The sequence below is a fragment of the Baia soyae genome (assembly GCF_004341445.1).
In the GTDB taxonomy this organism is placed as follows: domain Bacteria; phylum Bacillota; class Bacilli; order Thermoactinomycetales; family Thermoactinomycetaceae; genus Baia; species Baia soyae.
Genome location: NZ_SLXV01000012.1, coordinates 1 through 57,671, shown reverse-complemented (window position 1 = coordinate 57,671; position 57,671 = coordinate 1). Strand labels below are relative to the sequence as shown.

Annotated in this window: 50 protein-coding genes, 2 rRNA genes, 1 riboswitch and 1 other annotated feature (1 of these 54 running past the window's edge); of the genes, 8 read left to right on the top strand and 44 right to left on the bottom strand. The window is 43.3% G+C overall.

What is annotated here, in order from left to right:
* From EDD57_RS05690 to EDD57_RS05665, 6 genes are all read right to left on the bottom strand, one after another.
* Positions 1-349: the beginning of an ABC transporter permease gene (locus EDD57_RS05690; protein WP_131848510.1), read on the bottom strand. Its footprint begins 437 nt before the window's first position; only the first 349 of its 786 coding nucleotides appear in the window; its start codon is at positions 347-349; its stop codon lies off the left edge, out of view.
* Positions 350-351: 2 nt separating this feature from the next.
* Positions 352-1,146, bottom strand: coding sequence for an ABC transporter permease (locus EDD57_RS05685; protein ID WP_279388941.1), 795 nt, complete (start codon positions 1,144-1,146; stop codon positions 352-354).
* A complete protein-coding gene (locus tag EDD57_RS05680; RefSeq protein WP_131848509.1) occupies positions 1,139-2,149 on the bottom strand; it encodes an ABC transporter ATP-binding protein in 1,011 nt (336 codons plus the stop codon). The genes EDD57_RS05685 and EDD57_RS05680 overlap by 8 nt, the downstream gene beginning before the upstream one ends.
* 216 nt (positions 2,150-2,365) lie before the next feature.
* A complete protein-coding gene (gene comJ, locus EDD57_RS05675) occupies positions 2,366-2,848 on the bottom strand; it encodes a competence protein ComJ (RefSeq protein WP_131848508.1) in 483 nt (160 codons plus the stop codon).
* Between the two features lie 57 nt (positions 2,849-2,905).
* The gene (locus tag EDD57_RS05670) at positions 2,906-3,394 is read right to left on the bottom strand and encodes a hypothetical protein (protein ID WP_131848507.1); all 489 of its coding nucleotides are present in this window, start codon (positions 3,392-3,394) and stop codon (positions 2,906-2,908) included.
* Positions 3,395-3,438: 44 nt separating this feature from the next.
* Entirely contained in the window at positions 3,439-4,206 is a 768-nt protein-coding gene (locus EDD57_RS05665) for a hypothetical protein (RefSeq protein WP_131848506.1), read from the bottom strand.
* Positions 4,207-4,445: 239 nt separating this feature from the next.
* Here EDD57_RS05665 and EDD57_RS15120 point away from each other — a divergent pair, with 239 nt between their 5' ends.
* Positions 4,446-4,574: an excalibur calcium-binding domain-containing protein gene (locus EDD57_RS15120; protein WP_131848505.1), complete on the top strand. Its 129-nt coding sequence runs from the start codon at positions 4,446-4,448 to the stop codon at positions 4,572-4,574.
* Between the two features lie 302 nt (positions 4,575-4,876).
* Here EDD57_RS15120 and EDD57_RS05655 read toward each other — a convergent pair whose 3' ends face one another.
* Both EDD57_RS05655 and EDD57_RS14615 read right to left on the bottom strand, forming a co-directional pair.
* Positions 4,877-5,239: a transposase gene (locus EDD57_RS05655; protein WP_131848504.1), complete on the bottom strand. Its 363-nt coding sequence runs from the start codon at positions 5,237-5,239 to the stop codon at positions 4,877-4,879.
* 146 nt (positions 5,240-5,385) lie between these two features.
* On the bottom strand, positions 5,386-12,249 hold the full coding sequence (locus EDD57_RS14615) for a DNRLRE domain-containing protein (RefSeq protein WP_131848503.1): 6,864 nt from the start codon (positions 12,247-12,249) through the stop codon (positions 5,386-5,388).
* A gap of 176 nt (positions 12,250-12,425) precedes the next feature.
* Between EDD57_RS14615 and EDD57_RS05645 the strand changes: the two genes are divergently transcribed.
* A complete protein-coding gene (locus EDD57_RS05645) occupies positions 12,426-14,207 on the top strand; it encodes a cell wall-binding repeat-containing protein (RefSeq protein ID WP_131848502.1) in 1,782 nt (593 codons plus the stop codon).
* 189 nt (positions 14,208-14,396) lie between these two features.
* Here the strand turns inward: EDD57_RS05645 and EDD57_RS05640 are convergent, their stop codons facing one another.
* Together EDD57_RS05640 and EDD57_RS05635 are read right to left on the bottom strand one after the other, a co-directional pair.
* Entirely contained in the window at positions 14,397-15,152 is a 756-nt protein-coding gene (locus EDD57_RS05640) for a sporulation protein (protein WP_131848501.1), read from the bottom strand.
* A 5-nt stretch (positions 15,153-15,157) separates the two neighbouring features.
* Entirely contained in the window at positions 15,158-15,907 is a 750-nt protein-coding gene (locus EDD57_RS05635; protein ID WP_131848500.1) for a sporulation protein, read from the bottom strand.
* Positions 15,908-16,032: 125 nt separating this feature from the next.
* Here EDD57_RS05635 and EDD57_RS05630 point away from each other — a divergent pair, with 125 nt between their 5' ends.
* Both EDD57_RS05630 and EDD57_RS05625 read left to right on the top strand, forming a co-directional pair.
* Positions 16,033-17,334: a glutamate-1-semialdehyde 2,1-aminomutase gene (locus tag EDD57_RS05630; protein ID WP_131848499.1), complete on the top strand. Its 1,302-nt coding sequence runs from the start codon at positions 16,033-16,035 to the stop codon at positions 17,332-17,334.
* On the top strand, positions 17,331-17,720 hold the full coding sequence (locus tag EDD57_RS05625; RefSeq protein ID WP_131848498.1) for a globin domain-containing protein: 390 nt from the start codon (positions 17,331-17,333) through the stop codon (positions 17,718-17,720). The genes EDD57_RS05630 and EDD57_RS05625 overlap by 4 nt, the downstream gene beginning before the upstream one ends.
* A gap of 379 nt (positions 17,721-18,099) precedes the next feature.
* Here the strand turns inward: EDD57_RS05625 and EDD57_RS05620 are convergent, their stop codons facing one another.
* From EDD57_RS05620 to EDD57_RS05550, 15 genes are all read right to left on the bottom strand, one after another.
* On the bottom strand, positions 18,100-18,408 hold the full coding sequence (locus EDD57_RS05620) for a cytochrome C oxidase subunit IV family protein (protein ID WP_165873682.1): 309 nt from the start codon (positions 18,406-18,408) through the stop codon (positions 18,100-18,102).
* A 2-nt stretch (positions 18,409-18,410) separates the two neighbouring features.
* On the bottom strand, positions 18,411-19,025 hold the full coding sequence (locus tag EDD57_RS05615) for a cytochrome (ubi)quinol oxidase subunit III (RefSeq protein ID WP_131848496.1): 615 nt from the start codon (positions 19,023-19,025) through the stop codon (positions 18,411-18,413).
* The gene (gene ctaD / locus EDD57_RS05610; RefSeq protein ID WP_131848524.1) at positions 19,025-20,917 is read right to left on the bottom strand and encodes a cytochrome c oxidase subunit I; all 1,893 of its coding nucleotides are present in this window, start codon (positions 20,915-20,917) and stop codon (positions 19,025-19,027) included. The genes EDD57_RS05615 and ctaD overlap by 1 nt, the downstream gene beginning before the upstream one ends.
* A gap of 55 nt (positions 20,918-20,972) precedes the next feature.
* Entirely contained in the window at positions 20,973-21,992 is a 1,020-nt protein-coding gene (coxB, locus tag EDD57_RS05605) for a cytochrome c oxidase subunit II (protein WP_243649452.1), read from the bottom strand.
* A 114-nt stretch (positions 21,993-22,106) separates the two neighbouring features.
* Entirely contained in the window at positions 22,107-23,036 is a 930-nt protein-coding gene (gene cyoE, locus EDD57_RS05600) for a heme o synthase (RefSeq protein ID WP_243649451.1), read from the bottom strand.
* A gap of 302 nt (positions 23,037-23,338) precedes the next feature.
* Positions 23,339-25,108, bottom strand: coding sequence for an ABC transporter ATP-binding protein (locus tag EDD57_RS05595; RefSeq protein ID WP_131848495.1), 1,770 nt, complete (start codon positions 25,106-25,108; stop codon positions 23,339-23,341).
* A gap of 120 nt (positions 25,109-25,228) precedes the next feature.
* Positions 25,229-26,008 carry a GTP-sensing pleiotropic transcriptional regulator CodY gene (gene codY, locus EDD57_RS05590; protein WP_072335743.1) on the bottom strand — a complete coding sequence of 260 codons (780 nt, stop codon included), beginning with the start codon at positions 26,006-26,008 and terminating at the stop codon, positions 25,229-25,231.
* A gap of 218 nt (positions 26,009-26,226) precedes the next feature.
* Positions 26,227-26,763: a signal peptidase I gene (gene lepB / locus EDD57_RS05585; RefSeq protein WP_131848494.1), complete on the bottom strand. Its 537-nt coding sequence runs from the start codon at positions 26,761-26,763 to the stop codon at positions 26,227-26,229.
* Positions 26,764-26,767: 4 nt separating this feature from the next.
* Positions 26,768-27,322 (bottom strand): DUF402 domain-containing protein, encoded by a 555-nt coding sequence (locus EDD57_RS05580; RefSeq protein ID WP_131848493.1) that lies wholly within the window; start codon positions 27,320-27,322, stop codon positions 26,768-26,770.
* Positions 27,323-27,537: 215 nt separating this feature from the next.
* On the bottom strand, positions 27,538-28,392 hold the full coding sequence (proC, locus tag EDD57_RS05575; RefSeq protein WP_243649450.1) for a pyrroline-5-carboxylate reductase: 855 nt from the start codon (positions 28,390-28,392) through the stop codon (positions 27,538-27,540).
* 82 nt (positions 28,393-28,474) lie between these two features.
* Positions 28,475-28,767, bottom strand: a binding site (T-box leader).
* 55 nt (positions 28,768-28,822) lie between these two features.
* Positions 28,823-30,091 carry a S8 family peptidase gene (locus tag EDD57_RS05570; RefSeq protein WP_131848492.1) on the bottom strand — a complete coding sequence of 423 codons (1,269 nt, stop codon included), beginning with the start codon at positions 30,089-30,091 and terminating at the stop codon, positions 28,823-28,825.
* A 78-nt stretch (positions 30,092-30,169) separates the two neighbouring features.
* Entirely contained in the window at positions 30,170-30,823 is a 654-nt protein-coding gene (locus EDD57_RS05565) for a hypothetical protein (protein WP_131848491.1), read from the bottom strand.
* 148 nt (positions 30,824-30,971) lie between these two features.
* Complete coding sequence (locus tag EDD57_RS14770) at positions 30,972-32,468, bottom strand: VanW family protein (protein WP_243649449.1); 1,497 nt, start codon at positions 32,466-32,468, stop codon at positions 30,972-30,974.
* Positions 32,469-32,559: 91 nt separating this feature from the next.
* Complete coding sequence (mutY, locus tag EDD57_RS05555; RefSeq protein WP_131848490.1) at positions 32,560-33,645, bottom strand: A/G-specific adenine glycosylase; 1,086 nt, start codon at positions 33,643-33,645, stop codon at positions 32,560-32,562.
* A gap of 81 nt (positions 33,646-33,726) precedes the next feature.
* Positions 33,727-34,044, bottom strand: coding sequence for a hypothetical protein (locus EDD57_RS05550; protein WP_131848489.1), 318 nt, complete (start codon positions 34,042-34,044; stop codon positions 33,727-33,729).
* A gap of 52 nt (positions 34,045-34,096) precedes the next feature.
* On the opposite strand from EDD57_RS05550, the gene EDD57_RS05545 reads away from it, so the two are divergent.
* Positions 34,097-35,086 carry a metal-dependent hydrolase gene (locus EDD57_RS05545; protein WP_131848488.1) on the top strand — a complete coding sequence of 330 codons (990 nt, stop codon included), beginning with the start codon at positions 34,097-34,099 and terminating at the stop codon, positions 35,084-35,086.
* 22 nt (positions 35,087-35,108) lie between these two features.
* Entirely contained in the window at positions 35,109-36,026 is a 918-nt protein-coding gene (locus EDD57_RS05540) for a mechanosensitive ion channel family protein (protein WP_131848487.1), read from the top strand.
* A 70-nt stretch (positions 36,027-36,096) separates the two neighbouring features.
* Here the strand turns inward: EDD57_RS05540 and EDD57_RS14335 are convergent, their stop codons facing one another.
* The 4 genes from EDD57_RS14335 to EDD57_RS05525 all read right to left on the bottom strand — a co-directional run bounded on the left by EDD57_RS14335 (position 36,097) and on the right by EDD57_RS05525 (position 39,385).
* Complete coding sequence (locus EDD57_RS14335) at positions 36,097-36,246, bottom strand: hypothetical protein (RefSeq protein WP_165873681.1); 150 nt, start codon at positions 36,244-36,246, stop codon at positions 36,097-36,099.
* 16 nt (positions 36,247-36,262) lie between these two features.
* Entirely contained in the window at positions 36,263-37,192 is a 930-nt protein-coding gene (locus EDD57_RS05535; RefSeq protein ID WP_131848486.1) for a DNA-3-methyladenine glycosylase family protein, read from the bottom strand.
* A gap of 87 nt (positions 37,193-37,279) precedes the next feature.
* The gene (locus EDD57_RS05530) at positions 37,280-37,924 is read right to left on the bottom strand and encodes a LysM peptidoglycan-binding domain-containing protein (RefSeq protein WP_131848485.1); all 645 of its coding nucleotides are present in this window, start codon (positions 37,922-37,924) and stop codon (positions 37,280-37,282) included.
* Between the two features lie 126 nt (positions 37,925-38,050).
* Positions 38,051-39,385, bottom strand: coding sequence for an O-antigen ligase family protein (locus EDD57_RS05525; protein ID WP_243649455.1), 1,335 nt, complete (start codon positions 39,383-39,385; stop codon positions 38,051-38,053).
* A gap of 363 nt (positions 39,386-39,748) precedes the next feature.
* Here EDD57_RS05525 and EDD57_RS05520 point away from each other — a divergent pair, with 363 nt between their 5' ends.
* Both EDD57_RS05520 and EDD57_RS05515 read left to right on the top strand, forming a co-directional pair.
* Entirely contained in the window at positions 39,749-40,006 is a 258-nt protein-coding gene (locus tag EDD57_RS05520; RefSeq protein WP_131848483.1) for a YgaP family membrane protein, read from the top strand.
* Between the two features lie 665 nt (positions 40,007-40,671).
* Entirely contained in the window at positions 40,672-40,884 is a 213-nt protein-coding gene (locus EDD57_RS05515) for a hypothetical protein (RefSeq protein WP_072335702.1), read from the top strand.
* Positions 40,885-40,999: 115 nt separating this feature from the next.
* Here EDD57_RS05515 and purD read toward each other — a convergent pair whose 3' ends face one another.
* The 15 genes from purD to EDD57_RS05440 form a co-directional block, all read right to left on the bottom strand.
* On the bottom strand, positions 41,000-42,286 hold the full coding sequence (gene purD, locus EDD57_RS05510) for a phosphoribosylamine--glycine ligase (protein WP_131848482.1): 1,287 nt from the start codon (positions 42,284-42,286) through the stop codon (positions 41,000-41,002).
* Positions 42,287-42,348: 62 nt separating this feature from the next.
* Complete coding sequence (locus EDD57_RS05505; RefSeq protein ID WP_131848481.1) at positions 42,349-42,627, bottom strand: hypothetical protein; 279 nt, start codon at positions 42,625-42,627, stop codon at positions 42,349-42,351.
* Positions 42,628-42,724: 97 nt separating this feature from the next.
* Positions 42,725-44,263 carry a bifunctional phosphoribosylaminoimidazolecarboxamide formyltransferase/IMP cyclohydrolase gene (gene purH, locus EDD57_RS05500; RefSeq protein ID WP_131848480.1) on the bottom strand — a complete coding sequence of 513 codons (1,539 nt, stop codon included), beginning with the start codon at positions 44,261-44,263 and terminating at the stop codon, positions 42,725-42,727.
* Between the two features lie 199 nt (positions 44,264-44,462).
* Positions 44,463-45,065 carry a phosphoribosylglycinamide formyltransferase gene (gene purN, locus EDD57_RS05495; protein WP_131848479.1) on the bottom strand — a complete coding sequence of 201 codons (603 nt, stop codon included), beginning with the start codon at positions 45,063-45,065 and terminating at the stop codon, positions 44,463-44,465.
* Complete coding sequence (gene purM / locus EDD57_RS05490) at positions 45,062-46,099, bottom strand: phosphoribosylformylglycinamidine cyclo-ligase (RefSeq protein ID WP_131848478.1); 1,038 nt, start codon at positions 46,097-46,099, stop codon at positions 45,062-45,064. Before purM ends, purN begins: the two co-directional genes overlap by 4 nt.
* A complete protein-coding gene (gene purF / locus EDD57_RS05485) occupies positions 46,096-47,511 on the bottom strand; it encodes an amidophosphoribosyltransferase (RefSeq protein WP_131848477.1) in 1,416 nt (471 codons plus the stop codon). Before purF ends, purM begins: the two co-directional genes overlap by 4 nt.
* The gene (gene purL, locus EDD57_RS05480) at positions 47,481-49,769 is read right to left on the bottom strand and encodes a phosphoribosylformylglycinamidine synthase subunit PurL (RefSeq protein ID WP_424205448.1); all 2,289 of its coding nucleotides are present in this window, start codon (positions 49,767-49,769) and stop codon (positions 47,481-47,483) included. The genes purF and purL overlap by 31 nt, the downstream gene beginning before the upstream one ends.
* Positions 49,762-50,445, bottom strand: a complete 684-nt coding sequence (purQ, locus tag EDD57_RS05475) for a phosphoribosylformylglycinamidine synthase subunit PurQ (RefSeq protein ID WP_131848475.1) — start codon at positions 50,443-50,445, stop codon at positions 49,762-49,764. The genes purL and purQ overlap by 8 nt, the downstream gene beginning before the upstream one ends.
* Positions 50,411-50,698 carry a phosphoribosylformylglycinamidine synthase subunit PurS gene (gene purS, locus EDD57_RS05470; protein ID WP_131848474.1) on the bottom strand — a complete coding sequence of 96 codons (288 nt, stop codon included), beginning with the start codon at positions 50,696-50,698 and terminating at the stop codon, positions 50,411-50,413. Before purS ends, purQ begins: the two co-directional genes overlap by 35 nt.
* Positions 50,691-51,410, bottom strand: coding sequence for a phosphoribosylaminoimidazolesuccinocarboxamide synthase (gene purC, locus EDD57_RS05465; protein WP_131848473.1), 720 nt, complete (start codon positions 51,408-51,410; stop codon positions 50,691-50,693). Before purC ends, purS begins: the two co-directional genes overlap by 8 nt.
* A 122-nt stretch (positions 51,411-51,532) precedes the next feature.
* A complete protein-coding gene (gene purB, locus EDD57_RS05460) occupies positions 51,533-52,831 on the bottom strand; it encodes an adenylosuccinate lyase (RefSeq protein ID WP_131848472.1) in 1,299 nt (432 codons plus the stop codon).
* Entirely contained in the window at positions 52,824-54,110 is a 1,287-nt protein-coding gene (gene purK / locus EDD57_RS05455; RefSeq protein ID WP_243649448.1) for a 5-(carboxyamino)imidazole ribonucleotide synthase, read from the bottom strand. Before purK ends, purB begins: the two co-directional genes overlap by 8 nt.
* Complete coding sequence (gene purE, locus EDD57_RS05450) at positions 54,107-54,595, bottom strand: 5-(carboxyamino)imidazole ribonucleotide mutase (protein ID WP_131848471.1); 489 nt, start codon at positions 54,593-54,595, stop codon at positions 54,107-54,109. Before purE ends, purK begins: the two co-directional genes overlap by 4 nt.
* A gap of 90 nt (positions 54,596-54,685) precedes the next feature.
* Positions 54,686-54,786: riboswitch (purine riboswitch) on the bottom strand.
* Between the two features lie 425 nt (positions 54,787-55,211).
* Positions 55,212-55,328, bottom strand: a 5S ribosomal RNA gene (gene rrf / locus EDD57_RS05445).
* An 84-nt stretch (positions 55,329-55,412) separates the two neighbouring features.
* Positions 55,413-57,671, bottom strand: a 23S ribosomal RNA gene (locus EDD57_RS05440); the annotation flags it as partial.

Here is a 57,671-nt window from a genome sequence, read left to right as displayed (position 1 = left end):
ATTCAGGTGCCATAGACTCCATGATGACTTGGACCAAACTATGGACAGGTCTGGTCAAAACTCGGTCTAGCTCTCCACGGATGATGTATTTATCATTAAATCCCCATAAGTTAAAGAACGAGGTAAAGACCGCCCACGGGATTAGGAAATATCCATAGATAAAAATAACCTCGTAACGGCTCCAGCCGCCCAAGTGTTGCGTATGTCCAAATACAACTAATATAAAGACGAGGTTAATCGCTTGAGACATCAAATCCGTGAAAAATTGGGATATGAAGTCCCAACGATATTCTAATCTTGCTTTCATATATTGCTTAAAATACTCCCATAAAAGCTGAAATTGAACCATAATCAACCACCCTGTACAACGAGAGTATGTCTCGCTTTGTTCCAAATCATCTGAATCGGAATTAATAAGAGCACGCACCACATAGCTTGAATGCCCACCGCTCCCCAAAATGCGGATCCACTCAAGTCTTTCACGATCACCACGCTCGGAAGGTAACTAATCGCTTGAAACGGCAATGCTTTTAGAACCCACTGCGCCCAGATTGGGAAGAAGGCAATCGGAATCGTAAGACCAGAAAGCAAATCAACAATCATCCGCTTCGCCCATAGCATTCCTTGATTATTTAATACAAAGAAGGCAAGAATTCCTACCAAGATGTTAATTTGTATATTGATCACAAAGCCCAAGAATAAGCTAAGCGCAAACTTTAACCAAATCCAGCCGAAGCCTGGTAGCTGGATAGGGAAGATAAGCGATACTAAAAACATCCCTGGAACACTAAATAAAACCAGACGGAAGATACCCTCACCAAACGATTGGAACACCTTTACCATCAAATAGTTATACGGCCTGATAAATTGAATCGCTACCGTACCATCCCGAATCTCGGTCGCAATTTCACGGTCGACGTTATTAAAATAAAACGCACGCGACATCCACGAAATCGCGATATAGGTAGCCATTTGTAGAGCTGTGAAACCATTTATACTCCCTTGCCCACCATAAATAGCCGTCCACAAAAAATAATAGGCTCCAATGTTTAAGCTATAAATTAAAATACCGCTGTAATAGTTCACACGGTACGCTAACATCATCAGAAATCGGATTCGGATGATCTCTGCATACATCCTAATCAATCGTCATCCCCTCCTGATAAATCTTACGCACGATCTCCTCCGCAGTCGCTTCCTCCAGCTGCATCTCTTGGATCGCAATGCCGCGCTCGATGACTCTGCCAAGGACTTCAGGCACTTGCACTTGATCGCCAGGAACCCTTATCTCATATGTATGGCTCGCTTTCTTCTCCCACTCCACAGGAAGGCCTTCTGTCGTCGCCAGTAATTCCGACAACTCATACTCCCTCTCCGTTTCCAATACAATCCGTTTCCCATCTCCCCATTCACGTTTTAATCGATTCATGTCTCCGTCATAGATGATATTTCCTTTATCCAGCATCACCACTCTTGAGCAGAGTGCTTCAATATCTCCTAAGTCATGAGTCGTAAGCAGAACCGTTGTGTTTAATTCTTGGTTAATGTCTCTTAGGAACTGACGAATGTCTTCTTTTACAAGTACATCGAGTCCAATCGTAGGCTCATCTAAGAATAAGAGCGAAGGTTGATGGATTAAAGAAGTTGCTAATTCACATCTCATTCGTTGGCCTAGACTTAACTTCCGGACAGGCTGATCCAGCAACTCTTGGATGTTTAACACATCAATCATCCGCTTTAGATGCGGCTCATACTTCTCATGAGGGATACGATATACCTTTTGGAGTAATTGAAACGATTCTTGTACAGCTAGGTCCCACCACAACTGGCTTCGTTGACCAAACACAACCCCGATCGTACGAACAAACTTTTCCCGTTCGCGGTGGGGGTCGTAACCGTTTACCTTTAACATGCCTGAGGTTGGTTGCAGGATTCCCGTCAGCATCTTAATCGTGGTTGATTTACCGGCTCCGTTTTCTCCTATGTATCCAACCATCTCCCCCGGCTTGATCGACAAATCAATCTCATTTACCGCCCGAATCGTACGATACTCCCGATTCAACAAATCACGAAACGCCCCAGATAAGCCTTTTCGGCTCTGGTAGACTTGGAATTCTTTTGTTAGCTTCTTAGCTTCAATCGCTAGCATCTATGACACCTCAATTGTAATCAACTATATAAAAATAAGTATATTATACATTTTGTTGTTAGGCTACCCTATTGGATGGAAAAGAAAGCATGGATAAAAAAGAACCCCTTCGGGGGGGAAGGGACTCACCCAGCAATGAGGGGCAAACGTATTAAAAATCGCCTCTAGACCGAAATCCAGAGACGATAAGATTCTTTCCATTTTCACTTGATTTAATTAGGCTGGTTCAGCCTCCATACAGAACTCTTGAGGTGGAGATAATTCATCATCATACTTTAAAATGCGGGGCTTTGGTGTGGCACATCTAACAAATGTTAACTCGTATCTTACCAGATACAAACCGTCCTCCTCGGATTCTAAAGGGATTGCATGAAATAGTAATTCATAACTTCCTTTTGGGATGTCAAAAATGTATTCTTCCGATAAAATACTTGCTAATGTTATGCCGTTATCCTCCACATAAAATGGCACAATGATAGATCGAATAGCATTCTCATTTTCATATATATCTTCTCCCAGTTTCACGCTAATCTCACATTCCCAGTCAGACAACGCACCGAATGATACACAGCCCTCTCTCCAAGAAAAACCTTGGTTCACATGTATATCTGTCCAATCATTAAACGGATCCTTTAAGTCCGTGTTAAAAACATTTATTTGAGAATGAGATATATCTAATGAAACATCTTCCCACTTCATATTAACATCCACCTTAAAATAGTTTCTAAGCAAAGCTTTATAGAAACAAGTGGAGAACTACTCCTCCAAAGCCTCTGTTTTGGGTTCAGGTTGATAAAAAGTAAGAACATAGTCTCCCGGATCAAGATCCTCGTATAAATCCACAACAAACTTTTTGTTTGGATATAATCTAGACAAAGAAAACTCGTAACACATTTTCAGTAGCTTCCCTAGCTCAAACCAATGTTCATCACCTGCATCTACAGCATCTTGAACGTAAGCTCCGTACATATGTGTATGATTTAATAAAGCTTCTATTTGCCAGTTTGGCAATCCATTTTCTCGCCAATGATCAATTTGTTCCCTTAATTCTATACGCTTTTCAAAAACCATGGTATCTACTTCTTCAAATTCAGGAAATAATATTCTACCTGCTAGTAACATTTGTTCGATATCTAGCTTGATTCCCGCTAGACTGTATAAGTCAAATGATTCACCATTTATTTTTTTGCATTCCTGAAATTCTGGAAATAAATCAGGATTAAGTTCATATAGAGTTTTTATCATTTTTTTGAACAGAAAATTTGTTTTTTTCTGTTCTTCCTCCTTTGTTAAGTATCATAAATAGATAAAGTACTATTTCCGACATCCGAACGATTACTACTTAGCGTTACTAATCGATTCTTACCATTATCAGTTATAAACCTTGCCCTAAGAAATGAAAAGAAAGGGTCCGGTTTAATCTCGGTCACACATCCGTCATTTTCCAAAAGAATCATACCTTCTTCTTGAACAAAAGCAAATATGCCATTACGATAGATGATTTCGTGTGCTTTATGATTAGGTGGTATTATGTAGCTCTCTTTATTTGTTTGATAATCTAGCACACCGATTCGTGGATGATCAGCCTTAAATAACATGCAATCTGCAGTGCCATTTTCATATAGACTTATAATCTTGTATTTAGATACTTTTGCCCAAAAACGATAGAACGATGTGTAACATGTCTTAATACTATTTAAATCTACTGTTCTGATTGCGCCACTTTCAATACATAATCTATAAAAATGCCCACGATAGTCTGTGAACATCACCTCTTCATTCTTCCAAAAATATATGGAAGAAAAGACCACTTCGGAAAATTGATTATCCAACTCTATTTTTCGAAAGTCCCCAGAGTCCAAATTGACATGAACCAAACATTCATTTTCTGGACAATACAAAATAATCTCTTTGTTAGAATGATGTTTGTATAGTGAGTAGATAGCAATATCATCGAAGAGCTCTATACATCTGACTAAATTCAAGCGACTATCCAAAATTTGAATACCGGTATAGTTATTATTTATGACAATGTTATTCGAAACAATATCCAACATGTATATATTATGCCAAACATAGTGCTAAATAATATATCATAGTGAAAGTAAGCTAATCCTAGTGCGAAATGTCAAACTCAATCTTTACCTAAGCTAACTCCAGTTACATCTATTTCACGGTAGTGCGTGGTCAAAATGTGGGCATGACATACTCTATCAACTCTTATACTGCGTTGGAAAAAATATAACAAGGGTGCTGTTCACATTTCAAACTATCTCACTTTAATCTGATCTTCTGAATGACTGACAAAAAACTAGCACTATATCATCGCCCCACCTCTAGTGCAGAAGCCACTGCTTACATGAATGCTTATAAAGTATACAAGCTAGATCGTGATAAAGATGGTATTGCTTGCGAGAGTAACTAGACCCTCAGCAACATACATACTCAAAAATGGATTGAGAACACTTAGTTCCCAATCCATTTATTGTATTTAATAATACGTAGGCTGTAATCCACTCGTGATAAGACCACAATGGACAAGCACATTTATGGCAAATAACCAGTACATTATCTGCTTTGCAGGATATACCATTAGCTCATGACAATATTAACGGCCTCTTCATATCAAAGAGACCGTTAATTACTAGTTCAAATGGCTAATTTATTTTTACAAATAGTTCAAAGCAGCTGCAATACACCAACATCTCACTGATGAGAGCCAACTACTCACTCTCTCTTGCGTTGCTCTTCATCATACGATAGGAATAGCTCTTGTAAAGATCCATTAATCGGCTCATCATCTTTATCAATGATAACCTTAAATTCCATAAATTCATTATCAACACATACTATTCCATCCAAAATCCCTAGTATTTCAGATATTGAATCCACTTGTATTTGCTTGATTATCTTAAAAAGAGTAACTTTGTCTTCAGCTGAAAGATTCGCGAACATCTTTAGCGCTTCCTTCCAGTACGGGTCAATAATCTTTCTTTCAGATCCATTTATAAACTCATCTTTATAAAATTCACAGCTAGCATTTATCAACTGCTTATATAAAGATTCAATCAAAGCTTCTTCTTTTTCCAATCTCTCTAATTGCCCCATAGTCCATCGATAGGAGACCTTAACTCAATAAAATTAGAGCTACTCCTATCATTCCCCTTCCTATTAAAAGATAAGGTGTTTTAGTAATGAGACCACCAAACTCGTGCCTTTCAAAGAATGACGTCGTATTATCTCCTTCTCACTTCAGGGTACATCTCTTTATTCATGTTTATCAAATCCTTAAGGCTTGAATTAGGAACATCAGGGTAAACTCTCCTTAATTCCGATATGTCTCTAGCTAGCACATCTCTTGCGCTTGTAAAACCACTTGTGCTTCTCGAGACTACCCCCGCTTCACCCGCTCTTCTAGTATGACCGACTTTGGGAACTAATATCGCTGGTGCAGTATTTCGATCGTAGTTGTCAACTAACCTTCTCATTGCAGCAGTTTGCCCCACATGATGTGCATCCCATCCTTGAGGACCATGTCCTTTCAAATCTTTGTACATACCAACATCAAAAACCTTACACTCATTATGCGTCAAAACTTTCAAATTCGAAACATAATATGTATGAAAGTCCTTCACCTTGAAGTTATAAACGGTTGCCTTTTGTTTCTTATTAACGATTTTATCAACCGCTAATTTCTTCCCTCTATCGGTTTCGAAGATGTCACCTTTGCGAAGGTCCTTCGCTCTGACCCAGCCTTCGCCTACTACCCAGAAGGGGTGTTCGTCGGTGGTCTGGATAACTTCGCCGCCGATGTGGACTTCGTATATCTCATCTATCTCTCGCTGGAAGAGCCATTCGACTTCTTTGTAGGCGATTTCTCCGGTTTCTTCGTTCTTGGAGAGGACTTTGTCTCCTATGTCGATTTCTTCGATCGGCTTACCACCGTCTTCTGTCTCGATCCTTGTCCCAGCTACAAAGCATTTACATGCTGCGTTTACGGACCTTGAGGTGGTGCTATTTACGTACTTGCTATACTTGCCGGCTTTAAATGCGTCGCCTCCGGGGAATATGCCCATTCCAGTGTAGAAGGCATTTTCATAGTCGCCTTCAAACAAATACCATGCCGCATGAGCAGCGTCGATTGCACCCGTTGGATCAAATGTGCCTGCCACATCTAATATCGTATGTGCGATCGCTTTCCAACTCGATGGCGGTTTCGGCTTAGGTGGTGCTTGCGATTTCGGTTTCGATGGAGTTGGGTTTGATTTCTTCTTCTTGGAATTATCAGTAGCCCTATTTTTTTTATAGTCAGCCTGTTTATATGTCCATGTCTTCTTTTTGTGGTTATAAGTGTCTGTATCTCCATCCTGATGGTGAAGAACCGTATTACCATTAGGAGCCTCGAATATACCCGCGATTCCCTCTGAATTATCATCAACGCGTATATATCCGTGACCGTCTAAATCAGCACTACTCACTGGATTTCCGGCTGCAAATCCATATTGATTCGCATTCCCTGGATCCATTACAAGACCTTTGAATTTCCCTGCATCCGTATACGAGTCCTGCGTCAGGAATCGTCCTTGTTCTGGAGAATAGTTCCGGAAACCGAGATCATAGGACTTTGTATTCGGATCCCAACGTTTTCCGCTGTAACGGAACGAGTTGTACATCTCTTTGCTTGGATTCTTCGAATCAAGCTTGTCCGCTCCTGTGAAGAGAGACTCATCGTTCTCCCCATATGGAGAATATCCATATGTACTACGAACATTTCCCTTCTCATCGGTTAGGAGTTCCACATCCACATCGGTGTTAGTACCATAATACGATGTTTCTGGCTTTTCTCCTGCTTTAATCATCGCCATCCGTTCTCCCCATGCGGAGTAGACATAGGACCTTGTGATCTGGTCAGCTACTTCTTCTGAGATGACTTGTTCGGTTGTACCAAGGTAATCAAAATTGGTCTTCTTAGCCTGGTCTGTTCCTGCCTGCTCCACTTTCGCGATGGTACGGTCTAGAGAGTCGTAGGCAAATTGGGTCTTGATTGGGTCCTTGGACTCTTTATCCGTCTTGATATGCTCCGTAACGTTATCAAACGGATCATAGTTGTATTGCTCTCTGACCTGTTCTCCTTCTTTGACCTTCTCGACACGTCCCATTGGATCGTATTGATAGTCGGACTTAACACCTTCTTTCGTCTCCGAGATGAGACGGTTGCGATCGTATTGGAAGCTAGTAAATTTATTGTCTTTATTCTTTTCCACGATGTTGCTATTTGCATCGAGAATATAGGTCTCAAAAGACTTCTGCTTCCCATCCTTTTCCGCTTTGATGAGGCGATCACGAGCATCATACTCATAGCGGTAGGTGTTATCCATCTGCTGATTATCTGCACCGCGGAGGGTAGCTATGTCTTTCGTGCGATGACCGTTTTCGTTGTACTCGAGGAAATGTCTTTGTAGAAGCGTTCCGTCTTGCTTCTTGGTTTGCATCTCTTTGGTTTTTTGGTCTTCGTAATAGCTGTAGGTGGTCTGGTTGCCGTTTGGTAGCGTTACCTGTTTGATTTTCCCGGAAGTGGTACGCTGATACTCGGTCCACTGGGCTTCATCTTTTCCGGTCTGGCTCATCATCGACGATACTTGGTTCAATGTATCGTAATAGTAGTACGAGGTTTGTCCCGGATAGACGAGGTTAAATAGGTTTCCGTTTCGGTCGTAGCTGTAGTCAAATTTTTTCGTGACCTTGTCTTTTTTCCACTCTTCAACGGAGATGACTTGGTTCACATGGTTGTACTTCATCTTATACTTGTCTACGTTTGCCTTGGTACTCAAATCTCTCGTTTCGACTAGGTTTCCATTGGCATCGTACGTATATTGAAGCATCTTCTTATTGAAGGTTGCAACCGTGCTTTTTAGCCCTGAGTCATAGAGTTGTTTGACTTTCCCATCTGGTTGATAAGCCCAGCCCATTGACCGCTCGAGCTTGCCATCGGCACTGGTTACATCTCTTTCCGTTTGCTTCCCTAAGTCATCGTATTGATACTCGGTTTTCACTCCAAACGGATCTTCAATGCTTCGGAGCCAGCCCGTATCATAATAGGTCATCTTGGTCTTAATGCGATCGGTCTGTCCGTAGGAAGCAGGGGTCGTTACCTCGGATACGTTGCCTAATTCGTCGTATTGATACGTCATCTTCGGACGTTCTAATTGCTTGCCGTCATGTGGATAGATGATCTCGGTTACGCGGTTTAATTCGTCGTATACTTTCTCTTGGACAAAGTCTCCCTTGGTTGGGGTAGCCACACCACGAGGGGTTTCTACTTTTAGGAGGTTTCCGGCACCATCGTAATCGTATTTGGTGATGAGTTCTTTGCCGTTATGAGGAACTCTCTCTTCTGCGAGTAGTCCGCGTCGGTCATAGTATTTATAAAGGTTGTTTCCATCTTTATCCTTGATGCGGGTGACTAATCCATCGGCATCATAGGTCGTATGGGTGTATTGGTCTTTGGCATCGATTTCGCGAACCACGCGGTGGTTTTTATCGTACTCTTTCCGAACCGTATGGTCTTTATCGTCTGCTGTAGAGGCCATTCCCTCTGGTAGCGTGGTTTTGATCTGGTTTCCAACGTCGTCATATTCATAGGTAATCTTATGTCCAAGTGAGTTGGTAACCGCGATCTGTTGATCAAAGTCGTCGTATTCATACGTGGTGATGTAGTCCTGATCGTCGTCCTTGGTCAAGCTTCCGTTTGGCTGGGTCTCTTTGATCAGTTTCCCAACGTTGTTGTATTCCATCTTCTTCACTCGCGGTACTTTGGTATCGGAGTCAGAAGGAAGTTTGGTCTCAATTACCCGGTCCATGGCGTCATATTCATAAAAGGTTTCCGCTCCGGTTGCGGATGTTTCTCTAATGACGTTACCATTTTGGTCATATAGAGGGGCAATCTGAGTAATGTATTCATTTTTCTTCAGATCTTTGGGTATTTCGGTCTTTTCTAGTCGTTTATAGATGTCATAGGTCATGGTGATGCGCTTACCTTTGGGATTGGTGGTGGTGAGGGTCTCACCACGCGGTCCATAGGTAGACCATGTGACATTTCCCTTGGCATCGGTTGTTTTTTGCGCCAATCCATTTGCATCATATTCATCTGATAGGGTGGCGTGCCCGTTCACATCGGAGGCGCTCTTTAGAAGTCCGCCAGGCCAATAGGTATAGGTCGTTCCGAGGCTCATCGAATTTTGCTTGGTGAGCATATTTCCGTTGGCATCATAGGTATAACGAACTTCTCTGCCTTCGGGAGAAGTTTCTTTGACGAGCTCTGAAACTCTTCCATCCATCCCAGTCTGATATTCATAACGGGTGGATTTTCGTGCAGAAGCGTCGGACAAGGCGTTATTTTCCTGGTCAGTCTTCATGAGGGGTTGCCCATGTTCATTGTACTTCCAAGTCGTAACAGCCCCGTTTGGCTCTTCGAGACGAATCATGTTGTCATCATCGTCGTATTCGTATTTGGTGGTACGTGTTTTTGATTTGGTGTTTACACTTACTTGGGTTTGACGACCTTTTCCGTCAAAGGAGTATTCGGTATGACGATCTTTATTCGCATCGGTTACAATCCGCTGATTTGCGTTGTAGTCGATGAAAATGTGTTCTTTTGCTCGGTTGGTCATCTTGGAGACTTTGTTCGCTAGGTCTCCGCTTGTATGATAATCAAACGTGGTTGCATTTCCCCGGGAGTCGGTCACTTTGACGATATGTGACTTGAGTGTCGGGTGGTATTCAAATCGATAGGTTTTTAAGTCCGTTACATTTGTGACTTTTCCTACCTCAATTCCGTCCATCAGCTTGACTAATCGGTCTTGGTCATCATAGACAAACTGCAATCGTCTACCCGCAATATCGTCTATATAATCAATTTTATTTCGGTCATTATACGTAATTTGCAAGGTTTCCCGATTCATCGAGTCTTTGATTCGGCGTAGAAGTTGTTTCGGTTTGTTATCGATCTTTCTTTCTTCGTATTCGTAGATAAGCTTGTTGCCGTTTTTATCTACGATTTCACTGGTATAGCCTCGGTCATCTAGAAAGTATTGGACTCGGTCTTGCTCTGTGAAGACCCATTTTTTCCGTTTATCTTTACTACCTAAGTATTCTACAGATAGGTTAAGTCCTGCAGGTGGATCAAATTTATTCTTGTTCTTATTCCAAGTAAATTCGTGGGTTTCGCCCTCTTCATCCACGACTGCGACGGCGCCCGAGATAATCTCATCTTTACTGTTGACCATCGCACCATTTGTGGCAGGGGCACCGATACTAACAACGGATCCGGTCCCGAGTGACCATCCTTTTCCGAGGCCTGCATCTGTGGTGCTTAGGCTGTTATAGTTCAGCTGCGCATAGGTTTCAAATCCTCTCGAAGGATTCGAGTAGGGCTTGTAAAAAAAGGTGACGTTTCCTTGGTAAACGTTCATCCCAACCTTACTGTCTGGGCTGGCAAAGTCGGTGATCTGAGCCGCATTATGGCCAAACCCTTTGTCTTCTCCTTTTTTCTCTATCGCTACTTTTTGCTCCAGTACCGCTACTGGATTGGCATCTTGTGAGAGCCATTTTCCATTTTTCGAGAGGTCCCAGCGCAAGCTATAGGATTCACGACTCTGGTTCCCTGTGAGGGTAGGCGCTTTTACCTTTGCTCGAACTTTAATTGTCTGTCCGGGATTGACATCAATCGGGGTTGGGGCTTCGATGCCTTTTTCATCTACGGGACGAAGCGGGCTATCGAGTCGAGCATTCGTCACTTCTTTCCCATCGGGTCCGATCCAGTGATAGGAAAGTTTATCGGTAGAACCACTCCATTTCTCTTCGGTTGTATTGGTTAAGGTGACGTCTACGACATACTCGGCTCCAGTGGTCATGTAAGAAGGAGTACTTGGAGCATAGTAGTTATTCGCAGCAGTCTTCGTGGTGTAGATTACCATTAATTTCGGACGTACAGATGTATCGGGTGATTCGCTACTATGGAAGGCTGTCCGCTCTTTCACACTTCCTTCTTCACCCTGAAACTTCAGTAAAAATCCATTGTTCGTTTTGGTACCGTTTAGCCACGCTTGAACGGCAGGAGTGGTCTTCCACAGATGCCACTCGGCTGTATAGCTTGTACTAATGGCATTAAGTGATCCGATTTCGTAGTCTCCACCCGGCTGACTCCATGGGGCATTCCAGGTAGCCTCTTCGGTAAATCCTTTGGCGAGTGAATAGATATCGTATTTCGTAGGTGTTTTATCATCCGATTCCTCATACTCGGAATTCATGAGTGCGAGATAGGAACTGGATACTTTTACTCCGGTAGGGAGGGAAGATAAGTCAAACTTGATTACGCTACGTGTAATTCCGTAGGTACCCATATTCCCTACCGAAAGAAACGGTTTTCCATCTATTTTATCTAAATTCGTAGTTGGTTTTGCGCTGGAGAGAGTCGTATCCTCTGCTTGCTGAATCACTTGTAGGGTCAGCCCAGCCTTGGGTAATTGCACTTGCTTTTCCTTAGAAGGGAACACTTTGCTTTCGGTGGTTTTTACGGTGACCATGTAGTAATACGTACGTCCCATCTCAGCAGGATTAATCGCCGGAGTTGGCTGGGCAGTCGTATCTCGGTATTGTGTCTGATTCACTCCGTCGATAGGAGCGATGAGGGTGCTTTCGCTCGGAGTAAATTTAGGCTGGTTACTCCGGTGGACCTGATACTCTACGAAACCAGATCCGGTGTACTTACTCCAACTGAGTTCAGCTCCATCACCGTGAACCTTAGTGGGTTCGTTTAAGGTGATGACCGGTTCCCCCCAGTCGATAATTTGATCTTTAACGATAGACGCTTTAGCAGGGGCGGCTGGTGTTTTGGATGCCGCCTTTTTTTCTGCTGCCGTCTCTTTATAAAACGATAGAAGTGCATTGGAATCTTTGTCCATTGCGTATGGCTGTTTGATTTGCCATTGGTAATACTCATTGTTGATGAAATCTACCGCATAGGCAGGTAGGGGTTGCATGCTCGTCCATAAGAAAATAGTGACAATCATGCTTACTATTATTCGAACTTTCTTACTCATGTGTTGCTTTTTCTCCCTCCGTCATGAAATCCATTCCAAATTATATATGATTATTATCCGTTTTTAAATTATTTTTTATATTTTTCATTGTGAATCGAGATATAATCATGTAAATTAAAAAAGGAATTATAAGATATAGAGGAGATGGAAAAATATTTGTTCGCTTTTCAAAAGGGTTGCGCATCATTTTACTCGTTACCCTATTCGTGGCGTTTTGCTTGCCAGTAGGAGCACTTGCGGAAGGAAAACTTTCTCTCGTTCGCCCAACAGATAAAGAATCCTATACGCCTTCTTTACCACAACCCATTGTCTCTAACTGGAAGGACGGGCTTAAGAACTTAGATAAAAAGCAAAGTGCAAGAAAGAAACGTTCTACAGATCCGACTGTTACGACTCAAAAACCTTACACCGATCCGGGTTCGTACAATGGGTACCTACATACAGGAGAAATCCATTACTACGCGTTTGAAACAACGAGTGAAGGTACGATTAACCTAACCTCTTCTGGAGAACGGAAAGCACCGAATGCTTTTATTGCTTCTTTGGACAACAGTACAAAAACTTACCAAACAGGTAATACACTACCTGCAGGAAAGTATGCATTAGTGGTGGAAAAGGGCGAGATGCTCTACTCGATTACACTCTCCCAATTATCCTTTAGCGAAAAGCCGGATACAAACCTTCCCGAGATCAAACTAACCAAACCAGCACTCGAGAATCCGATTCGTGAATCTTATCGACTTGCTTTGCAAGATGTTCGGTTTTCGTTTGAAGGCACATCAACGAATACCACTTCTTTAACCCTGAAAGAACAAGGTAAAAGCGGGACTACCCGTAACCTTCCGGTTAGCAGTCCCTTTCAAGAAAGCTATAGCATCCAAAAAAATACACCTGCTTATAGCAAATATGAATTCCAAGCATCGAGCCAAAGCGGGAATTCGATCACTCGTGTAGTCGAAATCGTTCGACCAAGCTTACTCAGAACCAATGGTTCTGATCAATATGACACAGCAATTAAAACCAGCCAAGCACTACATCCAGATGGAGTCAAGTCAGTCATTATTACCGGACAAGATGACTATTACGATATAAAAGGCGGAGCAGTCCTATCCCACTTCGACAATGCTCCTATCTTGCTAACTCCTACTGGAAAAAATAATTCACTCCCCGATCGAGTCAAGCAAGAGATCATTCGATTAAAACCCGATACAGCCTACATTCTAGGGAATACGGAAAGAATGTCTAGCAATGTGGAAAAAACAATCCAAGATTTAGGAATTAAGCCTGTTCGCATAGCTGGAGCTTATCCAGCCCAAACCAATGCGAAAATTGCTGAGTATTTCACTAACAAAATGAATGAATTAGGTACAAAACCAGATACTGCTCTTATCACCAGTAGCAATTTCGGTCCTGTAGGTACACAAGCAATGAATATATCGATTCAAAAAGGGATACCTCTTCTCTATGCAAAAGACACAGGGCTCCACGACGATGTGAAAGACTTCCTCAAAAAATATCCACAGTATAAGAAGTTTGTGATTGTAGATGACCCTACGATTGTTGTTACAAACACAGAAAAAGAACTACGCGATCTCGCTCCTGGCAATACGGTAGAGAGAATTGGAGATGGGAAAACCCTCACACGTTATGAGTCTGGAGTTGAGTTAGCGAAAAAGTTCCAAACCGATGCTAGAACGATCGTCCTAGCAAATGGGGAGAATGACCCTGCTCAGCCACTTGGCACCATTCATATCGATGCAGTCCTAGGGGCACCACTTGCGGCCAAACATAAAGGCACCTTACTTCTCACTCCAAGAGACTCCTTTTCAACCAGTGTAGCGCAATACTTAGATGGACAACGGAGCAATGATAATAAGGTCGATCAGTTGTTTATCCAAGGCGGCAATGTAGTGGTTACAGAGGCTCTAGTAGATCGATTATTGAAGTATTTACAATAGGGATTGCTCTATAGCCACTTCTTACACAATCACATATGGCCTTACAGAAAAAAGCTACATCCACGTCAGGATGCAGCTTTTTTCTGTAACAACATCTATCAATACTTACTTATGGATATGAAGGTAAAAATAATCTGTCCATACTTTATCTCCCAATGTGCCATTATAAATCATTCACTCTACCAAACCCTAGTAAACCTGCTTCACAATCAGACTCTCCACTTTCCTCGCCAACTGCCCCGACTCATACTCAGCCTGAGTCACAACAAAGCGAGTCATCCTCTGATCCAAATCCAATGCCTCTTCCATCGAAGTCATCAAATCCACAGCTTTACGGTCCACTTTTAAAATGATATCTACTTCGTGATCATGCGGGGTAAAGACAACCACAACCTGATCCACTACATCTTGAAAGCGCAACAACGGAGCTAGGCGATATTCCTGTACAAACGGTTGTTGTGTGTAGTAATGCTCAAAGTCGGCTGTGACCCCTCTTAATTCAAATCCAATCTCCTCGATTAACTGAATCATTTGATGCACGAGCGGATGAGGAGTGATCTCAATCCCATCCACGTCTCCGGGATCTTTTGCCATCCGGATATCAAGACCTGTTTTCAGATAAACGGGGCAGCCGCTTGTCGTCACAGGTACATCATAGGGGAGCTGAAACTCGAACGGAATCTCTTTGGACACACTCGGACCAATCACAAATGGCTCCGTGATCCGGAACTCATCGAGCACATATTCGGCACTATTACCCTCATGATGATACTGGACAACTAAATACAGATAGATATCATCTACCCTCTGTTCTACTTGTCCCCCTTGCACGTAAACGGCTCCGTTGATGAAGTCTCCTTGACGATAGCTTGATTTCTCAAGGCGTGTATCTACCTTAGTAGCCCCGATTCCCATGCTAGCTAATGTTTTCCCAAAGATCGACATAATAACTATTTCTCCCTTCTTGTTCTACTACGTAACATCTTGCGAATTTTATGTAGTGGATCTTCTTGTACGGCTTGTCCATTCATTTGTAGAGTGGACTCCGGATTACTATGCTCCCAATATAATTGACTGGTTAGCACTTTGGCCGTGCGAATCATCTCGATTTCCATATGTAACCCAATCTCGTCGTAGGTAAAGATGACCAAGAAATCATCCACATATCCATGAAAGGAGCCAATCGGTTTAAATTGAAACATTTGATAAAATGGATGTGGCTTCACTTCTGAATCGTATTCATTGCTAATCTTATAAAGTAAGAATCCAGCCTCTTCAATTTCTCGTAGGATTTTTTGAATGATCGGAGAAGGAAAGATATGAATGCGATCCGAATCCGTTGGGGCTACGCCTAGTTTAATATCTAACATGGTTTTTAAGAAAATGGGGAAACGTCCCTCCGACATCGGAATCTCCGCGGGAATTCGAAATTGGAATGGAACTCGTTTCGTCTGTTCTGCTTCAATCATCACAGCATCGGAAAGTGGAAACTTTTTAAATATATGCGATACTTTTTTTCCGCCTTTGTTATATTGGACAACTAAAGCTAGTTCAATTTTCGAGATATCTTGATCTGTACTTCCACCTCGAATGACCACTTCTCCCTTTAATACATCCCCAGGGAAAAAGCGGTTATCTGCTAAAATGGTATCCACACTAGCAGAGCCAAATCCAGCACTGGTGATCCACTTACGAAGCATCTTTGACCTCTCCTTCTATCGTCAAACACATTTCATTTTCAATTGAAATTATAACACAGCCTGTGGCTTCCGTTTTCACCTGTTTCTCGTTACAATGACAAGGAGAAAGAGAAGGTGAGATACGTATGAATCAAAGAATAAAGTCTACTACACTATATGAACAGGCACTCGATGTGATCGTAGGAGGAGTGAATAGCCCCTCTCGCTCATTTAAAGCGGTTGGCGGCGGTGCTCCGGTCTTCATGAAGCGAGCAGAAGGTGCTTATTTTTATGATGAAGATGGCAATCGATATATTGATTATCTAGCGGCTTTTGGCCCTGTTATCTTAGGACATGCCCACCCAGCCGTCACACAAGCGATTCAAGAAACAGCAGTTGATGGGATTTTATATGGCGCACCCACTTCGAAAGAAGTTGAATTTGCTACGATGCTTCGGGATGCGATTCCTTCCATGGAACAAATTCGCTTTGTAAATAGCGGCACAGAAGCAGTGATGACCACTATTCGCCTAGCACGAGCTTATACTGGGCGTAATAAAATCCTAAAATTTGCAGGATGTTATCACGGGCATTCTGATCTGGTCCTCGTTGCCGCTGGCTCTGGACCGTCTACACTCGGAATCCCAGATAGCGCCGGAATTCCAACTAGTATCGCGCAAGAAGTAATTACGGTTCCTTACAACGATATCCCCGCTCTGCAAGAGGCTCTTGCTAAATGGGGCGATCAGATTGCAGGTGTGTTAGTGGAACCTCTTGTTGGAAACTTTGGGATTGTACCTCCCGCTCCTCAGTTCTTAGAACAGGTAAATGAGCTTGTCCATCAGGCCGGCGGTTTAGTTATCTATGATGAAGTCATCACCGCATTCCGCTTCCAATACGGAGGAATCCAGAATTTATATGGAGTTGAGCCTGATCTAACCGCACTCGGGAAAATCATTGGAGGCGGACTCCCAATCGGAGCTTACGGTGGCCGTAGAGAAATCATGGATAAAGTCGCTCCTATGGGTCCAATGTACCAGGCGGGAACGATGGCAGGCAACCCACTCTCTATCTCCGCAGGAATTGCTTGTATTCGTGAATTAAGCAAAGAAGGCACCTATGAGAAACTAGATGAAATGGGAGCTCGGCTAGAAGAAGGAATTCGTTCTTCTGCTAGTAAACATGGAGTACAAATCACGCTAAATCGATTTGGCGGAGCACTTACCGTCTACTTTACGGATCAAGAGGTATTCGATTACGATACAGCCCAAACTTCAGATAGCGAGAAGTTCGGAGAATTCTTCCGTCTCATGCTAGAACAAGGAATCTACTTAGCTGCTTCTAAATACGAAGCATGGTTCCTAACCACAGCTCATACGGATCAAGATATGCTCGAAACCTTGCAAGCCGTAGATATCGCATTTTCAAAAATGGAGACACACCCATGAGTAACCAAACAACCATCTACGAAGCGATCGGAGGGGCACCTACCATCCGCCAGATTGTAGAAGTCTTCTATCCACGGGTTAAAGCACACCCACTTCTCGATCCCATCTTTCCGGAGGACCTAACCGAAACCATTGAAAACCAATACATGTTTCTTACTCAATTCTTTGGTGGTCCTGGCTTATATACGGAGAAAAAAGGACACCCTATGCTACGCGCACGGCACATGCCCTTTGAAATTACTCCTGAGCGAGCAGAAGCATGGCTTACTTGTATGCACGAAACACTGGACGAAGTAGGCATCCATGGTCCCATCCGTGAACAAATGTGGTCACGGCTTGCCATGTCTGCCTACCACATGGTAAATCATGAATCAAATACCCAGTAAACACAAAAAACGAGTAAATGGAATAGCTAATTCCAATACTCGTTTTTTATGTTTGTCCTTGAGTAAATCTTACTCTTGGCCCAATAGCATCACCAGCGTTTAATCCTGACACATTGGAATTAATTACCCCTGAAGAGTTGTCTCGCACTGCTCCACCAACTATGTTGGCAACATTTACTCCAGTAGGACCTGGATTCCAGTGGGACCTGTGGCTCCAATTTCTCCTGTAGGTCCGGTTACTCCATCCGCCTCCGAAGGTCATAGAAAAAACACCTCCAACTGTTGGATTTTATTTCGTGTCTAACAATTGGAGGTGCAGTTCAGAGTAAAATAAAAAGCCCTTTCCTCGTTAAAAGGAAAAGGCTTCTATCATGATTATCTACGGCATGAAGATGATTCCCGCTGCGGATATAACAGCTACCATCACTCCAAAAGCAATAAAGAGAATATAGTAGAGAGATCCTTTTTGATCCAAATGCATAAAGGTAAACAATTGCAATAGAACCTGAATCACCGCAAAACCGAGCATCAAGGGTAGTACCCAAGCCACTGGTACAACATCTCTTAGTACAAGAACGAAAGCTGCGACGGTAAGCAAGATCATCGCCACAAATGAAACGATATGCTTCATTTTACTCTCAGATTTGTACTCAGTTGGTTGGGTATTAGAAGTACTTTGATCCGCCATCATTATCCCACCATTCCGAGAAGATATACCAACGTAAAGATAAACACCCATACAACGTCGATAAAGTGCCAATACAGACTACTTACAAATAGCTTAGGAGCTGTTTCTGTATTAATGCCCCATTTCCAAGCTTGATACATAATCGTCGAAATCCAAATGATCCCAAAGGTTACGTGCGCACCATGCGTTCCAACTAAAGCATAGAAGGAAGAACCAAAGGCACTACTCATAAAGGTATGACCCTCATGTATATAGTGAACAAATTCATAGATCTCGAGAACTAGGAAGGAGAGACCAAGCAATACGGTTACTCCCAACCAGAAGAGCATTCCTTTTTTATCTAGCTTATTCATTGCCATCATGGCGAAAACACTGGTTAAGCTACTAAATAACAAGATCGCTGTCGCTACCGCAACAAGAACCGGATCAAACAATTCAGCCCCACTTGGACCATTTACAGTTTGATTACGGAGCGCTAGATACGTACCAAACAAACAAGCAAACAATACGGTTTCAGCACCAAGGAACATCCAGAAGCCCATTACTTTATTTTTACCTTCAAAAGTAGCTGTCTCTAGATGCATCCCCGGTTTGATTTCAACTGGATGATGAGCCATTAACTTTTCGCCTCCTTATCTAGGAGTTCTTTCGGTTTTACATAGAATCCATGATCACGGTCGAAGGAACGCATGAACATCGTTACGCCGAACGCAAGTAGCCCCATGACACCGATTTGCCAACTACGAGCGATTAAGCCCCAACCACCCACAAAGAGGGCAATCGACATCAAGAATGGGATATGAGAGCCAGATGGCATATGAATCTTACCTAACGGCTCAGCAGGAGTCATCTGCTTGTTTCCTGCTTGTTTTTCGAGCCAGAATGCATCTACACCGCGAACTTCTGGTAGTTGTGCAAAGTTATAGAAAGGAACTGGAGTCTCAGTAGCCCACTCCAATGAACGACCATCCCAAGGATCTGCAGCAGCAATTTTTTTGGAACGGAACGATTGAATCATATTCCAAGCAAAGATAATGGTTCCGATTCCCATGAGAATCGCACCGAATGTACTCACTTGGTTAATATATTCTAGCCCTACATTTGGTTCGTAGGTAAACACACGACGTGGCATACCGAAGAGTCCCAAGAAATGTTGCGGGAAGAATGTTAGATGGAATCCGATAAAGAAAAGCCAGAAATGCCAATTTCCTAGTCTTTCACTTAACATCTTACCAAACATTTTCGGCCACCAGTAGTATGCTCCAGCAAGAAGAGCAAATACCGTACCACCAATTAACACATAGTGGAAGTGAGCTACTACGAAATAGCTATCTTGATATTGGAAGTCGGCCGGAGGAGCAGCAAGCATAATCCCCGTCATACCACCAATAACGAATGTTGGAATAAAGCCAATTGCCCACTTCATGGCGACTGGAAAGGTTAATTCTCCGCCCCACATAGTAAACAACCAGTTAAATACTTTGATACCCGTTGGAATCGCAATGAGCATCGTTGCGATAGCAAAAATGGAGTTCGATACAGGACCGAGGCCTACAGTAAACATATGGTGAACCCATACCATGAAGCCTAAGAATCCAATTAATGATGTTGCGAACACCATCGAGTTATAACCAAACAGTTTCTTTTTAGAGAATGTCGAGAAGATATCAGACATAATCCCAAACGCAGGGAGAACTACAATGTATACCTCTGGGTGACCGAAGATCCAGAACAAATGCTCCCAAAGCACCGCACTACCACCCATTACATGATCGAAGAAATTCGCTCCGAAAAGGCGATCCATCATCAATAAGAGAAGTGCAATGGTAAGGGGAGGCATTGCAAAGATAATCAACACAGAAGTAATCAGTGATGTCCATGTAAACATTGGCATACGAAGTAGGCTCATGCCTTTCGTACGCATGTTTAAAATGGTGACGAGGAAGTTAATCCCACTCATCGTCGTTCCTGCACCCGCTATCTGCAAGCCGAGTACATAATAATCGACCCCAGGCCCCGGGCTATATTCATTCAAGGCTAATTGTACATAGGAAGTCCAACCAGCATCAGGAGCTCCACCGAATATCCATCCCATATTCGTCAAAAGCGCTCCGAAGAAGAACAACCAGAAACCCAAAGAGTTTAGAAACGGAAACGCAACGTCGCGCGCACCGATTTGCAGAGGCATAACCACGTTTATCAAACCAAAAATCAGTGGCATAGCCGCAAAGAAGATCATCGTTGTACCATGCATTGTAAGTAATTCGTTAAAAGTACGTCCTACAAAAGCATCATTTCCAGGAACCAATAATTGGTAGCGCATGAAGAGCGCCTCCAAACCTCCTACTACAAAGTAAAAGATCCCCGCCATAAAATACATGACACCAATTTTTTTATGGTCCACCGAGGTAAGCCAATCCCAGGCTGTGGTCTTACGCGCACGTTGGATCAGGGTATTATTATATCCCCCTGTAAAAATCGCTGCAAAGAATAGCCCGAAAACAATCATGATAAGCAATGTACCCAAGGTAGTCCCTCCTTCGTTACCTCACAAGACAGGAGTCTTATTTGCGATTCATTAAGTATTGCGTTAGAGCATCAAGCTCTTGATCATTCAGGAAGTCAAATTTCTCCATCTTCGTACCTGGCTTGATCGATTTGGGATCTTTTAGCCAAGCTTTTAGGTTCTTTTCATCGTACTTAAGAATACCTGCAATGGACTGACGGTTACCAAACTTCGTCAAATCTGGGCCTTCTCTTTTTGGATCCATACCAGCATGACATTTGATACAAGAACTATTAAAGATCTCTTCACCCTGCTTTTCTTTCGCTGTCACAACAGGTGCTGGAGGAGCAGACATCTTCGCAATCCACTTATCAAAATCAGCTTGTTCTTCTGCGACAACTTTAAAGTCCATCAAAGCATGACTCGCTCCACAAAGCTCTGCACATTTACCGTGGTATAATCCTGCTTTTTTCGCATCAAGTGTAAGCTCGTTGACACGTCCAGGGATTACGTCCATCTTACCCCCAAGTGCTGGAACCCAGAATGCATGAAGTACATCAGTACCTGTAATTTTAAAGTGAACTTTCTTCCCAACAGGTATATGTAATTCTTGAGCCGTTTTAAATCCTTGTTTCGGATATTTAAATTCCCACCAATATTGATGACCGACAACTTCTACCACCAACACATCGTCGCCTTTTGGTACTTCAGCAAGATCGAAGGTATACTTCACAGTCGGAATTGCGAGCGCTACCAGAGCCGCAATCGGAAGAACCGTCCAGATAATTTCCAACACAGTATTATGATCCTTGTATTTGGAACGGTCTAACGTTACCCCTTCACGCTTTCGAAACTTCACTAAAACATAGATAAAAATAGCCATTACAATAGCAAAAACCACTAGCATGATCGCAATACTAAAATAGATTAAGTCTAAGCTCTTTTCACCCGCGGTCCCTTTAGGATCAAGTACATTGAGTGCATCACTTGGTAGTATTTTACTTGAATCACAGCCTGCTAATACAAGCATCGCTAGGGCAAGTACAGCTAATATTCGCCATAAACCTTTTCGGCTCACTACATTCAACCTCACTTTCTGAAGACAGTTCCTCTCATAAACTCAGTATAACCCCGAATCCTGAAAAGAACTGATTGAATAAATGCAGGGCAACAAAACCCTACTTGTTCACATCTAATAGAAGGATGTAATTCCTTTGTCAATCACCATCACTAAGAGTATGCCCATGAGATAGATGAGCGAGTAGAGAAACATCATCTTAGCCCAAGCGATATCATCCTTGGCATAAAAGCCTTTAATAGAAAGGATGATGTAGACAACCCCTAGTATGGTTGCTGCCGTTAAATACACCCAACCACTCGCCCCAGTAAAGAACAATAAGAGGGATGAAGGCAACAACAAGAGGGTAAAGAGTAGCATTTGGATCTTGGTCTCAGCAAACCCTTTTATCACTGGTAACATCGGAATCCCAGCAGCGCGGTATTCTTCTACCCGACGCATCGCCAGCGCAAAGAAGTGAGGGGGTTGCCACATGAACAAGACCAAGAAAAGAGCCCAAGCGGTTAAATCGATCCGCTCGGTAACAGCCACCCAACCGATCATCGGGGGCACAGCACCAGAGACACCACCTACTACAGTATTCCACACACTCGTACGCTTCAGCCACATTGTATAAATCATCACATATACAAAGAACCCAATAAAACCCAAGAATGCTGTAGCGGCATTGACCAGTACACCAAGTACAATAAATCCTGCCACACTTAAAAATATGCCGTACCATAACGCAACCATCGGCTTAATTCGACCTTCAGGGACTGCTCTGGTCTCTGTGCGATTCATTTTTGGATCGATATCTCGATCGTAAAAATTATTTAACACACAGCCTCCTGCAATCACCAATGCCGTTCCGAGGAGCGTCCATAGTAGGTTTAGAAAATCAAAATGCTGAAAACCAGAAGCCAGCCAAAAGCCCGTAAATGTCGCGAGCAGATTTGACTTATTAATACCTGGCTTCGTAACTTCGTAGTAATCGCGCCACGTTGATTTACCTACATCCATGAGAGACTGGGAAGCTAATGCTCTCTCAGCAGATCTTGACATAACAAACCTCCCTCCTTGTTTACGTCCAACCAAGAAGCTGATTGTTAACATCCTTTTTCAAGCAAATACTTTTATTCACAATCCCTGATTTACGCTTGATACCAACATCATTTTAGTTGATGATGGATGTTCGTGCAAGGGCAGAAAGATTTCCAGATAAGATAGAAAGGATTTGTTTTCTCCCGCATTTTCGTATAATAACATTTACTTGCTTCAAAGTTCCCTTAATTCGCATGGTATTCCATCCATAAACGAACCTTGTTACATAGTATGTGAATATTTTATGTCAAAATTTCATGGAATCAAAATTTGTTTTTTTCATTGGAAAGAGCATCTAAATTTTGTACGTGAAAAAGTTCACTATAAAGACCCTCACGTAATAGGAGCTGTTCATGTGTTCCCTTCTCCACCACTTCTCCTTTATCAATGACAACGATCTGATCCGCATGGGTAATCGTAGACAACCTGTGAGCCACTACGATCGTGGTTCGATTCTTAGCAAGTCTCTCCAGTGATTCCTGAACCAGTGATTCCGATTGCAAATCAAGCGCGGATGTAGCCTCATCCAAGATAATAATCCGAGGATCTTTTTGAAACACACGAGCAATCGCTAAACGTTGCTTCTGTCCACCCGATAATTTTACACCACGCTCTCCAATTTCCGTTTGATAGCCCTGAGGAAGTTGCATAATAAAATCGTGCGCATTTGCGGCTTTTGCGGCCTCTACCATCTCACTTTCTGAAGCCTCTATATTCCCCATCCGAATGTTTTCAGCGATCGTCCCACTAAAAAGAAAGTTATCTTGAAGAACGAATCCGATCTGTTTTCGCAAGCTTTCCTGCGTGTAGTCACGCACGTCCCGACCATCTACTTTTATACTACCTTTCGTCACATCAAAAAAACGTGGAATTAGTCCAACGATAGATGATTTACCCCCACCAGACGGTCCAACTAAGGCAATCATCTGACCCGCTTCTATCTCTAAATTTATATTTTTTAGAACAGGATCTCGTTCTTTCCCGTAAGAAAACTCAACCTCATGAAAGTCAATCTTTCCTTGTACCTCTTTCACTACATATGCATCGGGACGGTCCACTATGTCGTAAGACTCATCCAGAAACTCAAATACACGATCCATAGAAGCGTGTGCTTGGGTAAGCGTAGTAGAGGCGTTTACAAGTCGACGTACGGGTGAATAGATCAGTCCTAGATAGCCATAGAAGGCTGTCATAGCCCCCAGAGTAAGTCCACCCTGTATGACTTGGTAAGCAGACACCGCAATCACAATAATCGGGGCTAAATCGGTAATCGTATTAACAGAAGCAAATGTTTTCGCTGTCCAACGTGTATGAGTCAACGCTTTTTCGAGAAAATGGCGATTCCGCTTTTGAAACTGGACTTGCTCATGGTCTTCAAGATGAAAAGCACGGATCACAGGAATCCCCTGAATCTTCTCGTGAAGGTGCCCTTGTAACTCGCTCAATGCTTGTGATCTCTCACGTGTGTACTTCCGTAGATTCTGATAAAAGTACTTCACACTAAGCCCATATAACGGGAAGATCGAAAGCGAGATTAAGGTCATCCATGGATCGATCCAGATCATCATTCCCACCGCAATAAATAAAGTGATAAAATCCAACCAAACATTCATCATGCCCGTAATCACAAACTCTTTTGTTTGTTCCACATCGTTAATCACGCGTGAAATCACTTGCCCTACTTTTTGATTATTGTAATAGCGGAGTGATAATCGCTGGATATGATCATACATCTGATTCCGCACATCAAATAAAACACGATTGGCCGTCCATTGGGCGAAATATTGCCTGTAATACTCCGCGGGGATTCGTACGACTGTAAATAAGAAAAAAGCACCTACTGTAATCCACCATAGTTGCCGCATCTGTTCTTCCCTGGCCATCCCAGATAGCAGTATATGGTCGATCACATACTTAAGCATAAGAGGCAATAACAACGGGATGCCAAACTTAATCATCCCGATCCCCATTGTACCTACAATCTGCTTCCGATAGGGCTTTACAAATTGGAGATATCTTCGAACACTTCCCATATTTTCATCTCCTACATACCATCGAATCTGGTGCCCCTAGTATATCAAAAACAGAGTACCAACACACAAAAAGACCGAGAACAATCATGCTCTCGGTCTTACTTTCTTATTAGCGTGAAATTAATGACGCGCTTTTTCCAACGCTGGTAACAATTTCGCGTTTAGAATTTTGATGTAAGTACCTTTCATTCCTAGGGAACGGGACTCTACTACACCAGCAGATTCTAATTTACGAAGTGCGTTTACAATTACAGAACGGGTAATTCCGACACGATCCGCAATCTTACTTGCTACTAGTAAGCCTTCTAAGCCATCTAGTTCGTTGAAGATGTGTTCTGCTGCTTCTAACTCTGAGAAAGAAAGAGAGCTAATCGCAAGTTGAACCACTGCACGGCTACGAGCTTCATCTTCTACTTTACCAGCACGTTCGCGAAGTACTTCCATTCCTACTACAGTCGCACCATATTCGGCCAAGATGAGGTCATCGTCTACAAAGGATTCATTCACTCGAGAAAGAACGAGTGTACCTAAACGATCTCCGCCACCGATAATTGGAACCAATGTGGTAAGACCTTCACGGAACATTTCCTTCATTTCATATGGATATGCAGTGTAGGGACTATCAACCCCAATGTTTGGCATTGTATGATCTACTTCCATAAGAAGACGAGCATAGTCAGCTGGGAATTCGCGATTAGTCTGATATTTTTGCATGCGCTCATTTTCAAAGTCATGATTCGTAGCAAGACCCATCATTTTTCCTTCTGGATTTACAACATAGATGTTAGAAGAAATAACGTCGCAAAGTGCTTGTGCAACCTCATCAAAATCCACCAAGTGGTGACCTACGTTTTTTTGTAAGATCTTTGAAATTCTACGTGTTTTGTCTAGCAAGTTCATGAATAAATGCCTCCTATTTTTTGCAAACCTATCATTTAAATGGACCTTATTGCCAAAACGCCAATTCTGACAAAAGAGGATTTTTTTCAACAGGATTTGATTTTCGAAAGATTGAAATGTACTTTACCTATTATGCTCTTTTTTTCCACATAGGCAAATTAATTTTTGTGAACAATCTTTGACTTTTAACCACATTTGCAATAGTTTTTAAAAATTGGTCAAAGATGGGCACTTAGGGATGGTCTCCATAGAATCCATTCTACTTTTCCCTCGATCAATCGCACAGAAACCTGTCCTACTGTATCGTATCTGCTATCTCGAGAAGCAAAGCGGTGCCGGTTATCTCCCATCACAAAAATCGTTCCTTTTTGCACTACAATCGGTCCGAAATTTCCATCTTCAATCCTGGTATCGATATAGGGTTCTGTTACGACCTGTCCATTTCGCAGAAGCTTTCCGTCTTTTATCTCAATCCGGTCAGCTGGGACCCCGATCACTCGTTTTACGAGATATCGATTTGCGTCGGAGGGATCTTGGAACGTGACAACATCCCCTCGCTCTGGTGTGTGAAACAAAAATGAAAATTTGTTGACTAACAAACGATCTCCATCGTGTAGGGTTGGTTGCATGGATGTTCCGTTTACGATTGACATCGCAAGTATAAATTGGTTTACTCCAATAGCGATTGATACGCCAAACAGCGCCAAGACAATCCACTTTGTTACACGATGTTGAACGATACTGACTACATTCACTCCATCATCCCTCTCCTTTGATCAGGGAACGATACTGCCTGAACCAATATGGGGCAATTTCTGGAGCAAATGGAGCTGATCGGGTATGGATCAGATCTGTGATCTTATGTACAGCTTGTTCAATCTGTAACATTACCTGTGAGGGGTACGCGTATCGAACTTGATTTACCTCGTACTCATCCTGATCCACAATTTGAAATCTTAAATCAGAATAGGTGATAACATCAAGGTCATAATCGATATAGGTTATGACATTTTTCGTGCGATCCAATATCACAGGTGAGGCGATGTTGGTGTAATAGTATCGGAGCTTGTCCGAATTCCTGTACACGCAAACCGTATTAAACCATTCGTCCTTGGGAAAAATCGTAATGGCTATGCCAGCAAAGACTGCATCGGTTCCATCCGGCTGGATGACTTCGACGTCTTCATTGGCAATCACTAATTGACGATCATCTTCATGAAGGACAAAAGAGGTTTTCCAGATTCGGTGCAAAACATCTTGGTGCTTGTAACTCTCTACCCGCACCATGTCGCCTCGATTCTGTAAGATTTCCACTCACCTCCAGAAAAGCGTTCCTATTTTCCTTTATTGCCAAAATCTGAAAGATATAAAACAAACGTTTCAGAATTTATTTTCGTGATCTGCTTTTTTGGAGTAAATGAAAATCTTTAATTCTGTTATCCTTTACCTCAACGATGTGATTATGATATATATTTTTATTCATATTTACAATGATGTAAATATTACCAAGTAAGAAAAAACAGAGCTCTCTAACATCGAGAGCTCAAGTGGCTCGTGGGTTTGCCCAACTCTTGTGAACGTTCTGTGGCTTTCAAAATCGCCTCACAAATCGCCTCTTCAAAATAGAATTTCTTCAACGCCTTCAATCCTGCAAAAGTCGTACCTCCCTCGGAAGTAACTTCTTCACGTAGACGAGACGGTTCTTTTCCAGTATGGATTAGCATCTCCGCAGCACCGATACAAGTTTGAATAATAAATTGTCGAGCGATATCAGATTCGAGCCCCACGTAGACCCCTGCTTTTTGCATGGCTTCTACCATGTAGTAGAAATAGGCCGGTCCACTCCCTGCAAGCCCTGTTACAGCATCCATCTGCGACTCCTGAACCTCTAGCACGATTCCGATTGACTCTAGAATCGTTTTAGCGGTGGCGAAGTTATATTCCTTCACATGCTGCCCCTTACAAATGGCAGTTGCCGATCTACCTACTGCCGCTGAGGTATTCGGCATCGTTCGTACAACGGCTACTTTTTGCGGACACGCCGCTTCGATCTGATTTGTACTCACGCCTGCGATCACGGAAAGAATCAATTGATTCTCCCTAAACTTAGGGCCCCAAACCTGCAAAACTTGACTAGCCACTTTTGGTTTGATCGCGAGTACGATGACATCCGACTCTAAAATAGCTTGCTCATCATGAGAATGACGAGTTAATTGATAGCGGTCAGCTAACTCTTGTAGTCTAGCACAGTTAGAACGATTCACCACTGATATATTACACGACGGGATCACTCTCCCCCTAGTCAATCCTGCAATCATGGCCTCTGTAATCGAACCCGCGCCGATAAATCCAACACGAAGATGCTCAAATATATGATCTGTCACTTTCTTTCCTCCTTATAAATAAAAAAGCAAATTAAAAACAAATAAAAAGCAAATAAAAAACAAATAAAAACCCGTTCATCCACTTAAGGACGAAAGGGCTTTCTTCCGTGGTACCACCTTATTTAAACTCACTAACCGTGAATTTATCTCTATTTATGCAGAGAAACATATAAACATACAATTTATTTCGTTCCCAACTGCATAACTCTGAGATAACGGTCAGCTCCGATCTGATTTCTAGAAAGCAAAAACAGTCTATCATCAGCCACTACAAGGGCGGGTTCGAGCTAGGTTCTAGATAGAATCTTTCAGCCGATGGACTCTACTCTCTATACTAGGTTAGATAGCTTTACTATTCCTTGTCACAGCGTTTTCTTTATCGTTTGTAGTGTATTTCTATATTATGTAAACTGGGGTCTAAAGTCAACATTTACGGAGATGGCAATTGATTCCGCTGAAAATGACGATAATGTTCCGCTAGCTCCACTGCCGCTACTGCACATACATTGCCAGCTAACTCCCCTGAAATCTCCTTCGCCGTACTCGTTAAGATCGCTTTTAGATCATTAGGGGTGAGATTCGGATTCTCCTCTAAGAGCAATGCACATATTCCCGCCACATAAGGGGTTGCCATCGAAGTGCCTGACAGTCGTAAGTAATGTTCATCTACGCATTTATCTGCAAATTGTAACTCTAATTCGGAGCCTGGAGCGTTTAATGAAATGATATCGGCACCTGGTGCATAGAGATCCGGCTTCATCCACCCATCCTTTGTAGGTCCACGACTCGAAAAGGTAGCTACCTCATGATAGGCAGCACCTACTGTCAGTATGAGCGGATCATGCCCTGGACTACTGATCGTCCCCGGCTTCGGACCATCATTCCCTGCCGCTGTACAAACCATGATCCCGTTATGCCAAGCAATTCGAGAAGCCTGTGCTAAAGGATCATTTCGATAAGATTGAATAGCAGGAGCACCTAGTGAAAGAGACAAGATGTCTAACTGATATTCCTTCTGATTCATTACACACCACTCAATGCCGCGAACGACGGTCGAAAGCTTCCCTCCGCCATGTTGGTCGAGTACCTTAACTCCTACTACCTTGGCCTCTGGAGCTGCACCCACATAAATCCCCTGCGAGCTAAACCCATTTCCGGCCGCACTCCCTGCACAATGAGTCCCGTGACCATGGTCATCATAATAATCCGTCTTTCCCTGAATCAAATCTACAAATCCCACAATCCGCGGAATCGGATTCATGAGATCTGGATGAGGATACAATCCCGTATCTAGAATAGCAATGGTAGTGCCCGCTCCCGTTAAATTGCGCTCTAGATGTAGTTGCCTCACTCCAGTCGATTTCGCAGATAAGTCCAGTGAAGCATACACACGTCGATCGAGATATAAGTGCTCTACCTGATGATGGACTACTAGTTCTTCTAAGAGTTCCGCTGAAAACTCTCCATAGATTGAATCAATCAAAGGGATTTCTCCTAGCACACTCCCACCGCGCTCTACGCACCAATTTGCTAGCGCGTATGGTTCAACCGATTCTTCTTTATCAAACTGTATGATCGCTGGATAAGAGACCGATATAGACTCCTTATCTAATTGCTTCTTACGGCTTAGTTGCACACGCAAATCAGGATCAAGTCGATGCGCGTATTTCTCATACCATTCTCTATTTCTCAACCGCATCTAAGGTCTCCTCACTTTCCTATCTGCATTTAATTAGATCTTCATCTAATGATTACCTGCAAAAAGGAGGAAGTGACTTTAAGCATTTTGATATTTCGTTAGACCCCCTGTATACCAAGTCACAACGGGGAAGAGAATGGACCAGATCCAGATTGAGAGATTCGGAACTCCGACATGACACAGCAAGCTACTTAATAAAACCCCCGTCCATAAAACAAAATGTAGAACACGAATCGAACCTTGAAAGCGTGAATCAGTAAACAACACGAGACAATATAGGAATCCGCCAATCGATAGAACAGACGGAATTACATATGTTAGTAGATGAACCAGACTTTGTTCCAATTCATTAAGTGCATAAAAAAGGCCGACATTCCCTTGAGTTTCTCCTGTAGCATGAGCAAGTGGCACAATGATCCCTTGAGCAAACAAATATAAGATCACAAGACAAATTCCTGATAGATGAACAAACCAAGCAATCTGTCCCATCCACTTCCTCTCAGGAGATACTAGTTTCACATTCCAGGTACATGCAATTAATAAACCGATTACTAATAATACTCCGCTACTCACATACCAGAAGAAAAAAGATGAGCTTCTCTCTACAATAAACTGAGCGGTCGTAGCATAATCATTCTTTGTTTGTTGAAGAAGCAACCACATCGAAATAGCACCCATCACAGAAAGCATCCCTGAAATCCGAAAAATCCAAATTGATCCATTTATTTTCATTTGGTCTCTCTCCCTAGATTATCTATTGTATTCTTCATCATTTCTTCTAGAAGAGAGATGTATACCCATAATGAAAAAGGATGTGTGTGGGCACCACCTTAGCCCAGACACATCCCAATATGATTCAAGTACCTTATCTTATGTTCAACTATGGAGTTTTGGTTTCTTTTTCTGGACTATCTTCATCCGACTTTGCTCCACTATCTGTACTTTTACTAAACTTTTCCGGAGGTAATGGTTGATTCTTTCCTCTTACGGCTCCAGGAGCTGTATACGTATTGATTTGAATCGTTCCACCGTTGATGGTAATTCGAATCACCATCGGCTTGTTGTAATTATTTTTAAAGCGGAAATCAGGCCCACCCCATGAGACAGTTGCATCCCTACCTGGTGGTACATATGGAACTTCTTTACTATGCGAAATGCGACGAGTAATCTTCACATTTGCCTTATCTACACTGTTAAACAATGTACTGGAAACCTGACAGATTCCCCCGCCAATATCTTCCGAGATCTCTCCTTTGACAATGACGCCTGCTTTTTTATAGCCACGCGCCGCTGTACGTTCACCCACTACTTTATTAAAAGAAAACTCTTCTCCCGGAAGTAATACGATCCCATTAATGGTGTCGGACGCTTTCTTGATATTAATCGTTCGATTTTCATTCCCAGGGTCAAAGGTAGTCTTATAGGTTCCAACTACTCTATCATCCGCTTTTTTAATATCATCAGTGGTAACTTGTGGCTCAACTGCAATGAATGGAAGCTCTTTCGTTTGATTCACTAAAGATTTGATATCGGTAAGCCACTCTTGAACTGTTTCTACATCAACCACAGAACCCGCTTGCTCTGGTGTAATGGGATCCCCTACTTTTTTCTGAGAGGCATTTTTCATTGGGACATCTACTTGCTTTTTCACATCATCTAGCCATGCTGTGAGCTTCTTCTGATCAATTTTAGTCGCATCTTCTCCATCGTAGCCAACGGTTCGCAAGTCGAGTTCAAAATTTTTCCCTTTTGCTGTTAGGGTTATTTTCTGAGGGGGTGCCTTTACCTTCTCTTCACTGGCACGAGGATTATTACTTGCATCTTGCGTAACCCAGAGATAAACAGCCCCCACTACAAATAGAAACGCTAAGGCACTGACAAACCACTTTTTCGTTTCTTTAGCCTTCTTCTTTTCGGGATCAGGGGCTTTAGTAGGTTGATCTTCTTCTTTTTTCGATCCAACCAGCTCTTCTCCATTCATCAAATGAGTACTTTGATGTAGATTTTGTAAAAAGGAATTTTCATCTGTCTCGGACTCCTTGGATTCTTCCGACTCAGAAGCTGACTCCCTAGCATCATGCTTTGCTATCTCGGTATCTTGTAGCTCTATCTCCTGGTTCTCTTCTTCTAAGATAGCAGACATCTCTTCTTCACCCTCAGCATCAGCTTCGGTTTCATCACGAGAAAGCCCCTCTTGTTCTTCAAGTACTTTCTCTAACTCCGTAAAATTCCACTTAGAAGTATCTGATAGAAGAACCTCACTATTTTCCTCTAACACCAGAAAGTCGGATTCATTTTGAGTCGCCTCCGCAGAATCCCCTATATCCTCTTGATCAAGGCTATCTGGCTCTTTTTTCTCTTTATCTTTTTCCTGCACTCAGGCTCTCCCCTTACACAACATTTTATCTAAAAATATAATAAAGTCACTTATTTATCACCTGTATAAAAATACAAAATGATCGCGTTTTTTATTGTTTTTTCATAACTGAAATGGCTTTTCGATAAACATTTGGAAACGCTTTTTGGTAGATACTATTGATATCTAGCCATTCTTCGTTCTCACCACATTCAATGGGAACCTGATCTAACTTGATCCGCTCAATCTCGATGAACCAATGACGGTGGCTAAACACATGATCTATCTTAGCTTCCACTTCTCTGCTTTGCACAGTCCATCTACGAGTAAGGAGATATTGATCTAACTCAGCTGATGGATCTTCCTGATCAAAAGTGGGAAGCGACCACATACCTGCTAGTAATCCTTTGTCTGGACGTTTTACAAGAAAAACAGAATGACCCGATTCAATCCAAGCAAATCGGACCGAAACAGGGGTAGGTGCCTTCGCCTTTTTTTTCTGTGGCAATTCATCTTGCAACTCTTGTTCATTTGCCTCGCAAACAGAAGATACTGGGCAAAACAGGCACTGTGGTGACGTAGGCGTACAGATCGTAGCTCCTAGTTCCATAAGCGCTTGATTAAAGTCACCTGGTGCATGTTCTGGGATCAAAACATCCCCAATCGCTTCCATTTTCTTGCGAGTGGCTGGTATCGCAATATCATCATATAAAGCAAAAATCCGTGAATATACCCGCATCACATTGCCATCTACTGCTGGTACCTTTCTTTGATAGGCAATACTTAAAATAGCACCCGCTGTATAAGGACCAATTCCTTTTAAACGAGAAATCTCTTCTATTTGATCGGGTACTTTACCACCATACTTGTCTGCTACCTCTTTCACCGCAGAATGGAGGTTCCGCACACGGGAATAGTAGCCCAATCCTTCCCACATCTTCACTACATCATCGTCACTTGCATTCGCTAAGTCTATAATAGTAGGAAAACGCTCAATAAAGCGGTTAAAATAAGGGATAACGGTATTCACCCGAGTTTGCTGAAGCATAATTTCTGAAACCCAAACCTTATATGGATCTTGGTCTTTTCGCCATGGTAGATCTCGCTGGTATCGAGCATACCAATGTAAAAGCTCGGTTTGAATCGTTGAAACAATAGTAGACTCTGGTCTCTCCATTGTATTCATGATTAATTGCATACTTGCCTCCTACAACTAATTATATAAGAAACAGACTTTTTTTCATCAATAGTATAATAATGTAATCAAATCGTTATAATTTCAATCACATTGACGAAATGTCCATAATTTTATTTTTGACCTACCGCCTACAATATGAGAATCTAATGAATGGAACCACGATAGCGTGGGTCCAATACGAAGCTCTTGTAATTGGATAGTCGCATCTTTGTCATCCACTTGAATCACTTCCACAACTTGTCCCACTTGAGCTTCAGATAGTAGGAACTCATGACGCACGACATGTTCCATCTGATTCTTTATCTGTTCTCGAATTTGGGCAAAGTACTGATCTTGAAACATAGAAATGGAATCTTCTTGAACTCTATATTCAACAAACACTGTTAGTAATTGACTCACTGCTACCATTCCTTTCTGCTTTCAAATACCTTTTTATGAAAAGGAGGACACTATGGATACAGGCACCCATCTTGTCATGGGATTAGGTCTTTTTGGATTAGCACAACTAGATCCGGTAGTAGCAAGCGATCTAGCCACAGCTCATGCTGTACTATTAGGTACAGTAGTTGGCTCACAAACACCTGACATAGATACATTGTATCGTCTAAAGGGCAATCCTGCCTATATTCGAAATCACAGAGGTTGGACCCATTCTCTACCCATGTGGTTGATTTGGCCCACTCTTTTAACCCTCGTTCTCCATTTTGTATTTCCAGCATCGAATACAGCTCATGTATGGCTATGGTGTTTTATAGCGGTCCTTGTACATGTTTTTATTGATTTATTTAATTCGTATGGGACACAAGCGCTCAGGCCTTTTTCGAATAAATGGGTGGCATGGGACATCATCAATATTTTTGATCCCTTCTTGTTTATATTGCATATCGTAGGATTTGTCATATGGTGGTTTTTTCCTTCTTATGCGGGTTTCATCTTTTCTTCTATTTATATCGTCATCGGCCTATATTTAATATGGCGAACCTGTGTACATCATCGTTGGCTTAGATGGGTAAAAAAACAAGTAAACGCACCAGGCTCCTATACCGTCATCCCGACTGCCCGCTGGGGCCAGTGGAATTGCGTATACGAGACGCAGACAGAAGTACGAATGGGCGAAATCCGAAGTGGTAAATTGCTCTGGACTGGACAGCTTACAACTGAATTTAACCATCATCCAGCTACCCATCACTCGAAACAAGCAGAAGCAATCGATGCGTTTTTATCCTTTACCCATTATGGCTATCCACAAGTAATCCAGCACCCATTTGGCTATGAAGTACGGTGGCTCGACGTCCGCTATCATCATAAGAAGCACTTTCCGTTTGTGGCAGTAGCCATCTTGGATAATCGCTATAATATCCTTCATTCATTTGTAGGCTGGATCAGCGAAGGACAGTTAGAAAAGAAAATTTATGAGATGATGTCTACTACAAATAAGTAAAATATTTTATTGAGGTGATACGATGTTTCCCCCAACAACACCGAAAGACGCGACGACTGCCGCATCCACTGGAGATATCTTAGATGGGTTTGAATCCTTTTTCGATCGAGTCACATCGAATCCGATGGATAGTATCGTCTTACCGTTCATTAATATTGTCATCGTTATGTTTCTCGCATGGTTAGTGGTTCGGGTTTTTGACAAGATTATTGATCAAGCCTTTTCACTAGGAAAAGTGGAAAATCGTACTGCCAAAACATTGGTCAAATTAATTAAATCCATCTCCCATTACGTAATTTATTTTATTGCGGCCCTAACTGTACTAGCTAAAATTGGCATAAATCTTGGTCCCGTATTGGCTGGAGCTGGAATTTTAGGTCTTGCCATCGGTTTTGGGGCTCAAAACTTAGTTCGCGACATTATAACCGGCTTCTTTATGATCTTCGAACGACAATTAGAAGTGGGAGATGTCGTTCAAATTAACGGACAGATCAATGGTACCGTTGAGGAAGTTGGACTTCGTGTCACGAAAATCCGTGAATATAATCAACGGCTACACTATCTGCCAAATGGAACCATCAATCAAGTGACCAACTATAACCGAGAAAAAATGCGTGCCATTGTCCCAGTTACTGTGCCACCTGAGTCCGATTTAGATGTCGTGGATGAGGCGCTACAAGAAGCTTGTATGACCGTCAAAGAAGAATATAAAGACCAGATCATCTCTGACCCTGAAGTGGTGGGAATTACCAACATGGACGTAAATGGAGTCCAATTTACCATTACCACCATCGCAACCCCAGAAGAATACTTCATCGTCGAGCGAGCTATGCGAAAAGAGGCTGTTTTAAGCTTACATAGACGCGGAATCACCATTGCTACCCCGCGCAGTGTAGTCGTAGCAACCGACCCTCAAAAAGTGGGCGTAAAAAAGGAATAGATAGCGAAATCGCCCCTGCAGGATAGCCTCAGCTTCCCTACAAGGGCGATTTTTTATCTCAATCCATTATTTACAGAATACTTTTAGACAGAATCCCCAATGTGACTCCCACAACCACTACGAAGGCTAACCAGAGACTCATTCCTTTGATATCCCGGGTCAAAACGCCAACTTCATCAACAGTTGCTACACGAAGTTCTTTTTTACGCTTTTTAGCCACTTTATAGCCCCCTTTATTATCTATCGTTCATTATAACCTTTTTCGTAGTCTTATTTGTCTTTTTTTGTTGGGTGAGATAGTCCCATAAATAAAAAGTAACATAGCTGGCGTATGGACTCCAGTCTTTCGCTAATTCCCGAACTTCAGCTTCACTGGGCCTCGTATCGGATCCATAGAGGAGCTGGAGGGCATTACGCAAGCCAATATCAGCCGCTGGCAACACATTCGACCTGCCGTATCCAAACATGAGCAGACACTCGGCAGTCCATCTCCCAATCCCACGAAAGGATATTAAACGTTTCATGATCTCTTCATCTGTTTCTTGCTGAAGACTAGATAAGTCCAGCTTCCCTTCTATAATCGCCCGAGATAAGTCAATGATATACTCCGCTTTTCGTTGAGTCAGTTGTAGCGTGGTAAGATCTTCGTAGTGTAGATCGGCTACTCGCCTGGCTGTAGGAAAAGAAGAGAACCACCTATCCAGATGAGGAATTTTCTCGCCAAATTCTTCGATAAATCGATTGATCAGCGTTCCAGCAAAGGATAGGTTGAGCTGTTGGGAGATAATCGTACGAATCAAACATTCATATAAATCAGGTTCGCGGACAATATGAAATCCCATACGATCGGATAGGACCGAAGATAAGATAGGATGTTGGGTCACTTGTTCATAAAAGGGGGTTAAATCAACTTGCGAGGACCAACGATGAGTCATAATCTCCTTCAGTTCCGCTTGCTCTGATTGACTCAAGTCATCATGGGATTCGATTTCCAGTTGTCCTGCTTGATCCCTACATACTCCTACTACAATCGCTCGGGAAGAAAGCCGAATCGCTCGCCATAACTTCGCGTCTATCTCGTATTCAGTTGCTTTCTCAAACTCTTTTACTCGTTCGATTGTCTTTTCAAAGGAATAATCCTTGGATAGCGGAATCGTAAGTTTCAACTTTTCACCTTCTACTATATCTTTGTTTCATTTTATAACAAAGCGAAGCTACTAGGAATGGGATTATCCTAGTAGCCCTATGTATCATTAATTGACGACTTCCAACAACATTTTTTCCTTTGTACCCATCTGTTTTGCTTTTGCTGTGCTTTCTACATACAATTCGATCTCATTACCGTGTACCCTTCCTTCAGCATCTCGAGCAGTGCGGTAGCCGATAGTAGGGAGATATACTCTAGATCCTACAGGGATCACTTTTGGATCCACGCCAATGGTAACACCACTTAGACTACTCTTACTTTGCACCGGAGGGGTCATCGCAACAACCGAAAACTCACCTAACACTTTTCCACGATGCCACGATGTCACGCTTGAGGTTTGTGCGGGCTTCTCTTTTTTAGACTCACTTGGTACGACATTTTGCAACGGATTCACTACTGCTTGTTTTCCACTCTTAATACGAATTGATTGTCCCACTCGAACTTTAGAGGGGTCTGAAATCTGGTTTAATTCCACGATTTTCTGCACAGATGTTCCGTATTTCTTTGCTAATCGGTAAAGGGTGTCCCCCTTTTGGATGGTTACTTTCACATAAGAAGAAGTAGTAGCTGATGATTCCATTTCTTTTGCGGCTACGGGTATTGGGTCTAGTTTAAGTGAACCATCATCCTGGATATGGGCACCTATGGCAAAGAGGATCACAACTAGCGTGATTAATAAATACTTTTTCATTCATATTCACCTTTCTTATCAATTCTAATAAACATCATGGACAGAATTTTGAAAAGTTAAACACAAATGGACACAACAAAAAAACTTTATACTCTATTCATCCAGAGTACAAAGTTTTTTATTTCATTACGATTCGTTTTTCTTGATTTTTCGAATAGACAGCACTGCTGATACGTGTTTAAGCGGATACGATGTGGCGGCTTTTAGCTTATCCGCAGATTCCTCATCATCACTCCAATTAGGCCTTACAACACACCTTCGTTCATATTGTGTATGAATCATCACGACACTTAACATAAACAGAAGACCTACCTGTGGTGAAACAATCGGGTAATCATACATACCGTGACCAAGTAAAGCGACTGTCTGCGAGATCAGCATACCAGCCAATCGTTTCTCACCCTTTTGATTGGCAGCCTTTCTCCAAGCCCGTGCTCGACGAATCGTCATGAAAATCAGGGCGCTAAATAAAAAGAGTCCAATTACTCCATATTCGGAAGCGACTCCCAGCACCACATTATGTGCATGATAGATAATCTTACCCGTTATCTGCTTATATAATTGCCCAAAATGAATCGGTAATGTTCCCAAGAGCCAGTTGTCCTGAAAGATTTGCCAAGAAGTACTCCAGACCTGAAAACGGTCGTCAATGGTAGTGGCAAGCGTATCCTTTCGCGGAATAATGGATGGAAAAAATGCAACAATGCCTACAAAAGCAGCAAACAAACCTACTGTCCATTTTCTTTGACCCGTCATCCATACTTGAACAATCAGGCCTATTACCAAGCCAATCCAAGCTCCTCTAGAGCCCGTGTACGCTATCGCCGTACAAAATAAAAAGAACATCGAAAAGGCCAACGTTTTCTTCCATTTCCCCTTTAAAACAGATGATGCATAGATACTTAATAACGCAAAACAAATTAAAAGGGCAGCTGTTAAATTAGAGTTACCAGTTGTACCAATGCTTCGAATCGATCTCTCTGATTGATATCGGTTCGTACGGTAGAAGTCTAATAAGTCCCCTAACCACGTAGCATGTAACCCGTACCAATCTAATTGCTGTAGAAATACGATCGCAGCCACGTAAAGCCCACCAAGCCAAAACAAGAGATATACCTTTTGCAAATCCCTCCAACTAAAGTTTAATACCTTACGCGTCCACATAGATAGCATGTAGTATGCTCCAAATGTTGCAAGTGGTACAATCCCAATCGGGAAAGTGATATGTAGGTCTTTAAGGTGATACCAAGTTGGATTGTAGCACCAGCTAATGATGGTCACTAGCATAAAACCCAGAAAAACAACCTCTGGCCAGCTTCTAAACTCCCAATTTCCCCTAACGTAATAAATAGTAGCACAACTAAGTAGTCCTAAAGCGACCGGGGGTAAAAATGGAGAGAGAAGAATGGAAAGGTACAAAAAGGCAGTGAGGTTATTAACCACATGCTGGTTCCGTTCCATATTCAAGATGTTAACTCCCTTTATTTACAGATATCATGCCAAATGGTATGAAAAAATTACAATAAAACATACCAAAATGTATACATAGAATGACTGAATTCCATACATTATAAACTTACTCCAAGAAAATATAAGATTACCACAATCCTTTAGTAGTTGAACAGCCGAAGTTTAGGGAATCTAATCAAATATTCCTTATTATACCATACAAAAATCCAAACGCTACCAAGTCGTTATGCATCTTGGATACACCTCGCTTCTACTTACCCTATATCTTTTAAACTTCAACATCTTTTTCCTCCTCTTTGTATAGAGCAGACAAGTTAGAACAACCTAAGAACAATAAACCAAGGGGGAACGAATATGCAAAAAAACATTAGTACCACCAATGCCATGATGCGAATTGCTTGCGGATTAGTTGGATTACTCTGGAGTATTAACTATTTAAATCGTCGCCGTGTAAATCGAATGTGTTTCCTTTTCATCACAGTGATGTCCGTTATGAAGATTGCAGAGGGAATAACCCGATTCTGCCCCTGCAAAGCTCTCTATAACAAAATCCGATCCTCTATTAGTAAAGATATGATCCTAAACTTCTCAACATCTAGTTCACACGAATGACTACTATATTCTTCTCTAAAATTGTCGATCTGACCACTATTTCGGTCAGATCTTTTTTTTTATATTAGCTACTTGAAAACCTAACAAACTATGTTACAATCTAAATTAGAAACAGAACATTTGTTCTCACTACCTCAATATAGGAAATTTACTTCAATTTGAAGTCTTATCTATTGCCTATATTCTGACTTTTTCGTATAATAGTTTTCAAGAACTAAAAAGGAGGTATAGAGTGAGCAAACAGATCCATTGGATGAGATTAGCTGTTTCTCTCTGGTCGTAGATAGATCTATACACCTTAATTCAATTATCCGCTCTTCTTAGCATTCCGTCGGTTTTGGAGGCGTTTTCACATATACTACGGTCCACCATTGGGAGATCACTTCAATACAATTTCTTTTTACGAAAGTCAGAATGAAACAACTTTGTATCGATGAAGAACACTAGCCCTGAATTAAGATACTGGTTACCTTCTGAAAAGATTATTTCTCGAACGATAAGAAAAAATTTTTCAGAAAAAAGAAGGCATCTGTCAGTTTACGTCGAAAAATAGGGTACAAACAGTTTCTCGTACTTGAAGGTGGCAACGTGGACTTGAGAACAAAGACATGAAATCAAAAAATATGTGATCAGGAATCTGATCCGGTTGGGGAGTGAATCGTAACATGTCTCTAAGTGAAATGGAAAAAGAAACCGTGATCCAATTTGATGAATCCACCAACCTAGCCACCGTCTATACGGCAAGTTGGACTGTCGCTCGTACTTTGAAAAAAGCCGGTTATCAGCCTATTCGAAGGACAGATGGAGCTTGGTGGTTTCAAATCCCTGTTCATGCCATGTGCATTCAGGGGGATAAAGAAACAACAACCATGTGCTAATAATCATCTGCTCTAGTCAGATGCAGAAGGGGCAAGTACAGACCTGCCTCTTTTTTATTTGTGCATAGAAAAGGCAACCTCTTGAGCGAATCAGTAGGTTGCCTTCGAAAGACATTTATTTTTGAATTTGCGCCAGATATTGGATGGCCTTTTCCGCAATATCTTTTCGATAGTGTGCACTTGGAAAATGAATCTGTTCGACAAGGCTATATGCTTTTTCGCGAGCAATCTGCAAGTTTTCTCCTAACGCAGTCACCCCAAGAACCCTTCCTCCAGCTGTCACCAACTGACTACCTTCATACCTTGTTCCTGCATGATACACCGATTCCCTATGATCTAACTGATTTACCATGCCCGTAATTGGCAACCCACTCTGATACGGTCCCGGATATCCACCTGCAGATAAAATGACACATACAGCCGCTTCGTCTGACCATGTAACCAGATCTGCACGCAGGCGCCCTTCCACTACTGCTATCATAATCTCAACCAAATCACTGGTTAACCTCGGAAGTACCACCTGCGTCTCAGGATCCCCAAAGCGAGCATTAAACTCAATCACTTTTGGCCCTTCCGGAGTCATCATCAAACCTGCGTATAATACGCCTCGATAATCGATTCCTTCTTTTTGGAAGGCTTGTACCATCGGTTCTAGGACCGTCTGAACTGCAAGAGATAGGGCATCCTCGGAGAACTGTGGCACAGGCGAGTATGTCCCCATCCCGCCTGTATTAGGTCCTAAGTCCCCATCATAGGCTGGTTTATGATCCTGGGCTGGGACCATTGGCACAACCGTCGTTCCATCTACAAATGCCATCAAGGATAGCTCTTGTCCAACCAGGAACTCTTCTACTATCACGACATCCCCTGCTGATCCAAACACCTTCTGCTCCATAGCCTCCGAAATCGCTAGCTCTGCCTCTCCTAAGGTAGTGGCAACCACCACTCCCTTACCCGCAGCAAGTCCATCTGCTTTAATCACAATGGGTACTCCTGTTTGACGCACATATTGCTTTGCTTCTTCCGCATCGGTAAAGGCTTGGTAATGGGCCGTTGGGATATCGTGTTTTTTCATAAAGTCCTTTGCAAATCGTTTACTGCCTTCAATCTGTGCAGCTTGTCCATTTGGTCCAAAGACTGATAAGCCAGCTTCTTGAAACTGGTCCACAATTCCATGTAGCAGAGGGACTTCCGGTCCAACAATCGTTAAATCAATCTGTTGTTCTAGAGCAAATTGGCGTAAACCATCTAAATCCTCTACAGAGATCGGTACCAAAGTTGCTATGTTCATCATCCCAGCATTACCAGGTGCTACAAAAATCTCCTTCACTTTTGGGCTTTGTGCGATTTTCCAAAGTAAAGCATGTTCTCTACCACCACTACCTATAATCAGTACACGCATCCATTTATCCCCCTTAGAAGGTAAATCGGCATATCATCCGACTTTACCATCCATCCAAGGATCTAGGAAAAGACCAGACTAATGCCGAAAAGTGAAATTGTAACAAGAAGACAGATGAAGGACCATTCTTCACGATAAAAACTTCTCGTTTTCGCTTTGTAATTCTTATCTGTTGTAAGTACCCCACCCACGATTAACGCAACGGCAAAGAACAAACCTGCTCCAAACTTCAAATTGCTCCCCCATACTGCTAAGCCTGAATCAAACCATATATACGAAAGGACACCGATCGATAAGACAGCCGCGATCGTCCAGAACAAAGCCCATTTTAATAACGACATAAAAGGAATCCTCCTTAACGTTTTTTATTAGTATACGCAAGGAAAATACAAGTCGATACCTCATAAACCTTTGTTCTTGGAAGAAAATTAGTTCTGTCTAATGTTTGAAGTGACGAACCCCAGTAAATACCATAACCAAGCCCAAACGATTTGCTGCTTCAATGGATTCTTGATCTCGAATGGAACCACCTGGTTGAATAATAGCTGTTACTCCCGCTTTTGCTGCTTCTTCAACCGTATCTGACATCGGGAAAAAGGCATCAGAGGCTAATACAGATCCAGTAGCAAGTTCGCCTGCCTGCCCGATCGCAATTCGAGCGGCACCAATCCGGTTCATTTGTCCAGCCCCTACGCCAACCGTACGATTCTCCTTCACTAACACAATCGCATTCGATTTTACATGCTTAACTACTTTAAAACCAAATAGGAGTTGCTCCCACTCCTCCTGAGTCGGCTCACGATCCGTTACCACTTGGCAATCGCCTTGGATCACTTGGTGAAGGTCTGCTTCTTGGACCAAAGCGCCTCCGCCAACCGTAACAATCGAATTTGCTTTACTTTGAGTAATGTTTCCTAATGCCAGTAGACGAAGGTTCTTCTTCTCTTTAAGTATCGTAAGCGCATCTAATTCAAAATAGGGAGCTATTATAATCTCAAGAAACAGCTTCGTCATTTGAAGTGCTACTTCCTTCGTTACTATCTGATTCGTCGCAACAATTCCACCAAAAATGGAGACCGGGTCCGCTTCATATGCTTTTTGATACGCTTCTTCGATCGTTTCTCCAATTCCTACACCACATGGATTCATATGCTTCACTGCCACTACGACTGGCTCTTTAAATTCATTTACGATAGCGAGAGCTGCATTAGCATCATTGATATTGTTGTAACTAAGTTCTTTACCATGAATCTGTTTAGCAGAGGTGATCAGTCCGTCCGTAGAGAGGGTCTCTTTATAAAATGATGCTTTCTGATGCGGATTTTCTCCATATCGCAAAGAGGACTGTTTCTGATAGGTGACCGTTAGTTGCCCTGGGAATGAATTCCCGATTCGATCATTTAGGTGCTTAGCTATTAGTGAATCGTAAGCAGCCGTATGGGAAAATGCCTTTGCCGCTAGATATTCTCTTGTTTGCAAAGTCGTCTCTCCATGATTGGTAATCTCATCAGCAATGTTTTGATAATCTGCTGGATCGACCACTACTGTAACAAAACGATGATTTTTAGCAGCTGAGCGGACCATCGATGGGCCACCGATATCAATGTTTTCAATCGCTTCTTCGTACGAAATATTTGGATTAGAAATCGTTTGCGCAAACGGATATAAATTAACCACCACTAGATCGATTTCTTGGATTCCGTTTGCCTCCATCTGTTGTCTATGAGTAGGAAGATCTCGAACCGCAAGCAAGCCCCCGTGTACCTTCGGATGTAAGGTCTTCACACGACCATCCATGATTTCTGGAAAGCCTGTTATCTCTGATATTCCGATTACAGGGATTCCAGCTTCTCTCAGGAGTTGATGCGTTCCGCCGGTAGAGATCACTTCGACCTCCTTGGCTACTAGTTGCTGGGCAAGTTCTACGATTCCTATTTTATCAGAGACACTAATAAGAGCACGTTTAATACGATTCATGGTGGATCCTCCTTATTAATGGCTGTTTATTTTTATTTTAAATATGTGTTTCTATAAGCTAATGTTTATTTAAATGCAGAAAAGACTTAGGCTGTTGGATGATCAGAGTTAGGAGAGACTGTTTGAGCTGTCGGCAGATACTAGATGCCCCTGGACATCTAGTATCTAATAATTAGCAAGCCCCATTAAACTCAACCAACTAACCACTCACCACAATAATCATCGGACTATAAGCAACTTCCCCTGTAACCACTTTCCATATCGTTTCCGGATAAACCTGATGCTCCACTTCATGAATCTTATTTGTTAGCATATCTATCGTATCCATTTCATCCACTTCTACAGCCCGCTGAGCAATAATCTGCCCCGAATCCAATCCAGCATCAACAAAATGAACTGTGACCCCTGTCACCTTCACACCATACCCCCATGCCTGCTCAACCGCATGAAGCCCTGGAAAAGAAGGAAGCAACGACGGGTGAATATTTACCATTTTTCCTTCAAAAGGTTCAAGTAAGGTATCTCCCACGATTCTGAGATATCCAGCTAATACGATCCACTCCACACCATGTTTCTCCATCAGTTCAAGTAACGCCTCTTCATATTCCAGCTTAGAAGGAAAGTGTTTCGGAGATACAACATAATACGGAACCTCTAATCTCTTAGCCCGCTCAATCGCACCCGCATCCTCACGGTCAACGACTAACAAGGAAACAGAAGTCGTCCAATTCTGTTCCCTTGAATATCGCACGATCGCTTCAAAATTGCTTCCATTTCCTGAAGCAAAGATAGCAATACTCATCGGCACCCTCCATCTTCAAAGCGCAGAGAATCCATCCCCTCTTCTACCCTACCAATCAAAAAAGGAGTTTCTCCAAGCTCAACTGCTTTTTGCATAATAGAGTCCGCTTCCTTGCTCGGGACACAAAGCACCATCCCAATCCCATTATTAAACGTGCGATCCATATCCGATTGACTAATATTTCCTACCTGCTGAATCCACTGAAAAATAGCAGGAACCTGCCATGAATCACGATCAATCACAGCTTGCAGACCTTCCGGCAACATCCGTGGTACATTCTCAACAATTCCACCACCGGTAATATGCGCCGCACCTTTTATCGAAAACTTCTCAATCAGAGAAAGAACTGATTTCACATAGATCCGAGTTGGAGCCAACATCGCTTCTGCTACGTTTTGCGATGATCCCGGTACGCTTTCCGACCAATCAAAGGAGCGATCTGTTAAGAGAACTTTTCTCGCTAGTGAGTATCCGTTGCTATGCAGTCCATTACTCGCTAATCCAACGAGAACATCCCCCGCTTGAATATCTGAACTCGGTAGAAGATTCTTTTTCTCTACAGCCCCTACACAGAAGCCCGCTACATCGTATTCACCCGATGCATACATCCCTGGCATCTCAGCCGTTTCACCGCCAATCAGGGCACAACCAGCCTGAACACATCCGTCCGCAATCCCTTTTACGACAGCTTCCGCCTGCTCAGGTCGGAGCTTCCCAGTAGCGAGATAATCGAGGAAAAACAGCGGCTCTGCTCCTTGAACGACTAAATCATTCACACACATAGCGACACAATCTATACCAATGGTGTCATGCCGATCCAGCATAAAAGCCACTTTCAACTTCGTTCCTACCCCATCTGTAGCAGAAACTAGTATCGGCTCTTCATAAGCACCTAGAGCAAACAGGCCCCCAAATCCGCCCAATCCACCCATCACTCCTGGGCGGGTCGTTCGGTTTACGTGCGCTTTCATTCTCTCTACTGCTTCATTTCCTGCATCAATATCGACTCCTGCCGCACGATAGGATTCACTCATCGTTGCCCCTCCCCTACTAGTTCCTGTTCGATGACAGTTGGATAATCGCCGTTAAAACAAGCTAAACAATGCCCACAATTCTTTTCCTGACTCTCTCGTCCAATCCCTCGTAGCATCCCTTCCGGGCTTAAAAATGCTAAGCTATCCGCTCCAATGGCCCGGCGAATCTCTTCCAGCGAATGAGTAGCTGCGATCAATTGCTCCCGATCGGCAGTATCAATTCCATAGAAACAAGGATTTTTCACAGGTGGAGAGCTAATACGTACATGAACTTCGGTCGCACCTGCATCACGAATGAGCTGAACGATTCGCCTGCTCGTCGTCCCTCGCACAATCGAGTCATCCACCATGACAACTCGCTTTCCTTCTACGACTTTGCGAACAGCGCTCAATTTCATCTTTACACCGCGTTCTCGCATCATCTGACTAGGCTGAATGAATGTTCGTCCTACATAGCGATTTTTAATTAATCCCAATTCGTATGAGATCCCAGTCGCCTCCGCAAATCCAATCGCCGCCGAAATACTCGAGTCAGGTACACCCGTTACCACATCTGCTTCCACAGGAGCTTCCAATGCCATCTGGACCCCCATCCGCTTTCGAGCACTGTGAACATTGATGCCTCCGATATCACTATCCGGCCTAGCAAAATAGATATACTCAAACGAACAGAGCGAACGTGGAGCCGGCGGAGCAAATCGTTCCGAGCGAATCCCTCTATCATCGAGAATCACCATCTCTCCAGGCTCTATCTCACGAATGTATTCCGCCCCAGTAATATCAAATGCACACGTCTCGGAAGAGAAAACATACGCTCCTTCCACCATTCCCATGGATAACGGACGAAGACTATGTGGATCTTGGCAAACGAGTAACTGCTCATTGGTTAGGATGAGAAGTGCATAGGCACCCACTAGACGATTTAGTGCTTCTTTTACCGCACACTCAATCGTTTCCTCCCGAGAGCGAGCGATTAAATGAGCAATCACTTCTGTATCCGTAGTTGACTGAAAAATCGCCCCCTCCGCCTCTAGCTCTGCCCGCAACCGGTCCCCATTCACTAAGTTTCCATTCGTAGCAATGGCAATTTCTCCTCTAGCGAACGTAAAAACAAGAGGCTGAACATTCGCTAACTCACTTGCACCCGTTGTGGAATAACGAACATGACCAATAGCGACCGTTCCTTTGCATCGCTCAATCGTCTCAGTAGAAAACACTTCGGTTACAAGTCCCATATCGCGGTGGATGTGAAAACGATCGCCATTGGTGCTTACAATACCTGCACTCTCTTGTCCACGATGTTGCAAAGCGTGTAATCCGTAATAAGTGAGAGCAGCTGCAGTCGGATGACCTACAATGCCAAACACGCCACATTCTTCATTTAGTTCATCGAAGATGCTTTCATCTTGCATAGGATCGCCTCCTCGTAGAGTTGCGTAATCGAAGCAAGCGAATCATGAACAACCACTTGTCCATTATAAGAGATCGCGATAGTTGGCTCTTCCGTAACCACTCCAACTTCGTGCACCGGAACACCTCTCTCTTGGAAAAATGCAATCATCTCTGCTCGATCTTCTGAACGCACACTCACCATGACACGTGATTGTGTCTCACTATAAAGCGCGGCGATCGTAGGCAATTCATTTTTCCAATCAATCCGAACGCCACATTTTCCGCTCATTGCCGATTCAGCAACCGCTAGAGCAAGTCCACCTTCCGCCAAATCATGGGCAGATTGAATCATCCCTTGGCGGATCGCATCTAATAATGCCGCTTGAAGAGTTTGTTCCGCTTTACAATCGAGTACGGGTGGGCGTCCACTAATGCTACCTGTCATAAGATGTTGCAACTCACTTCCACCCAATTCAACCTTCGTATCCCCTAACAACAATACCGAGTCGCCTGCTTGCTGGAATGCTTGCGTCGTAATATGCTCTCTCTTCTCAATCAACCCAACCATACCAATAACCGGTGTCGGGAAAATCGATTGCCCGTTTGTTTCATTATAAAGGCTCACATTTCCTCCAATAACCGGTGTGGACAAGGCATGACACGCCTCACTCATTCCATCAATCGCTTTTGATAACTGCCAGTAGACCTCTGGCTTTTCTGGACTACCAAAGTTTAAACAATCCGTTACGCCAAGCGGTTCAGCACCGGAACAAACCACATTTCGTGCCGACTCAGCCACCGCAATTCGGCCACCTTGCTCTGGGTCTAGATAAACATAGCGACCGTTTCCATCCGTTGACATTGCTAATGCCTTTTCGGTCCCACGTATCACCACAACTGCCGCGTCAGATCCAGGGCGAACTGCCGTACTCGTACGTACCATATGGTCATATTGTTGATAAACATAACGTTTACTTGCCACATTACTTGAGCCTAAAACCTTATAAAAAGCCGCTTGTGGATCCACTTCTTTCACTTGGTCATATGCATCCACTTTTTCAAATTCTGTATAATAAGCAGGCTCTCTGGCCTCTCTTTCATAAATAGGTGCATCGTCTACCAACGTGTTAACCGGAATATCCGTAATCAAATCACCTTGATGCAAAATTTGATAACGATTTCCTTCCGTCACCCGTCCAACAACAGCAGATTGCAAACCCCAACGATCACAAACTTCTTTTACCTCGTGTTCTCTACCTGTTTCGACCACAAGTAGCATCCGTTCTTGGGATTCAGAGAGCATGATCTCATACGGGGTCATTCCAGATTCACGCTGTGGAACTAAGTCTAGATTCATCTCTAGCCCCACTCCACCTTTTGCAGCCATCTCCGCACTTGAACAGGTAAGTCCTGCCGCTCCCATATCTTGAATACCCAAAAGCATTTCTTTCTTTACCATTTCAATACAAGCTTCGAGAAGCAATTTCTCTACAAACGGATCACCCACTTGAACCGCAGAACGCTTCTCCTCTGATTCCTCATTTAACTCTTCAGAGGCAAACGTAGCACCATGAATCCCATCGCGCCCTGTGCTAGCTCCTACATAAATAATAGGATTCCCTACACCTGTTGCGATCCCTTTTTGTAGCTCATGATGTTCTAGTACTCCGACACACATCGCATTGACCAGTGGATTCCCCTCATAAGAAGGATCAAAGACAACTTCTCCACCCACCGTTGGGATTCCAATACAATTGCCATAATGAGCAATCCCAGCCACTGCATGATCAAACAAATATCGTACATGTGGTGACTCAAGCTCACCAAACCGTAAGGAATTAAGCAACGCAACTGGACGAGCACCCATGGAAAACACATCACGGATAATCCCACCCACACCTGTGGCCGCCCCTTGAAATGGCTCAACAGCAGTCGGATGGTTGTGGCTTTCGATCTTAAACACAACCGCCTGATTATCCCCGATGTCAATTACGCCTGCTCCTTCTCCCGGACCTTGCAAAACCCTTGGTCCTGACGTTGGAAACTTGCGAAGCAATGGTTTAGAGTTCTTATAGCTACAATGTTCAGACCACATAACTGAGTAAATTCCTACTTCGGTCCAGCTAGGCAGACGACCTAAGTGTCCACAGATTTGGTCATACTCCTCAGGCAAAACCCCCATATTGCGATACAACTCTTGATCTCGAATATTTTCTGGAGTAGGCTCATTCGCTATCGTCTTCACAGCTTGCGCAACGGTTTGAGTAGATTCATGCAGCACCTTGATTCTCCTTCCATGCTTGTAACATTGATGTAAATAGTCTAGTTCCATCGGCCGACCCCATCCAATCCACAATCGCTCGTTCAGGATGAGGCATCATTCCTAACACATTCCCGTTTCGATTCGTAATACCAGCGATTTGATCGAGAGAGCCATTTGGATTTGTTCCTGCATATCGAAAGAGTATCTGGTTATTTGCTTGTAATTCCATAAGAGTATTCGGATCACAGGTGAAATTACCTTGCCCATGAGCAATCGGAATTTCAATTGTTTCTCCAAGCTTATATTGATTGGTAAAAGGAGTTTGATTATTTTCTACACGCAACGTAGTAAAATTACAACGAAACTGTAGATGATTATTCTGCATCAAGGCCCCTGGAAGGAGTCCTGTTTCTTGCAAAATTTGGAATCCATTACATATTCCGATTACAAGTTTTCCTTCATTTGCAGCATTCACAACCGACTCCATGACAGGAGAATAGCGAGCCAACGCACCCGCACGCAGATAATCACCGTAAGAGAAGCCACCTGGCAGAATCACTGCATCAAATCCATCCAAATCCGAAGTTTGATGCCATACAGGTTTCACTTCTTCCCCTAACACATCTTCCACACCATGGATACAATCCCAGTCACAATTAGACCCCGGAAAGATTGGAACTGCAAATCGCACTTTCATCTACCTCCTCGATTTCAAACGTAAAATTCTCTATCACAGGGTTCGAAAGTAACTTTTCACACATAATTCGAATCTCTTCATCTGCTTTTTGCCGATCCATCGTATTAAGCACAACCTCAAGCCTTTTGCCAATCCTCACATCTGCCACTGTTTGATAGCCCATCGTGTGCAACGAATTCTTTACAGCCACACCTTGTGGATCGAGTACACTCTCTTTTAGCGTAATAAAAATGATCGCTTTAAGCATGTGAAGCGCCCCCTAGTCGTTGATAGATTTCTTGATATGCTTCCAAAACATTCCCTAGATCTTGGCGAAATCGATCTTTATCTAACTTTTTCCCTGTTGTGTTATCCCAAAAGCGGCACGTATCAGGAGATATTTCATCTGCTAGCAACAATCTTCCAGACAGATCGACTCCAAACTCTAATTTAAAATCAACCAACATAAGACCCTTTTGTTCTAGATATAACTGTAAAATATCATTTACTTGAAGAGAGATCTGCCTCATATGACCGACCTGATCCGGAGTGGCCAGTTCCAACATCGCAATGTGATCATGATTCATGAGTGGATCCCCTAAATCATCATTCTTATAATAAAATTCCACCACTGGATGGCTCAGCTGGGTACCTTCTGGTAACCCTACTCGTTTAACCAGCGATCCAGCCGCTATATTGCGAACCACTACTTCTAATGGAATAATAGACACCTTTTTTACCAATTGCTCATAGTCCGAGATCGTTTTAATAAAATGATGCTCCACACCATGTTCGGTAAGCAACTGAAAAAACAGCTTACTAATTTGGTTGTTTAAAGTCCCTTTTCCGCCTAACTCCGCTTTTTTCTCCCCATTAAAAGCAGTCGCAGAATCCTTATATACAACCCGAAGAACTTGTGGATCATCAGTAGGAAATAGTTGTTTGGCCTTTCCCTCATACAGCACACTATCTGTGTTCATGCAAGCTCCCCCTATCTCTACTCACCCCAGGCCATCACTGTTAAAATCCTTCTCACTCCTAAGGCTCTTTTGAGCAGTGATCGAACTGACTCCAGTCCTCGATCACCCAATAGCTGGTTATTCTACAATCCCAAACCTACCCGCTTAAAAATCGTATCCACCTGCGCCAAATGGAACTGATAATCAAAGCAATCCGCTATCTCTTCTTCAGTAAGAGTCTCACGAATCAGCTCATCCTTCTCTACAAGTGGGCGAAATGGCGTCTGTTCCTCCCATGCTTGCATCGCCAATCTTTGCACACGATCATACGCCTCTTCACGTTTCAAGCCCTTATTAATCAGAGTCAGAAGCACACGTTGCGAGTAAATCAATCCAAAAGTCCGATCCATATTCCGCTTCATATTTTCAGGGAAAACGGTTAGCTCCTTTACAATGCGAGCAAAACGATTTAGCAGATAGTCAAGCAAAATCGTTGCATCCGGTAAAATAACACGTTCTACCGAAGAGTGAGAAATATCTCGCTCATGCCACAGAGGAACATTTTCATACGCAGAAACCATATGCCCACGAATCACACGTGCTAGGCCGCTAACATTTTCACAGCCAATCGGATTACGTTTATGAGGCATCGCAGAGGATCCCTTCTGCCCTTTTTTAAACGCTTCTTCTACCTCACGCGTCTCACTCTTCTGCAGACCCCGAATCTCCGTTGCAAACTTATCCAAAGAGGTCGCAATCAAGGCCAAAGTCGATAGATAGTGAGCATGTCGGTCGCGTTGCAAAGTTTGTGTGGAGATTTCCGCTGCCTGCAAGCCTAACTTCTCACATACATACTCTTCTACAAACGGATCAATATTGGCATACGTTCCGACTGCTCCAGACATCTTCCCTACACGTACCGATTCAATCGCTTGTACCAATCGTTCCCGATTCCGCTTCATCTCCGCATACCATAGCGCCATTTTCAGCCCAAACGTGGTCGGTTCTGCATGCACACCATGGGTACGTCCCATCATCACGGTATATTTATGCTCGAGTGCTTTCTCTTTCAAAACATCTATGAACCGATCCACATCCGCAAGTAAAATGGCATTTGCTTGATGGAGCAAGTACGATAACGCTGTATCCACAACATCAGTAGAAGTAAGTCCATAATGTACCCACTTTGATTCTGGACCAAGCGTCTCCGAAACAGCACGAGTAAACGCAACGACATCATGACGCGTTTCTAGTTCAATCTCAGCAATTCTCTCTACGTTCACCTTCGCATTTTTGCGAATCAGCAAAACATCTTCCTTAGGGATATGCCCCAACTCAACCCATGCTTCACAAGCAAGGATTTCTACTTCTAGCCAAGCACGAAACTTATTCTCTTCTGTCCAAATCGCAGTCATCTCTGGACGACTATAACGTTCAATCATGCAATCTCCTACCTTCCATCTGATTGTTAGCAATGGCAAAAATGGCTTCCCACTCTTGTTGGCTTAGTGGCTTCCAAATAGGCAGCTCATTAATCAACTCTAACAAATCTTGTAACGAATCCCTAACAAAATTAATATGTCCCATCTTTCTTCCCTCTTTGGCAACGCTTTTCCCATACCAATGCACCTTTGCACATGAAGGTAACTTCGCCAATTGCTCAAAAAAGGCCTCTTGATGTTCTCCTAATAGATTTACCATAATTCCAGTATTTTTTCGAATCGATTTACGAAGTGGAAGTCCTGTTACCGCACGTACGAACTGCTCAAACTGGCAAGGGGTCGTGGTATCCATCGTGATATGCCCTGAATTGTGTGGCCTAGGCGCTAATTCATTTACCAAAATAGTTCCATCTGCCAGCACAAACATCTCAATAGCAAGCACCCCCACAAATCGAAGTTGGCTAGCCAAATGATACGCAATTTGTTCCGCCCTCGTACGAATCCCCTCTTTAATAGGAGCTGGAGAAATCGTCATGTGTAAAATTTGATCCCGATGGATGTTCATAACGGGTGGGTAAACCTCTACCTCCCCTGAAATCCCTCGAGCTACAATCACCGAAATCTCTTTTACATAAGGAATAAATTTCTCAACCAATATTCCCTTCTCTATTATATCCACTGGAGGAAACGGATCGCCCGAAGTGCGAAGCACCCATTGACCCTTTCCATCATATCCACCCGTAAGTACTTTCAATACACACGGAAGTTGTAATTCCTCAATAGCTTCAAGCAACTCTGTTTTCGAGGTCACAACCTGATAAGGAGCAGTCGGTATTTGTGCATCTTGCAACACTTTCCGCTCTTGCCCTCGGTGTCTCGTCCAACGAAGCAGATTACTTCCTTGTGGTAAGGGCTTGATAGTCTCAATCATTCGAACCATATCAGGATCTATATTTTCAAATTCATATACAACTAGATCAGATTTTTCCATAAGTCGTGCCATTGCCACTGGGGAATCATATGCTCCAACAATCTGTTCATCCGCTACTTGTCCTGCTGGAGAGTCGATAGCTGGATCTAATACAACAAAGCGATATCCTAATCTACGTCCCTCTAGAATAATCATGCGACCTAACTGGCCACCACCTAATACTCCGATCGTCTGTCCAGGCATGACTAATGGAGAAACGTCACTTGATTCTCTCCAAATAAAACTGGACTCTTTTTTTGGAAGGCTATTCAGTAGGGAATTCTCTAATTGTGTAGATCGCATTGTCATACCAGTTCACTATCCTTTACTACGCGCTCGCGAATCATCTCTCGGCGTTCTTGATATCTTCGCTGTAAATCTTCATCCGTTATAGCTAATATCTGAGCTGCCAGCAAGCCTGCATTACTTGCTCCTGCATCTCCAATGGCAACTGTGGCTACCGGCACACCCGCTGGCATCTGCACAATGGAAAGGAGAGAATCAATCCCATTTAAAGTGGAGCTTTTAATCGGAACTCCAATCACAGGAAGAATCGTCTTAGAAGCAACCATACCTGGTAGATGAGCCGCTCCACCTGCTCCTGCAATAATGACACAAATCCCCTTTTTCGATGCTTCTTCTGCATACCGGAACATCTCATCTGGGGTACGGTGAGCGGAAACGACTTGCTTCTCATAAGGTACCTCTAACTCGTCCAGGATTTGACATGCTTTTTGCATCGTGGACCAATCCGACATACTCCCCATGATTACTCCAACTTTCGGGCGATTCATCTATTCATCTCTCCCTCTAATTTATATAAAAAAGACCGAAATACAGATATTTTCATGTGAAAAATCTACATTTTCGGTCTCATGTCCCGCCTAAAAGTAGACTTTCCCCATAGAAAGGAAATTTACGGTTTCCTTGTAGAGACATCCAGGCCCATTCCCAGACTTATATGAAGAAAAGTACTTTATTCTATATTCATTTTGAGATATTTCATTTGATTCATAAGCTTGATTCGTTATCAGTGTAACAAGGAGTTAAAAGTTAGTCAATAAAAAACGAACATTTATCCAATATTGATTTGAAGCGTTCGGTTTAAATGTTAAAAAGCCTGATTAAGTCTAATTATTTAGATTATTTATGGGTAAAAAGAGCATCCAATAACTATTTGAACCATTCTATAGAGACTCACAACATAAATTTGATATCATTTTGATTAGCTATTTTTTGATGATCTAAGTTCCAGAGCAATGTACCTGTCCACAGCTCAAGTAGAAATAAGCCAATCCAACCCTAGTGGCTCAGACTTCTTTTCTTTATATCAGGACCTATGTATATATCGTCCTATACATAATAAAGAAAGCACCCAACTATAAGCTGAGTGCTTTCTTTATTATGTATGCCTGGCGACGTCCTACTCTTCCAGGACCCTGCGGTCCAAGTACCATCGGCGCTGGAGGGCTTAACGGTCGTGTTCGGGATGGGAACGAGTGGATCCCCTCCGCCATCATCACCAGACTATTTAGTTGAAAGGCATTACACCTTCAAAATTAGATCAGAAATGAGAAAGAGTGTTGCATCTCGAAAGAGATGATTGATTTGTAGGATAAGCCCTCGACCGATTCGTATCTGTCAGCTGAACACATTGCTGTGCGTACACCTCAGACCGATCAACCTCGTCGTCTACAAGGGGTCTTACCTGACTAAGTCAGTGGGAAATCTCATCTTGGAGGGGGCTTCGCGCTTAGATGCTTTCAGCGCTTATCCCGTCCATACATGGCTACCCAGCGATGCCTCTGGCGAGACAACTGGTACACCAGCGGTATGTCCATCCCGGTCCTCTCGTACTAAGGACAGCTCTCCTCAAATTTCCTACGCCCACGACAGATAGGGACCGAACTGTCTCACGACGTTCTGAACCCAGCTCGCGTACCGCTTTAATGGGCGAACAGCCCAACCCTTGGGACCTACTTCAGCCCCAGGATGCGATGAGCCGACATCGAGGTGCCAAACCTCCCCGTCGATGTGGACTCTTGGGGGAGATAAGCCTGTTATCCCCGGGGTAGCTTTTATCCGTTGAGCGATGGCCCTTCCACTCGGAACCACCGGATCACTAAGTCCGACTTTCGTCCCTGCTCGACTTGTAGGTCTCGCAGTCAAGCTCCCTTATGCCTTTGCACTCTATAGGCGCGATTTCCAACCGCGCTGAGGGAACCTTGGAGCGCCTCCGTTACCTTTTAGGAGGCGACCGCCCCAGTCAAACTGTCCACCTGACACGGTCCTCCGCCCGGATGACGGGCGCGAGTTAGAACCCCGATACGACCAGAGTGGTATCCCACCGTTGTCTCGACCAAGACTGGCGTCCTGGCTTCAGCGACTCCCACCTATCCTGTACAAGTCGTATCTAGATTCAATATCAGGCTACAGTAAAGCTCCACGGGGTCTTTCCGTCTTGTCGCGGGTAGCTAGCATCTTCACTAGCAATACAATTTCACCGGGTCTCTCGTCGAGACAGCGCCCAGATCGTTACGCCTTTCGTGCGGGTCGGAACTTACCCGACAAGGAATTTCGCTACCTTAGGACCGTTATAGTTACGGCCGCCGTTTACTGGGGCTTCAGTTCAAAGCTTCGCTTGCGCTAACCTTTCCCCTTAACCTTCCAGCACCGGGCAGGCGTCAGCCCCTATACTTCGCCTTGCGGCTTCGCAGAGACCTGTGTTTTTGCTAAACAGTCGCCTGGGCCTATTCACTGCGGCCCCCCATAAGGGGGCACCCCTTCTCCCGAAGTTACGGGGTCATTTTGCCGAGTTCCTTAACGAGAGTTTTCCCGAGCACCTTAGGATTCTCTCCTCGCCTACCTGTGTCGGTTTGCGGTACGGGCACCAATCTTCTCCTAGAGGCTTTTCTTGGCAGTGTGAGATCAAGAACTTCGGTACTATAAATTTCCCTCGCCATCACAGCCTAGCATTAAAAGGGAAACGGATTTGCCTATCTCCCCTGCCTCACTGCTTGGACGCGCACTTCCAGTCGCGCGATTCTCTACCCTCCTGCGTCCCCCCATCGTACAAACGAATCATGGTGGTACAGGAATATCAACCTGTTGTCCATCGCCTACGCCTTTCGGCCTCAGCTTAGGTCCCGACTAACCCTGAGCGGACGAACCTTCCTCAGGAAACCTTAGGCTTACGGTGGAGGGGATTCTCACCCCTCTTTTCGCTACTCATACCGGCATTCTCACTTCTAAGCGCTCCACCCTCGCTTACGCTCGAGCTTCGCTGCACTTAGAACGCTCCCCTACCATCGCACCACTTAAGTGGTGCCATCCACAGCTTCGGTAGATCGTTTAGCCCCGTTACATTTTCGGCGCAGAGTCACTTGACCAGTGAGCTATTACGCACTCTTTCAATGGTGGCTGCTTCTAAGCCAACATCCTGGTTGTCTAGGCAACTCCACATCCTTTTCCACTGAACGATCATTTAGGGACCTTAGCTGGTGGTCTGGGCTGTTTCCCTCTTGACTACGGATCTTAGCACTCGCAGTCTGACTCCTGGGGTACAAGTACATGGCATTCGGAGTTTGACTGAGTTCGGTAATCCGGGAAGGACCCCTAGCCCAATCAGTGCTCTACCTCCATGACTTAGGCTCCCAAGGCTAGCCCTAAAGCTATTTCGGGGAGAACCAGCTATCTCCAGGTTCGATTGGAATTTCTCCGCTACCCACACCTCATCCCCTAGTTTTTCAACACTAGTGGGTTCGGACCTCCATTCCGTGTTACCGGAACTTCATCCTGGACATGGGTAGATCACCTGGTTTCGGGTCAACGACTACGTACTAAAGCGCCCTATTCAGACTCGCTTTCGCT

What these genes read in the sequence shown, in the direction of transcription:
- EDD57_RS14615 (WP_131848503.1), bottom strand. Translation starts at nt 12,249, where the DNA reads ATGAGTAAGAAAGTTCGAATAATAGTAAGCATGATTGTCACTATTTTC.
- comJ (WP_131848508.1), bottom strand. Translation starts at nt 2,848, where the DNA reads ATGAAGTGGGAAGATGTTTCATTAGATATATCTCATTCTCAAATAAAT.
- ctaD (WP_131848524.1), bottom strand. Translation starts at nt 20,917, where the DNA reads ATGATTGTTTTCGGGCTATTCTTTGCAGCGATTTTTACAGGGGGATAT.
- EDD57_RS05545 (WP_131848488.1), top strand. Translation starts at nt 34,097, where the DNA reads ATGGATACAGGCACCCATCTTGTCATGGGATTAGGTCTTTTTGGATTA.
- EDD57_RS05520 (WP_131848483.1), top strand. Translation starts at nt 39,749, where the DNA reads ATGCAAAAAAACATTAGTACCACCAATGCCATGATGCGAATTGCTTGC.
- purM (WP_131848478.1), bottom strand. Translation starts at nt 46,099, where the DNA reads ATGAGTGAATCCTATCGTGCGGCAGGAGTCGATATTGATGCAGGAAAT.
- mutY (WP_131848490.1), bottom strand. Translation starts at nt 33,645, where the DNA reads ATGCAATTAATCATGAATACAATGGAGAGACCAGAGTCTACTATTGTT.
- purK (WP_243649448.1), bottom strand. Translation starts at nt 54,110, where the DNA reads ATGACAATGCGATCTACACAATTAGAGAATTCCCTACTGAATAGCCTT.
- EDD57_RS05540 (WP_131848487.1), top strand. Translation starts at nt 35,109, where the DNA reads ATGTTTCCCCCAACAACACCGAAAGACGCGACGACTGCCGCATCCACT.
- EDD57_RS05615 (WP_131848496.1), bottom strand. Translation starts at nt 19,025, where the DNA reads ATGGCTCATCATCCAGTTGAAATCAAACCGGGGATGCATCTAGAGACA.
- EDD57_RS05570 (WP_131848492.1), bottom strand. Translation starts at nt 30,091, where the DNA reads ATGCGGTTGAGAAATAGAGAATGGTATGAGAAATACGCGCATCGACTT.
- purB (WP_131848472.1), bottom strand. Translation starts at nt 52,831, where the DNA reads ATGATTGAACGTTATAGTCGTCCAGAGATGACTGCGATTTGGACAGAA.
- EDD57_RS05640 (WP_131848501.1), bottom strand. Translation starts at nt 15,152, where the DNA reads ATGTCGATCTTTGGGAAAACATTAGCTAGCATGGGAATCGGGGCTACT.
- purF (WP_131848477.1), bottom strand. Translation starts at nt 47,511, where the DNA reads ATGCAAGATGAAAGCATCTTCGATGAACTAAATGAAGAATGTGGCGTG.
- purC (WP_131848473.1), bottom strand. Translation starts at nt 51,410, where the DNA reads ATGAACACAGATAGTGTGCTGTATGAGGGAAAGGCCAAACAACTATTT.
- purN (WP_131848479.1), bottom strand. Translation starts at nt 45,065, where the DNA reads ATGAGTATTGCTATCTTTGCTTCAGGAAATGGAAGCAATTTTGAAGCG.
- EDD57_RS15120 (WP_131848505.1), top strand. Translation starts at nt 4,446, where the DNA reads ATGACTGACAAAAAACTAGCACTATATCATCGCCCCACCTCTAGTGCA.
- EDD57_RS05670 (WP_131848507.1), bottom strand. Translation starts at nt 3,394, where the DNA reads ATGATAAAAACTCTATATGAACTTAATCCTGATTTATTTCCAGAATTT.
- purD (WP_131848482.1), bottom strand. Translation starts at nt 42,286, where the DNA reads ATGCGTGTACTGATTATAGGTAGTGGTGGTAGAGAACATGCTTTACTT.
- purS (WP_131848474.1), bottom strand. Translation starts at nt 50,698, where the DNA reads ATGCTTAAAGCGATCATTTTTATTACGCTAAAAGAGAGTGTACTCGAT.
- EDD57_RS05505 (WP_131848481.1), bottom strand. Translation starts at nt 42,627, where the DNA reads ATGTCGTTATTAAAATGGGCTTTGTTCTGGACGATCGCGGCTGTCTTA.
- EDD57_RS05515 (WP_072335702.1), top strand. Translation starts at nt 40,672, where the DNA reads ATGTCTCTAAGTGAAATGGAAAAAGAAACCGTGATCCAATTTGATGAA.
- EDD57_RS05565 (WP_131848491.1), bottom strand. Translation starts at nt 30,823, where the DNA reads ATGAAAATAAATGGATCAATTTGGATTTTTCGGATTTCAGGGATGCTT.
- codY (WP_072335743.1), bottom strand. Translation starts at nt 26,008, where the DNA reads ATGAACTTGCTAGACAAAACACGTAGAATTTCAAAGATCTTACAAAAA.
- EDD57_RS05630 (WP_131848499.1), top strand. Translation starts at nt 16,033, where the DNA reads ATGAATCAAAGAATAAAGTCTACTACACTATATGAACAGGCACTCGAT.
- EDD57_RS05620 (WP_165873682.1), bottom strand. Translation starts at nt 18,408, where the DNA reads ATGGCGGATCAAAGTACTTCTAATACCCAACCAACTGAGTACAAATCT.
- EDD57_RS05665 (WP_131848506.1), bottom strand. Translation starts at nt 4,206, where the DNA reads ATGTTGGATATTGTTTCGAATAACATTGTCATAAATAATAACTATACC.
- EDD57_RS05635 (WP_131848500.1), bottom strand. Translation starts at nt 15,907, where the DNA reads ATGCTTCGTAAGTGGATCACCAGTGCTGGATTTGGCTCTGCTAGTGTG.
- cyoE (WP_243649451.1), bottom strand. Translation starts at nt 23,036, where the DNA reads ATGTCAAGATCTGCTGAGAGAGCATTAGCTTCCCAGTCTCTCATGGAT.
- EDD57_RS05625 (WP_131848498.1), top strand. Translation starts at nt 17,331, where the DNA reads ATGAGTAACCAAACAACCATCTACGAAGCGATCGGAGGGGCACCTACC.
- purE (WP_131848471.1), bottom strand. Translation starts at nt 54,595, where the DNA reads ATGAATCGCCCGAAAGTTGGAGTAATCATGGGGAGTATGTCGGATTGG.
- EDD57_RS05595 (WP_131848495.1), bottom strand. Translation starts at nt 25,108, where the DNA reads ATGGGAAGTGTTCGAAGATATCTCCAATTTGTAAAGCCCTATCGGAAG.
- purH (WP_131848480.1), bottom strand. Translation starts at nt 44,263, where the DNA reads ATGAATCGTATTAAACGTGCTCTTATTAGTGTCTCTGATAAAATAGGA.
- EDD57_RS05680 (WP_131848509.1), bottom strand. Translation starts at nt 2,149, where the DNA reads ATGCTAGCGATTGAAGCTAAGAAGCTAACAAAAGAATTCCAAGTCTAC.
- EDD57_RS05525 (WP_243649455.1), bottom strand. Translation starts at nt 39,385, where the DNA reads ATGGAACGGAACCAGCATGTGGTTAATAACCTCACTGCCTTTTTGTAC.
- EDD57_RS05530 (WP_131848485.1), bottom strand. Translation starts at nt 37,924, where the DNA reads ATGAAAAAGTATTTATTAATCACGCTAGTTGTGATCCTCTTTGCCATA.